Raw genomic sequence first — 57671 nt, 5'->3', positions numbered from 1 at the left:
CGGTTGAGGATAATTGATTACAAATGTCAACGTTTGGAGAAAGGGTAACTGATGAGAAGGGGTTTTTAATAATGCTTTCCAAAATATCAGCAACTTCAAATACAGCCCGATTTTTGTAAGCTGCGACATTAGACCGATAGCGAGCCAAGTTTTCAGGTTGAATTAGCTCTGCCACGGCTGTTTTTATATCGCGAAAATGATCGACTACAATGCCAAATTCATGATTCACAAGCCACTGAGTGCTAGCCCGTTCCTGAAACAGTGTCAAGGCATTGCATTCTGTAATTACTGGCAGTTTCATTGCCACAGCTTCGCTCAGACTACCAGGGCCTGGTTTACCAATGAAGAAATCAGATAAATACATATAGTAAGGAATTTCATTGGTAAAATTTTCAACGTACCGAGGCAAGCGACTTTGACTGTGGCGCAGAATGTTTGCTAGTTTTTCATTACGTCCACAGATAAAAATAAGCTGTATCTTTAACGACGATTGTTCTAGACACTGGGCAATCTCTATCATTGCATTTGAGCCGTAACCACCAAACATGATTAATGCTGTGGGTAAATTCGGTTCTAAACCTAAACGTTGTCTCTCAACTTGACGATTTACAGTAATGTGTTCGTAAATTTGAGGGTTAATTACCATTCCTGAAATAGGGTAAATTTGCTCTTTCTTATAACCTAATTTTTGAGCTTGTTCAACCATCTGTTCAGTGGGACAAATTAAGAATTGCTTTTGCGATTCTATCCAAAAGTTAGGAGGACAATCTACAAAATCTATAGGAAGCGTAACAAAGGGTATATTGGGTGATACTGCCTGTAAACTTTCATAAAGTAGCCGATTGATATATGGCAGCAATGAAACTACTATATCAGGCTGATGCTGCTGCCAGTATTTTTTAAAACGTGCTAACCAAGCAAAATGCCAAAGGCGTATTTGTAACTTAAACAAGGGAACCAATAAAGGCTCACTAATAATTTTTGCCCAGTTTTTTTTGAGTATCAGATTATTATAAACATCCTGTGGAGCAGTCATCCCAATGATTTCTTTAAAAGCATCGACTATATGAATTTCCCAAGGCAAATTCCGTTTCTCGATAATTTTTTGTAAAGCATTGGCAGTGCTGCGATGACCTCCGCCTAAATCATAAATCATCAAATATACTTTCTTCATGGCTTTCTTTTTCCATTTGCTTTTTATTTTAGTTAGGGACAATCTTTTACAAGTAGGTCAGCCTACTCATTTAATAGGCTTTATTCATTTGTCTATTTTCGCGGTAACTATTGATCTATTCCCACTAGGCTCAAACCCAACTTGCATTTGATTTTCGATGCGTAGTTGATTGAGTTTAGCGACTCCCATCCACTGGTAAACTGTATCTCCAAATCGTGGAAAAATTTGCCACAGTGCCATTAATAGCTTTGTCATACCTGCTATTATGGGATCTTGATTGACGATCGCTTCCACCTGGTTTTGCTGAATAGCCCGTATAACTGCATTAGCCACATCTGCTGTCTTAGATATACCCGCTAACCTTGGTGCAGGTACGCCAGTATCAGCAAACATTCCTTGACCAGAAATATATCCCGGACAAATGGCCGAAACCTTTACACCAGTATCCACTAGTTCTTGTCTGAGAGAATCACCCCACATCAGCAAACCAGCTTTACTAGCAGAATAAATGCTGTCATAGGGAGATCCCTTTTTACCAGCCAGAGAAGCGATATTAACAATATGACCTCTTCTCTGGCGTAACATTGTTGGCAGTAGCAAACGACATAATTCCATTGCAGACATTAAGTTTACCGTTAATACAGACTGCATCTCTGCTATGGAGTAATCTTGAAACTTTTTGTATATTTCTAGACCGGCGTTGTTGATTAAAACATCAATGGAACCTGCAAGGTGATTGATTTGCTGAATAAGGATTGGTAAATCTTCTAGCTTACTTATGTCAAAGGGAATGCCAATCCACTTACCTCCTAAAGCTTTGACTTCAGCAGATACTTTATCCAACCCTTCTTGCGATCGCGAAACACCAACTATGGTTGCCTTTTCTTTTGCTAAAGCACGAGCAATAAACATTCCAATACCGCGTGATGCACCTGTCAAAAGTACCGTCTGACCTGCAATAATTGTCATAATTCTAGTGCTGAGTTAAGAGTTGGTTGTCAGTTGTTAGAGACGCGATTAATCGCGTCTGTACAATGGTCGGTTGTCAGTTGTTATTTTCCGCGTCCCCGCGTCTTCCTTGTCCCCATTGTCCCTAATTCCCAGAGGGGGCCTTAAGTTCCCCAATCCCCACTTTGAGGGAAGGGAAATGCTTGCCACCTAACTCGATTTGTCCCTGTTCAACTCCTGTTTTGATTCTGGAAATTAGATACTCTAAGTCTGAGGCGATAATATTTGTGCCATGATCTGGCTCGATCAGACTGGCTAGAGAAATATTGCTGCCATATTTGTTCGCTAAGTTGTATATACCTAAAAAGTTGAAGACTCCTGATTCATAGGTTCCGCAAGGGACTGACGGATTGTGGACTCCAGTGCAATACTCGTTATTATCTTTAAACCACTGAATTGATGGATAGCCATGAAAATGAACCATTGGCATCCCATTTTTAATCAGTTCTGGTGCGTACAAAGCAGCACCTAATGCGATCGCAACCATGACATAGATATCATAAGAGGGTTTGATATCGCCGACTACTGGATCGATGCCTTTTGGTAATTCGAGTAATAACCTATCTTGTAACCCAATTCGCAACACGTCGGTTTCTATATTCAAGTTTGTTTTATTGGAACCTGAACGAGAACTAATCAGCCAGATATCTGGTAACTGTTTAAAAACGTGTTTTTCCCCAATCCTGGTTTTGATATACCTTCTACCGATTTCGTTCTGACGCAGTTCATCAGGACTAAATCCTTCAATAGAAAACAGACTTTCCCACTCGCTTTCAGATATTTCTACCACACCTATATATTGTGGCGGTTCGGCGTAAGCAACAAAACCATAAGAAACGCCTGTTCTACCATTTGCCATCCAGTCTACAATATCTCGGTGGGACTTTCTTTTGATCGCATCATTAAATTTAAAACCAGAAGGCAGTAAATTTGTTGATGTCAACTCTTGACCCAATCTAACTAATTGTTTTGCATAGATAGACATTTGTGGCTCGTATTCACCAACCTCAAATCGACTCAGAGGCAATGGTTGAATTGGTACATAAATTTTAGGTATCAAAGACTTACGAACAAATTCATCAATTGACTCTACTGGAAATACCGAGTCTGAGAGATTCATATTGAGAATAGAAATCTTTGTAGAGGAAATCCCAATGACAATTTCAGAAAATGTTTTGATGAGAGTATTGATACCGATAGGAATTTTCTGTTGATAAGGGATTTTTGGATCGATAAACTTTTGATTGAGTTGCGTTAAAGCGATCGCTTGAGTATTTGTGGGGTCTTCAAGCGGTTGAATATTCTCTTCAGACCAACTGATAAGCTGCATAATTTTCGATGCAGATATCTGCCGATTTTTGAGAATCATTACAGAATATATTCGATAGAATATTTCTACTACAAATATTTTAACTCTGTCAAGTAAAGAAGGACTTTTTTCAACATAAAATAAGGCATTAACACTAGCTTTGACGACTCTAGTTGTAATATTTTTTTTCCAATTTATAAAAGGAATCGTAATTTCATAATTAAACTCTTTAGTTGCCTCCTCCCAAGGTAGAATCTGAACTTCATTATCTCGCAGCTTAGCTTCCAACTGTTCTCTAAACTGCAAAATTGTGTCTTCTTTGTATCCATTGGGCAAAGGTTTAAAAGTTACTTTTAGCTTCTGTGCCATAACTTTTGGCTCGATAACGGGAGGAATAAAACCTGTAACTTTACGGCAATAACCTCCAATTAACCGACCAATTGTCTGCAAACTAAGGTCTTGAGTTTTCCTTGCAGAACGATTGCTAGTGGTTCCGTTACTTGTTTGCAGAAACGACAAAATTTCTGTTTTGCGTTCGGCTAGCTCTGTGCGTAATTCTGGTGTGAGTAATCCCTTTGGAGAATTAATTTTGAGTTTACCATCATCAGCCCACAACTGAACACCTTGTTGCGTCAGATTTTCTACAATCTCAGATACGTTCATAGATTCAGAATCTCTCTTTTTCTATAGTTTTTCTAGAACAGCTTTGGCTTTAAAATTCAAACATTTCTGATTCAGAAGCTTCTAATTGTTTGGCTAAATGCTGTGAAAGCGACTCAATAGTGGGATAATGTACTAGCAGAAGCGGAGACACATCAAGTCCTAAAAATTGTTTGCCTGCGCTAGCAATGCCGATAGCTAGCACTGAATCTAAACCGTAGCTGTCGAAAGGTACTCGGACATTGATCTCTTCGGGTTTAACTCCGAGTTCTTTGGCAATTTGAACGACCAGCCAAGCTTGAATATCTGTCGCTGTCAGCAATTTGGGATTAATTTGCTGCATTGACGCTGCCTTTGATTGAGAAACTTCGGTTTGTGGCTGATATTGTTTTGTTAATAACTCAAACAGCCCAGGCAGTAAATTCAACTCCTCTTGCGAGAGTTCTTGCTTAATTTCTAACTGCTCGATCAGTTGTTTAATATTCAACTGACCAAGAAATTTCACCATAGAGGACTGTCCATTATTTTGAGAGAAGCTTTCAACTTTTCTGTTTGTATAATTACCATCCCCAAACCAATAGCGTTTTCGCTGCCAAGGGTAAGTTGGTAGTTGTATGCGTTGACGCAAGTAGTACCGATCAAAATTTAACCAGTTTATTTTTGCCCCACGCACATATAAAGTCGCTAAGCTTTCGAGTAACTGTTGCCATTCATCTTTCTCTGAATGCAGACTAGTGAGACAAACTTTTTCTGTCTTAGACAAGGGTTGCGATCGCTTGTCTGCAAATCCAACTTCCACTAATATTTCGTACCCCTGTTGAGCTAGAGTATCCATGCTGGCGGCAAAACTCACAGGTTGTCGCACTAGATAGCACCAATATTCGGGAGTAGCTACTTGGGTAGTAATTAATTCACCAGTCACAGAAGAAACTAAAGCAATTCGTGGTTGGGAGTAGATTACCTGTTTGGCAATACGCTCAAACTCCCTTGACACGGACTCCATCAGCAACTTCAAGCCATCTTCTAAGCTGAAAACTCCAGCTACACAAGCAGCAACATATTCTCCCACACCGTAACCCATGACTGCGGTGGGTTCTATGCCCCAGGATTTCCATAACTGGAAGAGAGCGTATTCTAAGGTAAATAAAGCAGGTTGGTAGTAAGCAATTTCATTGAAAGGAAGGTTTGTTTCTGGTTCAGAATATAGTATCTCCAGCAGAGATTGTTCTAGATAGGGATGCAAAATCTCATTGCAGCGGTCGAAAGCTTGCCGGAATTCTGGTTGGGTTTGGTAGAGTTGATGCCCTATTTTGAAAGACTGCGAGCCTCGATCTGTAAACAAAAAAGCGATTTTGGGCGGAACTGTGGCCTTTGCCTGAAATACTCCTGCTTCCCGTCCAGTACAGAAAGTTGCTAGTTTTTCGCAGAGTTCGGCAGATGAAGATGCTACCACACTTAACCGATGTTGGAAGTGCGATCGCCCGCTATTGGCAGTAAAACAAATATCTCCTAAGTCTAAGTCAGGGTTGGCAGTTAAGTGCTTCTCATATCGCTCGGCTAACTGAACTAGTGCCTCGTCTGTCTTGGCAGATAAAGTCAACAGGTGCATTGGATGCTCTATTGACTTTGTTATTGGTTCTGAAACCGGAGCAGCTTCCAGAACTACAAAAGCGTTAGTACCGCTAAAACCAAAGGCATTCACTCCCGCTAGCCGTTTTCCAGCAGGCCAAGGTATCAATTTTGTCGGCACTTTCACTGGTAATTCATCCCAGTTGACGTAAGGATTGGGTTGCTGAAAGTGCAAATGCGGTGGAATCTCACCGTGTTGCAAAGCGAGTGCGACCTTAATTAAACTCGCAACCCCAGAAGCTGGTTCTAAGTGACCAATGTTAGTTTTTACCGAACCAATTACCAAGGGTTGGTCTTGAGGACGATTGCCAAAAACTGTCCCTAAAGCTGCTAGTTCAATTGGTTCTCCGACAGATGTACCCGTACCTTGAACTTCTACATAGTCTACTTGGTTTGGTTCTACACCACCATTTTCTAAAGCTTGGCGAATTACGGCTTGCTGAGATGGGCCGTTAGGAGCAATCAAACTACTACTACGACCATTGTGATTAATCGCAGAACCTCGAATCACAGCCAAGATGTTGTCCTTGTCAGCCAAAGCGTCTGATAGGCGCTTGAGAACGATAACACCGCATCCTTCTCCTTTGACAAAGCCATTGGCAGCAGCGTCAAAAGTTTGACAGCGACCGTTGGGATTGAGCATCCGCGATTTCGAGAGAGCAATACTGGTGTCTGGCATCAGATTCAAACCTACTCCCCCAGCTAAAGCGAGATGAGATTCTCCTAAACGCAAACTCTGACAAGCCAAATGCACTGTTACTAAAGAAGAAGAACAGGATGTATCGATGGCCATAGTCGGGCCTTTTAGCCCTAAAGTATAAGATAAACGTCCAGCAGCTACAGCTAACGAGTTACCGATCGCACTAAAAGCATCAATCTGGGTTGGATCTCCGACTGCGGACATGACTTTGCTGTAGTCATTAAGATAAATGCCGATAAATACCCCAGTGGAACTGTTATACAAATTCTCTGGTGGCTGACTGGCATTTTCGAGAGCTTCCCAACTAACTTCTAGCAATAGTCGTTGCTGGGGGTCCATACTGACTGCTTCACGAGCGGAAATTCCGAAGAATTCAGGGTTAAAGGCATCGACTTGCGCCAAAAAACCACCTTTACGAGTACATATTTTCCCAGGAGTATCTGGATCTGGGTCGTAGTATTTCTCAATATCCCAACGCTCAGGCGGAACTTCTGTAATGGCATCAACCCCGTCACGCAACAGTTGCCAGAATGCTTCTGGATTGTCAGCTCCTCCAGGAAATCGGCAACCCATACCAATAATGGCTATTGGTTCTTTCTTGGCATACTCGATCGCATCAAGCTTGGCTTGCATATCGTCCAAAGCTAGTAGTGCGCGCTTGATGGGAGATACAGACTTTTCTGCTTCTGAATTTAAATTCATTGCTTCATTTGGGGGAGTGGGGCAAGGGAGCAGGGGGAGATAAAACTTCTGCCTTCTGCCTTCTTCTGTATCAGTACCGAATGTCACGCTCGAAAACGTGAAACTCTTGCTATGGCTGGGTGTAGGGGTATAGGGGTGTGGGGTGTAGGGGAAGAGTGTTGCTTTGCGAGTCTGATTACTTGGTTTTAATTCTTTTCCTTACACCCCTACACCCCTACACCCTTACACCCAAAAGCCAACCAAATTAAGGATTTGCGCTTTTCTTAGTGCCATTCGTATCAGTACCTCATGCTGTCCAATTTACTGAGCAACAATGCTTCAGCCTCACCGTCCGATAAACGATCTAAATTTGACTCAACTACATTTGGCTGTTGATGATTGCTGTTATCCAGCGTTGTAGCAGATTCATCACTAAATTCTGCCTTCATCACTTCTCGAACTAGATAATCTCCAAGGGCTGCAATTGTGGGATAGTCAAAGGCTAAAGTTGCAGGAATTGAGTACCCTAAACTGCTTTGGAGGAATTTTCTTAACTCCACAGCCATCAGCGAATCTATTCCTAAATCTAGTAAACCTTGTTGAATATCTACTTGCTCTGGCGAATCTAACCCTAGAAGTCTAGCAACTTCAGTGCAAATATGAGTAATTAATAAGTTGCGGCGATCGCTCGCAGGAGCAGCTTTTAATTGCTGTAAAAACGCTGGTTGCTGTGTTGCTGGTTGTTCCGATCCTACTTTGAAAGATTCCAGGAATGACGGTACTGCTGTCGGGAATTTTTCTAGAAATTTAGACCAATTAATTGGCAAAACTCCTACTTGAGCAGCATTTGGTGTGAGTAAATTTCCTAATATCTGCATTCCCTGCTCTAGCGGTATGGACTCCATTCCCTGTGCAGCTAATCTCGCCCGATCGCGATTATCGAGGCTAGCAGCCATGCCAGTGTTTTCCCAGGGCCCCCAGTTGATGCTTAATCCTGGTAAACCTAAATTTTGGCGATAGTGAGCTAAAGCATCCATAAAGGCATTAGCCGCTGCATAATTTCCTTGGCCTGGTGAGCCTAGCAATGAGGCGGCTGAAGAAAAACAAATAAAGAAATCTAGCGGTATCTCCTCGCTCAATACATGTAAATTCCAAGCGCCGTTCACCTTGGGAGACATGACTTTGACAAAACGGTTCCAATCTTGTTGCAGCAGAATGCCATCGTCGAGGACACCAGCAGTATGGATAATTCCGCGTAGAGGTGGCATTGCAGTTTGTATCTGCTCAAACATCCTAGCCATATCGTCATAATTGGCGACATCAGCACGAGCGACAATAATTTTAGCTCCTAAATGCTCCAGGCAAGCGATCGCTTCTTGTATTTGACTCGAAGCCCCTGTGCGTCCGGTGAGCAATAAGTTTCGCGCCCCATGCTCTACCATCCACTGGGCGACTTTTAGACCTAGTGCCCCTAATCCCCCAGTAATTAGATACGTGCAATCGTATTGCAGAGATACGGTTTGAGCTTCTGGTAGTTGGCTTGTGCCTAGACGAGCCACATAGCGCTGTTTTTGGCGAAAAGCTATCTGGTTTTCCCCTTGAGAATCGAAAATCTCTGTTAACAGATTTACTGCTGCATCTGCGGGGTTATCGGCTGCTAAATCTACTAGCCCTCCCCAGAATTCTGGATGTTCCAAGGCAATAACTTTTCCCAACCCCCATAAAGAAGCTTGAGCGACTCCCAAGGATGACGAGAATCCTGGTACTGCCTCCCTCGTCACTAACCACAAACGGGGTAAATGCCACGAACGAGCGGCGATCGCTTGTATTAGATTTAGAGTACTGCCACAACCAAGAATCTGAATCTTTTCTAGCGAAGAGGTGGTTAATTCTGCAATCAATCCTGTGTCTAAACTCCAGAGGTGAACAACTCCTCTTAACGGTAAATGTCGAGTTTCTGCTATCTCTTGCAATAGTCGCTCAAAATGACTGGGGTTGGATGGATTCAAACTCCAAGTTCCTGGCTCTTTTACTTGATAGGTGTCTCCAGCATAGACCAAAAAACTACTTTGACCGCGCTCTTGTAAGAGATGGGCTAGGGCTTGTCCTACACCTCCAATGTCAGCCAAGATTAACCAGCTACCTGATTCCTGTAAACCGATTTCTGTTAATTTGCGCGGTTTTGGCTGCCACTTAATTTCATAGAGCCAATCTTTGATTGATGCTGTTGATAGTTGCCGTTGGTGTTGTTTCACCAATACTTCTAACAGCTTGGGCAGTAATTCTATCTCTTGTGCTGAGAGTTCTGTTGCAGTTTTTACATATTGGGCTAGCTTTTGAGAATCTCCCTGATGCAAGAGATTGACAATAGTCGTTTGGACATTTTGTTGGGTTAAATGCCCATTTTCAGAGTTTTCCATCCAATAACGCTGGCGCTGAAATGGATATGTCGGCAATGCCATTTGCTGACGGAGATAGTCTCGATCAAAGCCAGTCCAGTCAACTGCTACCCCAGATACATACAATGTCCCCAAACTTTCCAGGAGTTGCTGCCAATCTTCGCACCCGGAACGCAGACTAGGAAGCCAAGCACTCACTCCTTCTGGTAAGCAATAACGACCCATTCCCAATAGTATCGGCTGGGGGCCAATCTCTAAAAATACCTTGAATCCCTTTTGATAAAGCGCCTCCATACTTGCGGCAAAGTTTACTGATTGCCGGATGTGACGACACCAATACTCAGGGTTAGCGATTTCGTCTGCAATCGGTTGACCTGTGACGTTGGAAATTAAGGTTATTTGAGGTGATGAGTAAGTAATTTCTTTGGCAACTTGCTCAAAGAATTTGAGCATTGGTTCCATTAAAGGAGAGTGGAAGGCATGAGAAACTCGTAACTTTTTCGATGCGATCGCTTGTACTTTTAAAATTTTACTGACTGCCTCTACAGCCTGAGTAGCACCGGAAATTACTATATTCTTGGGGCCGTTAATCGCGGCGATCGCTAAGTTTTGGCTATAGGGTTGAATAATTTTGGCTACTGTGGCTTCGTCTGCAAAAACTACTAGCATCTCGCCGTCTTGGGGCAATGCTTGCATCAAACGGGCGCGTTCGGCAATCAGTTTTAGACCATCTTCTAAGCTAAATACCCCTGCCACACAAGCAGCCGCATATTCACCGACGCTATGACCCATGACTGCCTCTGGCTTTATCCCCCAGGATTCCCATAACCGAAATAGCGCATATTCCAGAGCAAACAAAGCAGGTTGGGTGTAGGCAGTCTCATCTAATGGTGAAGACTGTTCCTCTTGGGGATAAAGAACTTCTAGTAGAGGCTGTTGGAGATAAGGATGTAGAATTTCGGCGCATTGGTCGAGTGCTTGGCGAAAAGTCGGTTGGGTTTCGTATAGTTGACGACCCATGCCTAGATATTGCGACCCTTGACCGGTGAATAAAAATGCTATTTTGGGAGGCTTGCGTTTGCTTACTTGCCCCGTAACGAGATGAGAAGTATGTTCTCCAGCGGCAAAAGCACTTAATTGTTGACACAACTGTTCAGTAGTTTTACTGTCAACAGCGAGGCGATGCTCGAAATGCGATCGCTTGGTCTTGGCTGTGAAGCAGACATCCCCTAGCGATACTTTTGGATGCGACGTTAGAAAATCTGCATACTCTTTTGCGAGTTCTACTAAAGCTGGGGCAGTTTTTGCAGATAAAGTCAAAATCTGCCGCGGGCGATCGACTTTACTAATCGCAGGTATTAAGAGTGGAGCTTCTTCCAAAATGATGTGGCAATTGGTACCACCAAAGCTAAAAGCACTGACTCCAGCTAAGCGGCTACTAGAACAAGACCAGGGCTGGCACTCAAGCGGTATAGAAAAGGGAGTCCCTTCTAAGGAAATATAAGGATTAAGCTGTTTTAAGTGCAGGTGAGGGGCAATTTCTCCTTGTTGCAGTTGTAAGACCACCTTGATCAGTCCAGCAACACCAGCTGCACCTTCTGAATGACCAATGTTGGTCTTGAGCGAACCAATCCAACAAGTTTGGTCTGAAGAACGTCCTTCCATCAGTACAGCTTTGAGGGATTTAACCTCAATCGGATCTCCTAAAGAAGTACCGGTGCCGTGGGCTTCTACATAGCTAATTTGCGCTGGAGTCACTCCCGCCAGTTCCAAAGCTTGACGAATCACTGCTTGTTGAGAAGGGCCATTCGGAGCTGTTAGTCCATTGCTCGTGCCATCTTGGTTAACAGCAGAGCTTTTGATCAGTGCTAGAATATTGTCTCCATCGTGCAAAGCATCTGCCAAACGTTTCAGCACGATTACGCCACAGCCCTCTCCTCGGACGTAACCATCAGCACTAGCATCAAAAGTCTTACAGCGGCCGTCAGCCGCCATCATCTGAGCTTGGGAGCAAGTGATAGTTGGCTCTGGAGACACCATCAGGTTGACTCCTCCAACTAAGCAGAGATTGGATTCCCGATTCCGCAAACTCTGACAAGCTAAATGCACTGCAACTAAGGATGAGGAACAAGCTGTATCTATGGCAATACTAGGGCCTCGTAGATTCAGTACGTAAGATAAACGATTGGCAGTAATACAAGGTGTAGTACCTGTAGCACTGTATGCACTGAGTCGGTATGAGTCTTTGTAGAGAAGTTTGTGATAGTCAGCATTGGTGATGCCAATAAATACCCCAGTCTGACTACCAGCCAGAGTTGCAGGAACAAGACCAGCATTTTCTAGAGCTTCCCAGGCTACCTCTAATACTAGTCTTTGTTGGGGATCCATATGCTCCGCTTCGCGCGCGGAAATGCCAAAAAAGCTGGGATCGAATCGATCAATCTGTTCCAAAAAGCCACCCCAACGAGTGTTCATTTTTCCTGGGATAGCTGGCTGTGGTTCATAAAAGGCGTTGATATCCCATCGTTCTGGTGGTACCTCTGTGATGGCATCTACACCATTACGTAATAGCTGCCAGAAGGATTCAGGATTTTTCGCTTTGGGAAAACGGCAACCAATACCAATAATTGCAATGGGTTCCATCAAAATAATTTGCCCAATTGATTAGTGATGACTGTTGAGTGTAAGAATTGATTGTCTAGTGATGCGCCAAAGGAACTTTGTATGGTGACAAGCAAAGGGAGAAAAGAGAGTTATTGTTGGTTACTTCTTCTCTCCCACTACTTGCCCTTACTGTACTAACTACTTGTAGTTCATCGGATTAAATTTGATGGGTAAAAGAACGAACTACGAAGATACGAAGTACGCGAAGGAAGAGAAATGAAAAATTTATCCAACCCCTCAAAATTAATGGGACAGACCACTAGGTTTCCTGATTAAGAACTGATTGGGAGAATTGTTTAAAGGTCTTGAGATTGTTTTGCAGTGCTTTACTAATTGAGCCGCCTGCGGCCATGATGCTCATTTCACGGTTTATCTTCCATTGGTAGTCTAGGCGACTGAATAATCTTTGCATCAATTCTAAGAGACTTTGATGATATTTGAGTCCTACATGAAAACCTTCGTGTTCTTGACAGAAAGACTTTTCCATCCAATCAAGCGCTTCTTTTGTTTCCATCCCAAATAAAGGAGATTTTAACAGTTTGTAGTAAAAGAGCATTAGCATCGGGTCATCAGCAACACAACGACCGGGTAATACTCCAGACAGACCGCTTAAAAGGTTGCATTGTGTCATGTAAACTATCAAACCAGAGATGAATTTCTCGTAAGCAGTTGGCTTCGGGAAATCCTTATACATCTCTTTGGCAATTGTTTGGGAAATTGTCGTATGGAAAGCTTCGTCCATTAAGTGATAGTAGGAGACGGCTGTTGGGGTTGGAATATACTCGCCTTTTTGCTCTAATTCTCGGTAATATCTCACATAAGGATATTCTTGGTTTTTGAGAATGGCATTAGCCGTGTAGCGCATGGAATAATACTGACAGGCCATAAACGGCGAGGTTCCCCAATGAATAGTGAAGAATTTCAACCAATAACGCGGTCCAATTCGCCCTCCAAGACCATCTGATGGTGCGGGAATCGGCTCGCCTTTTTCTTCTAAGTCTTTCAAATACTGAGAATAATACTGTTTTTTATCCCTCAGCATTGTCTTAGCGATCGCGCTTAAGGTATTGTCTCGGTATGTCCCAAAGGGAGAAGTCCCCTGGCTTGAGTTGAAGAACTCCCGCAGAGGCTGAGGAATTAAGTGTTTTTGCCAACTACTATTATCTTGCTCGGATTTACCATAAAGAGAATTACCCAATATGGTTTTACCGACAATAGCCATTTTTGTTTTGAAACCAATTCTTTGAAAAGTGCGAATATGGTAGCTTTCTTGCTCGGTTTCAAAATCTAGTTCTCGACAAAGTGTTTCATAATTACCAACAGCGCGAAACACACCAGACGTTACCATATTGTAAATACTTGTAGTTGCTTCACTAACAGCAGTATGGTTGTAGTTTCCGACCCAATACAGATGGTTGAGAGCTAGTTTTTGTGAGGTAGAAGCAGCATCATAAATGGGAGTACCATACAAAAGTGAAAGCTCAGGATTGCTCCAATAATAATTGCTGTTGTTAGCGTAGCTAAATTCGTTACCTAAGTCTCTAATTTTTTCGGTATAGTCTGACTTAGCGTTGTTCTGATAAGTTTTCTCGATGAGTTGGAAGTGTCTTGGCTCCTGTAGTTTTGGCAAGGTAGAAGATTGTTTTGGAGCTAGAGCCTTGTTGAAGGTTACCATAATTTTCCACTAAAAGTATTACTGAGAAGACTATTTTTTCTAATTTTTTTGGCGCTTAACTTGAGAAACTGAAATTAAGATTAACTCTTGAGTTCTGAGTTTAAATGCTGAACTAAAGCTTCAACAGTTGGGTAATCATACAGTAGGGTTGGATTGATTTCTCGTCCCAACCAGTCTTCTAGATCGCCTGTCAAACCAACTGCTGCTGAAGAATCTAAACCGTAGCGGTCAAAAGGTATTGTCACGTCTATTTCTTCTGCATCTACTTCTAGCAATTCAGCTATATAAGAAACTATCCATGTTTGAATTTCTGCTGCTGTTGGTATTTGCTGAGGTGCAATTGTTGATGTGGTACTAACTTCAAGATTCTGCATTGTCATTGTTTAGTCCTTCGGATGAATGAGTATGTTTCTAGGATGAACAAGTTATTCTAGAGTAGGATTCTTGTTCATCATTGTTTAGTAGTTGTTAGTTGCTGAAGAACAGAATCAACGTCAGATTGGAGATGGATAAATTTAGCTTTATTCTGCGGATTTTCACTCCAATCCTCTACAACATCTAAGCTTCCAGAAAGAAATGCGCTTCGACAGGCTTGACGGCGAATCTTACCACTGGAAGTTTTGGGAATGCTTCCAGTTTTGACGAGAACCGTAGCAAAAATTTCTAGTCCGTGTTGTGCGACTACTGCTTGTCTAATACTGCCGACAACTTCTAGAACGTTTAACTTCCGTAAGTAACTCCGCTCTACTTCTTGAACAATAACTAATCGTTCAGAACCCTTAAAGTCTATGGAAAATGCAGCTCCACAACCGATTCTTAGGGCTGGATGGCTCTTCTCAACAGTCAGTTCAATATCTTGGGGATAATGATTTTGTCCTCTGATGATAATTACATCTTTGATTCGCCCTGTGATAAACAATTCGCCATTTTGCAAAAATCCTAAATCTCCAGTGCGAAGAAATGGTCCTTGATGGCTATCTGCTAAATAGGCATCGAAAGCTTTCTCTGTCTCCTCAGTTCGATTCCAGTAACCTTGAGCAACACTTGAACTAGCTACCCAAATTTCTCCGACTTGCTCAGGAGTACAGATTGTTAAGGATTCGGGATTGACAATAATCACTTGATAATCTGGAGGAATTTGTCCACAACCGACAATTTTTCGGGTATCTGTGCCTGACTTTTTAGCCTTGACGATTCGATTTTGCTCTAATGCAGCTCCGTCTATGTTGTAAGTAATTGGTAAAGCTGTTTTCTCGCCTCCAGATACTATGAGAGTGGTTTCTGCCATACCGTAGCAAGGGTAAAATGCTTCTTTGCGAAAACCACAAGGTGCAAAAGTAGAAGCAAATTCTTCCAGTGTCTCGGCACGGACTGGTTCGGCACCGGTAAAAGCAACTTCCCAACTGCTGAGATCGAGATTCTCTAGTTGTTCGGGAGTCACTTTACGAACGCAAAGGTCATAAGCAAAATTTGGCCCGCCGCTAGTTGTAGCTTTGTAGCGAGATATTGCTTGCAACCATCGGATTGGCTTTTGGAGAAAGTCTACCGATGCCATCAGCACAACAGGGACACCACCATAAAGAGGTTGTAAAATTCCACCGATTAACCCCATGTCATGATAGGGAGGTAACCAAATCATGCCTTTGCTATTAGGTGTGTGCCCGAATAATTTGTGGATTGTAACTGAGTTGTGCAGCAGGTTGCCATGACTGACCATGACTCCTTTAGGATTGCCTGTAGAACCAGAGGTGTATTGGAGGAAAGCTAGGGTATCGGAATATAGTTCCTGTGGTTGCCATGCTTGTGCTAGGTCGTTACTCAATTTATCAGTAGCTAGCCAATGCAATCCAGAAATTTCTAAACTTTCTTGCTTGGAGCTATTCTGGAGTTTATCGAACAAAGATGTAGAAGTCAGTATAACCTTGGGTTGGGCATCTTGGGCGATCGCTTGCAATCTAGATAAATTTTGATTTTGTCTGGGTGGATAGGCAGGAACAGCAATTACCCCAGCATATAAACATCCTAAGAAGGCAGCGATGAATTCTAAACCAGGTTGATAAAGTAGTAAAGCACGTTCGCCAGCAGCATTCAGAGATTGGAGAGATGCAGCAATTGCTTGAGAGCGCAAATGTAGTTCTCCATATGTCAACTTTTCTGCTTCTGTCTCTCCACTCTTCAAAAATGTATACGCTGTTTGGTCAAATTGATTTCGTGCCCTGTAACTGAGTACATCGACTAAATTTGAGAAGTGATACTCGCTATTCATTTGATGTTCCTTACTATTGACTAATGACTGTACGGGCGCTGCGGCCTTGCACCCCTTGTGACTGATGACTGTCTATTTGGGTGAATGTGCTGTAATTTTTTCGGCTTAACAGTTTAATACGAGTTTTAGAGAAGTCTGTTTTCTTCTGTGTCTATTTGAGAAATAGACATTTTTAAGACATCTCAAAAATTCGTTATTCAATTTCAGAAATTTCAAGGGAGTAAAACCAGGCGATCGCGTCGTTTTGCTAGCAATACTTAAGTGGCATAGTTAATTTACAAAAATGATACGAAAAACCCATCTAACTAAGCCGTTAATCTCCACATTACAACATTTCGTTCGTTTATGTAAAGTCGATTGGCGAGAACTCTCTGAGTGATGGATATTCGTGGTGTGCGCTACAACATTATTTCTCACCATACTCAAAGATTTATAAGCCGCAAATGTTGATTTGATTTGCTTTAATAAACCTGTTTTTTAGGTTTGCCTAAAACGTCGGAGTGTCGAGCGCATTTATATAGTGTAATCAATATTCTTAACTAAGTAAAGATTCATAATCTTTCCCATGTGGAGCGAATTCATCATCTATACTGTCATGATTTGTTTAATGCTGAAGCGAATTTCCATATCTGAATTGGCTTCTTCATCATCATTTATTAATAGCCTCGAAATACAAAAATTCTAAACGTAGGCTACATAAATAAAATATATTCTGTCTATCATCCTTAAGATAGAGTTATTCATATCATCCGATTTTACAACAGGTTTTATATCCCCGCCTATAGGGAAAGTCTTCAAGTCCGAAAATTTAATGTTCACAAAAGTTGCATATCTATTGTTGATTAGAAGATTCCTTTGTTACTATCTCTTCAACCTTATATTTAAGTTTTTACATTTTTCCGACTTAAAGAGTATTTAGTGGTTTGTGGCATATAGATTCTAGAAGATATCTATTTTTAGATTAGGTAAATGCAATACTAATTAGCTTTATACCCATTACTCTCAATTGTTCAAATTATTGATTACAAGACTAAAGACTTATTAGTGCCTCATAAAAATTTACAATTATGACTATTAACAATGGCAATAACAAATCTAAAAATCATAGAAATTGGTCTTCTTCAAAATCCTTTCTCACATCTTTCGCACCTTCGCCATCTCCGTCACCTGCATCTCAAAGAAGTCTTCCTAAAATTGAGCAGCCTGTTATTTTTCAACAATCTCGCTTTTGGTCACAAGCAATTCTTTGGGGTTTGATAAGTGTCTCAACTGGTGCAATTATCTGGGCAAACGTTGCCCAGTTTGAAGAAGCAGTATCTGCACAGGGTAAACTAGAACCCTCTAGTACTGTTAAAGAAATACAGCTTCCTGTTGGTGGTGTAGTCAAAGAAATTTATGTTGAAGATGGACAGCACATTAAGGCAGGGGAAAAGCTGCTGAGCCTCGATCCAACAACTACTAATGCTCAACTTGATTCTTTAAATAAAATTCATTCGTCTTTAGTCCAGGAAAATCAATTTTATCAAGCTCAAATTCAAGGTGATACTGCTGTTAATGTTATCTCTGTAAAAATTTCTAGTCTCATGCTTGACCTGACTAAGAGTCGAACGGCTCTAGTTGCAGAAAATCAAATATATCGTGCCCAATTAAATGGCACAGCTTTTACCAGTAGCCTCACCAGAGAACAACGAGAACGCTTATTATCAACTCAAGCTGAACTCCATGCACGGGTGATGGCTGCGAGGATGGAAATTAACCAATTAAGTCACCAACTTAACCAAACTGATATTAAACTGGCTTCAACTCAAGACACCTTAGCCATGAATATTGGTATTTTGGACAAACTTACTCTATTAATGAAAGATGGAGCTATTTCCCAAATTCAATATATCAAACAACAAGAAGAAGTGAGAAATGCTCGAAGTGAAATTGACCAGCTGAGCCAAGAACGCTTTCGTCTGCAATCTGCCATAAGTCAAGCACAAGCCAAATTACAAAATACCGTAGCTGTTTCCCGTAAAGATTGGCTAACCCAGATTGCAGAAAATAACAAAAAGATTGCCGAAATTGATTCTCAACTGACTAAAACAATACTAGAAAATAATAAAAAACTTGCGGACATTGATGGTCAGTTAAGTCAAATAAAAATGAATTTGAAATATCAGGAACTCATTGCCCCAGTTGATGGGACAATCTTTGAACTAAAAGCCCATAGTCCTGGATTTGTGGTAACTTCCAGCGAACCAATTCTCAAAGTCGTTCCTAACGATACACTCATCGCAAAAGTGTATATCACTAATAAAGATATTGGATTTGTCAAGGAGGGAATGACGGTAGATGTCAGAATTGATTCGTTTCCCTTGAGCGAGTTTGGAGATATTAAAGGTAAATTAGTTTGGATTGGTTCTGATTCTTTACCACCAGATCAAATTTATCCCTTTTATAGATTCCCGGCGAAGGTGCAACTTAATAGTCAGCAGTTAAATGTTTCAGGACGCAATATTATGTTGCAGTCGGGGATGGGAGTAAGTACGAATATTAAGATTCGGGAACGCACGGTTATGTCAATTTTCACTGATATGTTTACTTCATCGGTGGAGAGTCTGAAGACTGTAAGGTAACTGGTTTGTGGGTGTAGGAGGAATGGCACTAAGAAAAGCTAAAAGCTACGACAGGCAAAGAGGATCTTCTGTAATTAGCTAACTATCTTTCTCCAAAGAACACTTTACTGCATCATGAAAAATGTCCTTCGCTGCCATAGATTACCGAACACTTGAATTTTCATTATGATTAGACTTTAGATTTCATGACATTAGCCTCTGTTGCAACCGTGTGTAACGCTGCCTGTCATCGGTAGAGCGTACAGCTAGGGATATTGCTTTTTTGGAACCAATAACAATTGCCAGCTTCTTGGCACGAGTTAAACCAGTATAGAACAGGTTGCGCGAGAGCATCATATAATGTTGCATGTACAGTGGCAGTATCACCACTGGGTACTCTGAGCCTTGGCTTTTGTGAATTGTGGTAGCGAATGCCAGTGAGATTTCGTTGAGGTCTGCGTAATCATAAATCACACTGCGCTCGCCATACTGCACCACAACTTCTTGCTCTACGGTATCAATGGTACTGATAATTCCCAAATCACCGTTGAATACTTCCCGATTGTAGTCGTTAGTTAGTTGAATTATGCGATCGCCTACACGCATTAAACTACCACCCCTGGTGATTTCAACCTTGTCAGGACTGGGAGGGTTAATTAGCTGCTGCAATACCCTGTTCAAGTTGCGAGTACCGAGCGCTCCGCGTGTCATGGGACAAAGCACTTGCACATCGGTAGCTGGATTAAACCCTAAGCGAGGTATCAAGTCTGTTATCAACTCGCAGATCGCTTGTACACCATGTTCCGGCTCAAATCCTCCACCATGCCACAGGCAATCAGACACAGGATTATCTGAAATTGTCTCCATCGTGGGATACTGCCCTCGGTTAATCTGGTGCGCGGCGACGACAACTGCACTTTGTTGGGCTTGCCTAAATACCTGAGTTAACCGCACCACTGGCACTCGTCCAGAATTAATCAGGTCGGCAAGTACCTGACCGGGGCCTACTGAGGGCAGCTGGTCAATATCTCCGACTAATAATAACTGTGCGCCTGCTGCTACAGCTTTGACCAAGGAGTACGCTAGGAATAAATCCAGCATACTTGCTTCATCAGCAATTATTGCTGTGTGTGGCAAAGGATTCTCGTTGTCGCACTTAAAACCCATTGTCTTAGGTTCAAATTCCAGCAAGCGATGTATCGTTTTCGCTTCTAGTCCAGTCATTTCACTTAGTCTTTGAGCAGCTCTCCCCGTTGGTGCAGCCAAAGCAATGGATTTCCCCATCGCTTTCCATAAGCTGACGATGGTGTGAGTGGTGAAAGTTTTACCGCAACCAGGGCCGCCTGTCAAAACCATGACATGAGAATAAGCTGCTATCTCCACTGCTTGCCGCTGCTGTTCTGAAAGCTGAATCTTGTGAGCTTTTGTAAAACGCTCAAGCCAAGCACGAACACGAGGTATGTCTTGTCCTATCGGCTGACTTAAGCGCCCAGATATCAATTGTGCTAGGTTCTGCTCAGCGTGAAAGTAAGTCGGTTTGTAGCACAGCAGCGTTTGCTCTGGGGTTTTCTCCCTGATTAAGTCATCCCTCAGTGCCATGTCTTTGATGGTTTGAGCGATGCCAGATTCTGAGGGCTGGTGAGATTCAGTAGTCAGTAGTTTGATTGCCGACTCAATCAGTTCCGGTTCTGGCAAGTAACAGTGACCATCTTCCGCTGCTTCACTCAAAGCGTGGATTAGCCCCGCGCAGTATCTAAATTGGCTATCAGAAGCAATTCCCACATTCCGAGCTATCTTGTCCGCAGTCAGAAAACCAATGCCGTAGATGTCGGCTGCTAGCTGATAAGGGTTTTCTGTAACTTTTGCGATCGCCTTATCTCCATATTGCTTATAAATCTTCACCGCGTATGTAGTGGAAACTCCATGCCCTTGCAAAAACACCATGACTTCCTTGATGGCTTTTTGGGTTTCCCAGGCATTTTTGATGAAATTGATGCGCTTTTTGGCAATGCCTTGGACTTCAATCAGCCGCTCAATCTGGTTTTCGATGATTTCCAGGGTTTCTAAACCAAAGTGTGCAACGATGCGCTTGGCTGTGACTGGGCCAACACCTTTAATGAGTCCACTGCCCAAATATTTCTCAATGCCTGTGAGAGTAGCTGGTTTGGTTTCCCTGTAATTGACGACTTGGAACTGTGGCCCGTACTGGGGACGATCGCGCCAGAAACCTGTAAGTTGAAGTGTCTGCCCTGGCTGGATATTGGCAAAGCTACCAGTAATTGTGGTGAGGTCTTTCACACCAAGGCGCACCAGCCGAGCTACGGTGTAGCCCGATTCTTCTGAGTAAAAGGTTAGGCGTTCCACCACTCCAGTGATGGTTTCGTATTCAGGAGACGCATTTATTTGTTGCGCTTGATGGACTGGGGGAGTGGACATTGGTTTGTTAGAAAATGCCACAAAGAGTTATCGAAAAGTTATACCTTGAAAGTAGCAAGAGTGTAGATATTATAGTACATAAATACTATAATGCACTATACAATTGTCCACTGTAATAAAGCATCTAATATAAAACATTCAAAAAGCAGGTGTCATGCCCAAACGCCTTCTTGTAGTCGAATCCCCTGGGAAAGTCAAAAAACTCAGTCAAATCCTCGGTTCAGATTGGATTGTTCGCGCCAGTTGTGGGCACATTCGGGAACTGAGCAATTCTGGCGATGATTCGCTGGGCTTCAGCATGGATGGCGGCAGTGTGCGATGCAACTATGTCCCTCGCGATCAACGTTCCAAAGAAACCATTCAGAAACTCAAAGCCGCAGTCAAACAGGTTGATGAAGTAGTCTTGGCAACAGACCCAGATCGGGAAGGTGAAACCATCGCTTGGCATCTTCAGGAAGTGCTAGGGCTGAGAGAACCCAAACGAGTTGTTTATACGGAAATTACGGCATCGGCGGTTAGGAATGCGATCGCTAATTCCAGAAAACTCGATTTCAATTTGGTTGGTGCGGGACTGTGCCGAGATTGCCTGGACAAACTTGTGGGTTACAAGGGCAGTCCTTTAGTTTGGGCTTTGAACAACGGAGCAAAAAGTGTTGGCAGAGTCCAAAGTGCCACATTACATCTGGTCTGCCAGCGAGAGAGGGAAATTCAAACCTTTGTTCCCCAAGACTACTGGAATGTCTGGGTAGATTATGCTGAGGGATTCCGTGCTTTTTACAAAGGAACGGCTAATTCTGTTTTGGATGCTCCAGAGCAAGAAACTGAAACTAATGATGATGCAGCAGGTAATAGTAAACAAGTACCAGAATCGAAGCGTGTTTTGTCTGAAGCAGAGGCAACACGATTAGTCGAAGAAGCACGGCGGTATCCTCACCAAGTTGTCCTCTTTGAGGGGAAAACTGTTCATCGCCAACCACCTCCACCTTTTACTACCTCCACCCTCCAACAAGCAGCCGGTTCTAAGTTGAGGTTTTCTCCAGATAAAACTATGCAGGTTGCCCAAAAACTGTATGAGGCTGGGTTAATCACTTATATGCGAACAGATTCAGTGATGTTGAGTCCGGAATTTTGTGCCAGCGCCCGTAAGTGGTTGGAGCAAAATGACCCGCAGAATGTGCCGCAGCAATTAGCAAAACACCGCAGCAACAAATCGGCTCAGGAAGCCCACGAAGCGATTCGTCCCACAGATGTTTTTCGTCCCTCAGTCCAGTTGCGGGAAGAAATTTCGGCTGATGAGTTCAATCTGTACGTGATGATTTGGAAACGAGCGATCGCATCTCAATGTCGCCCTGCTCAACTCCGTAAGACTCAGGTGATCGCCCAGTCTGGAAATCTATTATGGCAAGCAAGAGGACAGGTGATTGAGTTCTACGGTTATGCTCGGTACTGGAATAATCTCAGTAAAGATTCAATTTTGCCTACTTTACAACAGGGACAGGCTTTAACTCTGAAGAATGCAGCACATGAGAAAAAACAAACTCAACCGCCACCACGATACAGTGAACCAAAGCTGGTACAACTGATGGAGCGTAAAGGGATTGGTCGTCCCAGTACCTATGCCCCCACTGTCGCCACCCTCAAAAAGCGGGATTACGTACAGTTGGCAAAGGATCATCTTCAGCCAACAGCGTTGGGGTTAGAAGTTGATGAATTTTTGCAGAAGGCATTACCCGATCTACTAGAGGCAGAATTTACAGCGAAGATGGAGGATGCCCTCGATGCGATCGCCCTTGGGAAACACTCTTGGCAGCAATACTTGATAACCTGGAATCAGGATTACTTTGCACCAGCTTTATTAAAGGCAAAAACTGTAGTGGTTAGTTCAACACAGCAAACCAAAGCTTCTCCAGTTGAACGCAAATATGAAACTTCTAGAACTCGTTGCCCTGAGTGCAACAACTTTCTCGCTAAAATCAAGAGCAGTAAAGTTAAGAAAAAATACTTTCTCAAGTGCATCAGTGGCTGTGAAAATGTCGTGCTGTTTTGGAGCGACCTAAACAAAACTTGGGAACCACCTCGGACTCAGACCGTAAGGAGCGAAAATTCTCCAAAGTCTGCTACCAAGCTAAGTTCGTATCCCTGCCCAGTATGCAAAGAACCTTTGTCAGAGTACAGCTACCTCAAGGATGGTCAGAGTAAAACCATGCTGCGGTGTTCTACTAAAGAATCCTGGAAGGACAAGAAACATAAAGATGTGGCTTACTTCAGTACGCAAAAAGGGTGGTGGAGTCCCAAGTTTGGTGAGTTAAATTGTTAATTTGTTTTTTTATCATAAAACCAGTCTGTACAAAAGCAATAGACCTATCCGAAATATAAATTTGGACAGGTCTAATGGGAATCTATTAAGCGTTGTGGCGCTGAAGCAATACAGAATTGAATAGACTCTCACATTTCTTCTAAAATTTTTCTGAATAATCCGCGGTAACGTTTATTTGCTCTTAATTCTTCACGTATAAAATCATCTTGAGGTCCTTCACCAGCATTAAAAAGCTCAAGCGCAGCACCTAGAGTTGATGCCACTGGAAATATGGGTTTATCAGGATGTAGTTTCTTAAAGATTTCGCATTCTTCAACAATCCCTTCCATTCCTCCAATAAATACAGCAGCCCCAAAAGATCGAGACCCGATCATTTCTGTTCGCATGAGCGTTAAACTTTCCTCTCGGCTGTATCTCTTGTCAGTCCAAATCAAATTTTTAAAGTTCTTTGCAACTTCTGGAATGACATCTTCAAACCAACGAGACTGATAGATATAGAAATTATCTTGAGCACTTAAAGTACGAGATGCATGATCTACCAAAGGAGAAATAGCAGGATGTCCGCCAAATACTAACTCACGGCTGCGAACAACCACAGCTACCAATGCGAGTATGGCTTCACGGATCAACAATGGATCGGAATTGTGTACGTAAGGCTCCCGATGTGGAATGCTGGCTGATAGAAACACTGGCTCTAGCTTTTTCATAACGCTTTTAACCAATCGTCTAGTAAATCTACCTGACAGGTTAGCAAGCCTACTTTTTGATTAAGCCAATCTAAATGTTTAGTATAATCAGGGTCGGCTCCAAGCCCCATGTATATGATACGAGTCCTGGATAGGTCTTTCAACTGTAAAAGACCTTCCTGTTGCTGAATTGAAAGTGCATCTGGCAATCCCGTTATTGGGATTGCACTCCCAACAACATTACTACCACAATAAAGCTTAATACCATCAACAGGATGAACTTCCGCGTCTAAGTGAACTAGCTTAGCTTGGTCAACAAGTTCTCCAACCACACTCATCCTTCTCAAGCCAAGCGATCGTATCCTTGCAGTCTCGGCAGCAGACAGAACTCTTGAAACTGTACTATCAGTTAAATAGTCATTCAGATCTGCTTGACTATTCACGAAATCAGTTTTGTTCAGACTGATAGTAGGGTCACAAAATTCGGTTCCAGGAGTACGAGAGTGCCCCGGCCAAATGAGTTGTAATACGCCAAGCCCCAAATCATTTGCTCTAACTAATTCTTGATACACCCACTGTGAACTTAAAGCACCTGGAGAATCCAATAGAATCAGTAAATCTACATCTGCCATGCGTCCCCAGAGAGCTTCTTGAAAATCGACACCAGAATCAACCGAGGCAGTATCAAGAAATACGCGATAGCCATGTAAGGACAAGGCTGAAAATAGCTGTACTGCTACATTACGTGTTTCAAGTCGTCGGTAGGAAATGAATGCTTGTCGTTGTTGTCTGCAAAGTCGAAATGCTCGTAGGAGATCGGTAGTGAGTCTCTCAAGATTCCATTGCAAGCCATTAATACGATGCAATTCAGGCGGAACTAGAACTGGGTAGTTACTGAGATCTTCAACAACTGGAAAGATAGGAAGACTTTTCTTCAAAAAATAATCTAAGAGATGGCTGTCTTCAGGTTCAGGGATTTCATTCCCCCCAAACCAAACCATAACTGGTAAACCATCCCAGTCAATCTGTTCCCTCTGATTAATATTAAGAACTTCAAAGTATTGATGTCTATCCAAGCCAAGAGCATCCATGCTCTCCGCGAGGCTTGTTTCCAGAGTCTCTACATAATTTTTACTCAAAGAACCGACTGCAACTAGTTGGTACTTCATCTTAATGCTTACATTTTAGCTTTAGAAGTGACAGGAATATTAATAAATGTTAGCAGTCTTTGAAATGGTTGAATTGTCAAGAATAATTTCAGAGGCTCAAATCGGCAATCGCTCTTAAAAAGAACTTTGCGATTTACTAAAATTGCATATTTTAAGCTTCAAGAACATCTTTTCAAGTAAAATGAGTTGGCTTCGATCGTGAAGTAGTAATGCCCGATCGCAAACCAGGTGAAATCCTATGTCAATCCCAAAGGAAGCAAACCGAGATTACTGGATCAAGCAAAGCGAGATGTTGCAGAGTACGATCGCACGCATGGCGAATAATTCATTAGAAATTAAGAAGGTTGGTCTAACGGTTTGGGCAGCGATCGTGGGCTTTGGTTTTACCAATCGAAATACTGCTTTATTTGCGTTGGCATTTGTCGCCTTTTTACTATTTGGTATCTTGGATGTATATTATCTGTATCTAGAACGCAAGTTTCGGGATAACTTTAATCGACTAGCCCGAATTTTGAGTGGGTATGTAACCGCTGAGGATGATGAATGGATTAAGAAAGCTAAAGGGAATTTTCTCAAACCTGATGGCTCTACTAAATTTTTGGAGCAAATTCCTAACACCCTCAGATCCTGGTCAAACTTGCCTTATTTGATTACATTATTGCTCACAATTTTGCTTTTAGCTATGCCACTGCCAGCTTCGTCATCAAAGTAGGATGATAATTTTTTTATTGACTAATAGAATTGTTGAATGCAATGATGAATTGATTTTTGTAGGCACAGTTTGGTGCTTTAAGTATTGAAGTAATAGTAGTCCATTTGGCTTTATTACTATTAACTTTGGCGAGCGACCAACAAATCAATTTTATTAATTCAATTTATATTTAGCAATATTTTGTAGCATCTTCACCACAGACATCTACTAAATACAACAAACATTTATAACGCAGACCAATTACTTGTTCGTAGAGAGGGTTGAGTTTACACAAAGGTGGAATGCGGAAAAGTGTACGACCATTAATTTTCACAGTTCTTTCAAAAGGACAATGAGAGGGAATGATTTTGCACAAGAGTCTGGCCAGATTATAATCATGTATTTCTACGACCTCAAGCTGATATTGTATTTGGTTTAACAAGTGTTTATTTAAGTGGGCTTTATTTAATAAGTTCATAAATCAAATCTCCTTCAATACATCTTTGCTCCTTTAAAAATACAACTATGTCCAGAGAAAAACATAGTATAATTACGAAACTATTCTTCCAATTTATAAAAATCAATTGAAATATCAGTAATATTGCTTAAGAAGCCGTAGAAGTATCTATAGGACTCATATTTGATTTCTGAAAAACAAAATTGGCTAGAAGCTTGCCATACAAAGGTTTATTTTTCAGTATACTTAGCAAGATTCAAGTACGATTCCTATAGTTGTGACCAAGAATTGCTAGGAGCGAGAGTCACCGTATTTGCAAAGCGCGATCGCTCCTACGCAGAGCAACCCTACAACCATGCGGCAATCTTTTATTTTTTATGGTCAACTTGTCCTGTCAACTTCTTTGTGATTTCCGTCAAAATAATCCCGCCGCTGATACCATTTCCCAAAAATAATGATACAGATCCAAACCCAGAAACCTAGACTAAATGGGACTTTCTTAATTACGAATTACGAATTACGAATTACGAATTGGTATGACATTATTGATCTGAAAGCTTACTGCCGAGGTTTTCTATATATCCACAAAACTATAAAAATGCTTCCTCAAAAACCTGAGCCTATTTTATTGACCAAGATTGTCCACAAACTTACCTATTTAGGTCGTCTTTCTTCACTCAGGTCAACCCTATTCCCCAGCCTCGTAAATTGGCTAATGTATTGTTATAGTAATTTAATTTCTATCATCTACTGTTCACAAGATGAGAGTTTAATTAGGCTGAGTAGGAGTTTCTGTAGGTGTAGGAGTTTCCGTAGGAGTTTCTATAGGTGTGGGAGTTTCTGTAAGTGTAGGTGTAGGTGGTGCTGGAGGAGTGGGACTTTCCGCTGTGATGTTGAGTCGATAATCTACTGGTGCTGATGCTGTGGAAACAACGACAAATTCATAAAATCCGTTTTCTGGTAGTTTAGTTGACAAAGTACGTTGCTTGGAATCTTCCAGAAATTTGATTTTGCCAGAAGGGGAATAGACTGATAACAAAACTTGGGAATTTGCTTGTAGCTTCAATTCCATAGCTTGTTCTTTGGCCAGTCCAGCGATGAAAACTTTACCACCACCGGGTTGGAGAGTACCGCTAACTGTTTTACTTGTAGCACCAGGATCGAAAACAATTTTCTGGAAAGCACTACGAGCAAGGATGGCATTCAGTTTATCGCTAACAAAGGCATACCAAACTTGCCCAATGGGCTGATTAATAAAATCTTTGTCGCGCTGTTCGGGAAATTCATTGAAGAAAGCAGCATCACCCAAATCATACAAAGAACGACTACCAACGTTGATTTGGTTAACTTCAACTCTCCAGCGATCGCGTTCGGCTGTAGTATAAGTACCTAGTTGCCGACGTGCATTGGCACTCAATAACGCCAGCTTTTCTATCAATTGCGAGGCTGTTTTATCCCATTCTGCCCGCAAACTCTCATCTTCGGGGCCATTACTGAGACTGCGTCCTTGTAAACTGGGATTTGTCTCCCAAAACACTTGATTGACAAAGTTAATGTAGAATTTTTCAGCAATACCCAACTGTTGACGGCGATCGCTTAATCTTTGTTTACGTTGCCGTTCTTCTGGTGAATATTGCGCCAAGGGATCGACTGGTTGACTAGCAGTTGGGGTGGGGCTGGGTGTTGGTGTGGGGTTATCTTCTACATTTCGCCCCCGGTTAACTCCCCACCAAACTACTCCCACAGTACTAGCCAGTGCTAGTGATACTAGGATAGTTTTTGTTGGTGTCCACCAGCTTGTGGGCTGAGGGGATGAAAAAGCAGGGGGAGTTGGAGAAGGCGGGGAGACAGCGACAGTGACAGATGTGGGATCTGGGGCGGGAACGGGGGCTTGAGTCGGGGGATAGTTAACTGGTAATGGGTTGAGTGCTTCCAGGACTTGACGAGCTGATTGGTAGCGATCGCTTGGTCTGGAGGATAGCATTTTATCTAATACCTGCCCCAAAATGGGAGTGAGGCTGATTTCTCGTCGCCATTGCCAAGTTAAGGTGTAGGTATCAATTAATTCTTGCGGCTGTTTGCCTGTCAGTAAAACCAGCACTGTTGCTGCCAACGCATACAAGTCACTGTGGGGCGATACCATCCCAGTTTGCATTTGTTCTGGGGGAGCAAATCCCACTTTACCTAGTAGGGTTGCTGGTGGGGTCGCAGCTGCACCAGGTTGGTAATATTCAGAGGCGACAGTTGCCACTACTTGTTTGACACCGCCAAAGTCAATTAATACTGGTAATTGGTCAACGGTGCGAAGAATTAAATTATCTGGAGAAATATCCCGATGAATTACTCCTTGGAAGTGGATATACTCCAAAACTGGCAAAATTTGTTGTAACAGTTGGCGTACTTCTACTTCTGTAAACCGCAAACCTTTTTGTTTGCGGTCATTTAATAAAGAGTTGTAAGTTTGTCCTTCAACATAATCTTGCACCAAAAATAGATATTCTTTGCCTTCCAAGTTGATGCGAAACAATTCCCGGAAGCGCGGAATTTGGGGATGTTGTAGCTTGTAAAGAACATTTGCTTCTCGCTCAAATAGTTCTTCAGCTTTTTGGACGACGTAAGCGGTTTGAACTTGTGGAGAGAATTCCTTTAAAACACAAGATTCGCGGAAACGATTGATATCTTCTGCTAAATAAGTACGTCCAAATCCTCCTTGACCAATTTGACGCACAATGACATAGCGATCGCCCAAAGTTAGCCCTGGTTGGATACCATAACTTACGGGTGTAACTGACAACTTTTCGCCACACTGGAGACAAAAATGGCTACCTGGGGAATTTTCGTGACCTTTAGAACAATATATTTTAGTCATTTGTCAATTGTTTAGTTGTCAGTTGTCAGGAGCCAGAGGACAGGAGTGAAGAATTATCTCCCTTGTCTTTGCATCCTCCATTCGCGCAGCGGCGACCATAAGAGAAGTTTGCTCAATAGAGGGAACCAAAGTACGCAAATTCTCCTTATATCCCAGTGTCTCCGTGTTTCCACATCTTTGCGTCTCATTATTTGTCAGATTGTGCTTTACTGACTTGCTCAGCAGCGATCGCATACCAAATTTGACCGTAAGTCTTTTGATTCAGTTTCCCACGCTCTTGACCGGGAAACAATCTATCAAATTTTTGATATGTGTCTTTGTTGAGTTGGCTAATTGTATAGTCCCCTAATTGTCCCGATCGCGCTTGCTGTCTCCAAATGTCGTAATCTTTTTGACTATAACTTCCAAGTTTTTGCCGAGCTGTTGTACTGAGGTCAGCTTGTTCTATTTTATCTAATAAATCTCTAGCAGTACTGTACCATTCATTTCGTAAACCAGCGTCTTCCGACTTCGATGTTAGACTGCGTCCCTGTAATTCTGGCTTTTTAATATAAAACAAATTATCAACCATCTGTGTAAAAAATACTTCGGGAATTTCTAGTTGTTGGCGACGACTTAAAATTTGAGTATTATCACCAGAGTTCTTATCACTTGCTGGTTTAGCAAGTGGATTTGGTAACTGTGGAATTTGCGGTAGCGAAATTGATGGTACTTTAATTGATGATACGCTGGTAATAACTGCATTTACCACTGCCCACGTACCTGCACCAGTTAAAACAATTAAAGCGGTTCCCCCAAGACTCACTACAAAAGGGCGAAGCCAACCAGGTATAGGTATAGTTTTAGTTATCAACTGCGTTTTGCTACGGACTTTACTGACAATAGCATTGGGGCGTTTACCTCCAGGGGCAACTACCATCGTTTTGAGCTTGGTAACATAGGTATTTGGCGCTTTAGTAGCAGTTGCCAAGGGTAAATCTTTCAGGACTTTATCGGCTGTTTCATAGCGATCGCTCGGTTTATAAGCCAGCATCTTTTTTAACACAGATTCTAGTTTCGGGCTGACATTGATTTCCTTTCCCCAATACCACAGTCCTTGATAGCTGTCGTATAATTTTTGCGGTTCCTTGCCCGTAAGCAATACCAATGCAGTCACCGCCAAAGAGTATAAATCACTGTTAATAAATACTTTACCTTGCCGTAGCTGTTCTTCTGGTGCGTAGCCTTTTTTACCTAGTAAAGTATTATTTACAGCCAACTTGGTGAACCAAAAACCTTGAGAAGCGGGCAATTGCTTAACACCACCAAAGTCAATCAGCACTGGCAGACGATCAAAACGCCGCAAAATTAAATTATCAGGAGAGATATCGCGGTGAACTACATCTAGAGAGTGGATGTAAGATAATACTGGTAAAATTTGTTGCAGTAAAGTTACTACTTCCTCTTCGCTAAAGGCCTTTCCTTGACTTTGGCGCTGTTCTAACAATTGGGAATAATTATCACCATCTACATAATCTTGTGCCAACAAGAAAAAATCTTTACTGCCTATCTTCACTTGTAGCGAAGCGTGAAAACGTGGAATCTGGGGATGCTGGAGTTTTTTGAGAACACTCGCTTCTCGCTCAAACAACTCTTTAGCTTTTTGTAAATCCTGTTGTTGTTGTACTTGGGGTGCAAATTCCTTCAGCACACAGATTTGATGGGATTGATTTCTATCCTCCGCCACATAAGTGCGTCCAAAGCCGCCCTGTCCGAGTTGACGTATAATTCGATAGCGATTGTCAACAACCTGCCCCACAGCAAGAGGCAATGGCTCACCGCAGTGGGTACAAAAACGGTTACTGCCATCATTTGCGTGTTGTTTACTGCAATAAACCTGCATAGTGCTGAAGGATAAATTGGGTTTTATTACGTTACTACAACGAATGCAGTTCTTTTTACGGAGATTGGGGACTGGGGACTGGGGACTGAGGAATGGGGAGATGAGGGACAAATAACAACTGACCACTGACCACTGACTAATGACTAATGACTAATAGCTAAAATACTGACAACAAGCAACAGTGGTGTTGTTTTTACTTCAGGATGAGCAACAAGCGTCATGAACTGCAAATCACAAAGCCAGCGGGCAATCAAGGCATTTGAAGATTTTGTATCTACCCCCCTAGAAACACTACTACAACGACATCTGGACACTTCAAGCCAATCAGCAGCTTTAGCTTTATTTTACGATGTGGCTGCAAATGTGCCCGCCTATAAAGCTTTTTTGGCAGAACAAGAGATTGAACCTAGTGCTATCCAAACTTTTGAGGATTTTCAGAAATTACCAGCGATCGCCAAAGAAAATTATATATCGCGCTATCCTTTGCCTGACTTATGTCGCTACGGACAGTTACAAGCGTGCGATATGATAGCTGCTTCCTCCGGTTCCACTGGTAAACCAACATTTTGGCCCCGTTTTTTCACAGATGAACTGCAAATCGCTACACGTTTTGAGCAAATTTTTCACGATAGTTTTTCCGCAAACACTAGACGCACCTTAGCAGTCATTTGTTTCACTTTAGGCACTTGGGTGGGCGGTATGTTCACTACCAATTGTTGTCGCTATCTGGCTAGCAAAGGTTATCCTATCACCGTCATTACTCCTGGTAACAATAAAGAAGAAATTTTGCGTGTTATCCAGGAACTTGGTGCAAATTTTGAGCAGGTTGTATTGTTGGGATATCCGCCATTCCTCAAAGATGTAATTGATACTGGTATGACCCGCGGTGTAGAGTGGCAGCAATATCAGATTAAGTTAGTCATGGCGGGAGAAGTATTCAGCGAAGAATGGCGGAGTTTAGTTGCCCAAAGAATTGGTGCGGAAAATCCCTGCTACGACTTTGCATCACTCTACGGTACTGCGGATGCTGGTGTATTAGGCAATGAAACACCCTTGAGTATTTGCATTCGCCGTTTTTTAGCAGAACATCCAGATGCTGCTAGAGCCTTATTTGGAGAATCTCGTTTACCCACACTAATACAGTACGATCCCATAAATCGTTTTTTTGAAGTTCAGGACGGCACATTGCTATTTTCTGGAGACAATGGCATTCCCCTAGTGCGTTACAACATCTTAGATACTGGTGGGATTGTTAGTTATGATGCCATGCTCCAGTTTTTGGCAGAATGGGGATTCGATCCGCGAGAAAAACTTGTACAAACGCGATTAATGAGCCAGCGCGTTGCGGGGGTTCCCCCCGTTGTAGCGACTGGCGTTGCGTCTTTCCAAACTCAGGATTCACTCAAAGGAATTCATCCATTACCTTTCGTCTATGTTTTTGGACGCTCTAATTTTACGGTTTCCTACTTTGGAGCGAATATCTATCCAGAAAATGTGACTGTAGGATTAGAGCAACCACTAATTCAAGAATGGGTGACGGGTAAATTCGTGTTGCAGGTAAAGGAAGATATCGACAAAAACCGATTTTTATCAGTGATTGTGGAGTTAGCGCCAGGTGTAGAAGATAGCCAAGACAAGCAGCAAGCGATCGCAGCTTCGATTCTCTCACAATTGTTGCGTCTTAACAGTGAGTTTGCTAACTACGTTCCCCCAGAATATCAAACACCACAGGTTGCATTAGCCGCAACTGGCAACCCAGAATATTTTCCAGTTGGGGTGAAGCATCGTTATACACGCAAGTAGAAGAGGACGCGGGGATGCGGGGAGGCAAAGACGCAAAGATGTGGGGACAAGTTTGAATTTCTTCCTCATCTCCCTTATCCCCCACTTTCCATTACCAATTGCCATTCCTGTACTACAGATTGAGGAACAGAGATGTTGATAAAGCGATTGCCAGGAAGAGGTATACCAAGTACTAGCGGTTTGGTTGGCAATTTAGGCAAGATATCCTTGAAGTCATACTGACCGATGGTGGGTGCTGGTGCTTCATCTAAGAAAACATCGGCAGCAGTGAAAACTTGTCCGGTGGCAGTGGTGATTTTCAAGGGTTGCGGGTGGAAAAGTTCCGCAGAACCAGGGAAACCCACGAGTCGCAGATTTACACTCTGCGTTTGACCGGGATAATTTTGCTTAAACAGGACAACTTGCCAAACATTGCCTAATTGATCGTCTAATTTTTTTTGCGATCGATAAAGTATTTCTCCTGGTGCTACTTCTAATTTGTTAACCGCAGCGATTACCATCTGCGATGAGAAGTTTCCGAAACCAAGGAATATATATATTGATATTGTTAAAATTCCCAGCCACGTTAGCCACCAAATTACACTTTTGGTAGAATTTCGGGAAATAAATGAAATTTTTCTTTTGCTTTTGCCTTTTAACTTTTTCCCATCTTTCAAAGTTTTGTGGATATGGTGTAACATCAGGTTCACCTCCTGGCACTGACTGAAAGTAAATAAACGCGTTCTGCCATATTCCAGGTATAAATGCCTACGATTTCATCGCATACACGGACGTAACGCGTGTGTAGTCTCCATCTCTATCAAAAGCCTACGTAGGAATGCATCACCCAGAAGAGCCAATAGTTTGTACTACTTTGGCGGTATTATCATCCAGGATATTGCTACCCATATTTGAATGGATTTTACTGATATTGATGCTTCTTCAAAAATTATTTGTGGTTTCTACAACAACTTTCTCAGCGTTTTGAACACTGATTGGGTGATGCACAATATGCACTGAACAAGGAGCATGATGAAGAACGTAGTTACTCACGCTGCCAAGGAATAGTTCAGCTAACCCAGACCGACCTCGACGGCCCATAATAATTAGGTCAGCGTCCCAAGTAGTTGCTATTTTACAAATAGTTGGCCCAGGATGACCAACAATTTGCGTAAATTCCGTAGATATTCCTATTGTGTTTGCTTGGGCACTGAAAGATTGCAATATCTCCACACCTTCATTCTTAAAGCTATCCCACTGCTTTTGATATAACTCAAAGCTTTGACTAGTAAATCCTGGATAGTACTCCATATTGGATAACATCGGTAAGTAAGGACTGCCTTCTTCTGTCGGTGATAGGACATGCAGCAGTAGTAAGTTGGCTTGTGTTCCCTTCGCCAAAGCCAATGCTTCCTCAAAAACCTGCTTTGCTATTTGCGAGCGATCCAATGCGACTAAAATCTTTTTCAGCATATAGACCTCTGGTTTTTATTGGTAATTGAGTTTTTTAGTTTCTTGATGCGGAATTGGCACAAATTACCAAGTTTGTATTTTTGGCAATAATTGACAAGATTCTTATAGTAACTAGCCTGTGTGAACTTTTAAGCAGTTTTCGGGTTATACGTATGTTTATAAGCTAACAATTTGAGGAACTTGTGAGGAAAGCAAAAAATATTAAATCTGAGTTAATTTTAGATTTGGAAAGGGTGCTTTTTTTATCGAGTATTCAGTATTATATATAACTACAGTGAGTTAAAATTTACTACTTATAAGTTACTCAGACCGAAACATTTGTATAAACGATCGTATAAGTTACCTATTAATCTGCATGAATAAAGAATAACCGCCGATCGCAAAAACGATCGCGATAGCGGCAGAAAAGATAACTACATCCCTGACAAGAAACAAAATCCAATCTTTCCTCAGTTCCTGTTTAAACTTGAGTTCCCGCAGTTTTCGCTCAAGTTCTGCGTCTTCTTGTGATTCTAAGTTGACTATTGATAGAACTAATGGTTTGTCGCCTTTGTTAGCAATTATCTTCGATAAATCTTTTATCTTTGTCATGCTGCTAAATGCCAACAACTTCAGTTTCAAGATTTTGGTTTTCGTCTGCAATCCAGATATGCTTGCCTGTTTGCTTTGCTTCTACTGCTACTTCCATGAGTGCGATCGCTTTTAGCAGCACTTCAGCATTGTCTCCATTAATCTTTTGGGCTATATCGTTTAATGTCTCATAAAGTTCAGGAGACAAATCTAAATTTATTTTAATTCTTTCGGTTTTTACTTGTGTAGTCATTTCTTACACCATTATTTGCATCAAGGTGATAGCCTGATGCATAACTCGCTTATAATACTCATTTCTCTACTAAGAGCAAGACTGACATCTCAAGATAGTTAACTTAGCCTCGAATTCCTTTGATGAACTCTGTCCTAGCTTCAATTATTGAGGGTATTAAAACACAGCGTGCTAACAAATTTATATCTAATTCTGGTAATAATTGACTTTGAGTAATTTGTTCATAGTTATCATTACTGAGGTGATATACAGATATCTGATTATTTTCCCAAAACCAGACTTCAGTAATGTTAAAACGCTTATATTTTTCTAGTTTATCTATACTACCACTAGTAATATTTACTTCAATTGCTAGATCGGGATTTTCTTTCTTTTCCCCTAAATAATAAGATTCATCAGGTTCAAATGAAGCACCCTTTTCTTTAGCCCGACGGGTAGCACTACCTACAGGGATAAAATTTATACCTATCTCAAAAAGATATAGTGCTAGCAATATAGCCAAAACACTTTTAATGGTCTCATGTTCTTCACCAAGAGTCATAAACTCTATACACCCATCAAGATAAGTTATTCGCAAACCTGGCGCATCTGCTGTTAAAGCTTCTATTTTCTCAAATTCCTCCCAAGAGTAATAGCCAGGTAAGAGAAACCGCTGTTCTTGGAGTGTGCTAATTTTATCTAGGATTTGTGGAGTCATTATAGATACTAGTATGAGTGTCGAGTAAATGGTTCACAAGCTATAATTGCGATCGCTGGCTATTGAGCTAATATTCTCATATTTTATCTAGAATAGCTGTGACCTTGAGGAGAGCGATCGCATTTCCTCAACTCATCTTCCTGAGTGCCTAACGACTAAAGTTGCGGCGAAGATAATATTTTAAAGCTTAAAATATATTAGTTGATACGAGAGGCTATAGAAAATGAGCATTGAGGAAATTATTATGGACAAGGTAAGAGTATTACCTCCTGATAAGCAACAAGAGGCATTAGATTTTGTAGAATTTTTACTTGCGAAAATGCAAAAGCAAGGGTTGTCTGCTCAAGAAAAAAATTTAGGGGTTTCAGCTTTGGCTCTAGCTCAAGAATACATTGGTTGTGTGGAAGCAGCAAGTGACTTATCTACTAATAAAGATTATATGGATGGTTACTGTTCGTGATGAGGCGATGTGTATTGCTAATGTTTTTCACAGCGAAGGATTGCATAGAAACTGGTTAGGAGAAGTAACATATATCAGGGTACAGCCTATAGATAAAGAAGTATATTTACATCCTGGAGATGTTGTATTAGTTTCTTTAAATTTGGGAGATTCACTCAAAGATGGATTTTATAGAATTGATCAAATTAATATTTTTGAAAGTAGTGATTTTGGCTTAAGTATAAAATTTGGTTTGCGAGAAATAAATGAAAATATGGTTTGTTATCCTCAATTATTGATTTAAATTAAAATTATACATTTAGACAATAACCCGAAAGTTCTCTTAAATAAAAAAACGCAGATATACGAGTAAAAACGCAATTTCTAAGCATTTGTATACGTATAAATGCGATAAAATTAGAAACAATTCCAGCTTTAATCAAATACGGTTCAGTTCAGCATTTTTCTCTTCTCTCTGAGTCCTCTGCGCCTCTGCGGTTCGTTAAAAAAATTGACTTTAACAAAGAGTTTTAACTCTAACTGAACCGTATTGAGCTTTAATGCACTAATGCGATCGCACGTTTGGTCAACGTCTCAGCAGTCAATCCATTAAACGCCATCAACTCACCAGCACTCGCTGTAGTTTCCCCACGCTTCCAAGCGAAGGTGTCGCGCTTCGCCGTACTCCGTAACATAATTGGTTCCAGCATCGCCGCAGCACCACCAGTCACACCAATTAGCGCATCTCCAGCAAATAATTCAGCAAATTTCGTATCATCTAAGAAACCACCATCGGGTTCTGAACAAGTCTCCCAAGCAGTATCATCAGGACGATACAACTGCCGAGGATTGATAACAGAAACTATTTTGACACCAATACCTTCATTTTCTAAAAAAGCAGCCGCTTCAAACACTGGCATTAATGTCATATCGCCAATAACAGCAAATACAACTTGCCGATCGCCAGCAACTTCATGCAATACCACTGCACCATCGCGCAACCCTTTACGAACTTGTTCAAAAGTGGTGCGAATTGGTAACGGTGATTTACTTGCAGTAATCACAATTCCCTTATTCTTTGTTTTCAATGCCCAGTCATAACAAACTTGGATACTATTAGCATCGGGAGGAAATAATGGAAAAACATTGCCATTTCGCATCAACGAAGCAAAGTAAGCTTCAATTTCTGGACGTTGGTGAGTCCATCCGTTACGACCTTGCTCTAATGCGCCAGCAGTGAATAAAGTAATAGTCGAGGGAGTTGGACGGCGCAATTCTGCCATTGCTTGTGTTACAGTTTGCCAAATTGGTAAACCGTTGATGGCAAAAGATTCATAAGAACACCACAAAGTTCTCGCACCCATCAGCGACAAACCAGCTGCTAAACCCGCACAAGCATCTTCACTCAAAGGTTCGTAAACTTGTCCGCCTGGTGCTTGGTTATATAAGTCGTCAGTTGTAGGGTGGATAATTTTCAGGGCTTGGTTAATATTAGCAATCCCCGATGCTTCGTTACCGTCGGCGTTGGTGACGAGGAAATTTTTATCCTTCTGTCCAACTATTCCTACTAATCGTCCCATTGCTGTTGTGGAAACTTTGGATTCACCACCGACTGCATATTCTTCCAAAGGCAATTTGCCTAAGTCTGGTAATGGTAATTCAAATTCTGTCACCACAGTCTTAGCAGCAGGCCCACCACCAGCGCGTTCCGCATTTATCCGTACTAATTGCCAAGCCTCTAATGACAAAGCACGGTCTTGTAAAGCACTGACAATATGCGGAGCATCTAACGTATCTTTAGGATAAAGGTTGTGAGATTTTGCACCTCTGGCGTGGACTCCTGCACCTTTGAGTTGTTTAATGATGAAGACAGTAAGCTTGCCATCAAGGGCAGAACGCGCGGCTTTGTCCACACCCGAAAGTACTGCTTGGGTAAAGGCTAGCCGCTTCTCGAAGGAAAAGACGGTACTATCAACATAATCCCCTGGTTGGTCTCGATCGTCAAAGTCTTTGGCATCCACTAACACGACTTCATCAAAACCATTACCTTGCCAGTATGCTTGCATTTGTTCATTGGTTTTAAGAGAAACCATGCTGTGGTGTTCTTGGCTGTAACCGTTCCACACCAGTACTGGTAAGAAGTTGGTGACATCTGGATAAGCAGTATGGAAATGTGCGATCGCACTTACAATATAAGGCTCACCCAGTCCCCCATCGCCAACGGTAAAGGGAAATAACTTATCTCTGTGTAGCAGTGCAGCTGCCATTGCAAAGTGTTGTCCTTGCCCCAAAGGCCCAGCAGGCGCAAGAATACCAGGTATGTAACCAGAGAGGTGTCCTAAAAGTCCGTGCTTTTCGCGGAAGCGATCGCGCAATTGTTGGACTGTGAAAATTCCCATGTCCTCTAAAGAGCGATCGAGGAACATGGCACTATAAAATCCGGGAGCGTGGTGTCCTACTTCCGTGATAATGTTTTTGTATCCCAGCATGACAAGAGCTGCATAAGCTTCCGCTTGGCTGGCAAATCCGCCTGGATGCCCAGAAGCTTTACTACCAGTAACTTGCAATGTTAGGTAACGTAAAGCCTCAGCAGCAAGTAAAGTTTGATACACAGCAGTAGGATCTGTAGGAGATGCGATCGCGACTTTGCCCGACTCTACAGCAGGCGTTGCACCATAGGTTTCAAAACCTGGTAGCGCTTCGCCAAAATATTGAATTCCTTCGCAAAAATCGGGAAGCGCTGAAGATGCTTTTGGCGTAATTGCTGTCATGCTGAGTACCTTTTAAAAAAACCGAAACTATAGAAGATGCTCGTTTAATTTACCAAAAATTTTACATCCTTCAGCTTGTAACAGTTTATTGCTTTTTCACAACCCCAAGATAAGAAGTTTAAATGGTAACTCCAAAAAATTTATGAGTTTCAGTTAGTTAATGTAAAAAAAGAGATAAAGTAACAAAAAAAATTTATGAAGTTACCATATGGCCCGCAAAGCCCAGCAGTATTACAGATGCTGCGTTGGATTACCAGCCCCATGTCATTTATGGAAGCTTGTGCTGCAAAATATGGAGACATATTCAGTCTCAGGTTAGATAACAACTCTTCTCCATTGATATTTGTCAGCAACCCCCAAATGTTACAGCAGATTTTGACAAACGATACCAAGGAGTTTGAAGCACCCGGTGATACGAATTTGGTGTTTGAATCTTTGCTTGGTAAGCGTTCTGTGATTACTATCAGTGGTGCGGAACACCAGCGCCAACGGCAGTTGTTATTGCCACCCTTTCACGGTGAAAGAATGCGAAGCTATAGTCAAATAATTAGTGATATCACCGAGAAAGTCATCAGCCAATACCAGATAGGCCAACCCTTCAATATCCGGTCTGCTGCTCAAGCTATTACCCTGCGGGTGATTATGCAAGCTGTGTTTGGGTTAGATGAAGGGCTACGCGCTGAAAAAATACAACAATCTTTGGGTGAACTCTTGGAAAAAGGAAGTTCTGTGTTAAGTGTCGCTTTCCTTTATTTTCCAGCTTTGCAAAGAGATTTTGGCCCGATTAATTTCTGGGGAAAGCAGATGCGCCGCCAGCAGAACACTGACGAACTTTTATACGAAGAAATTCAAGAACGTCGAGAAAAACCAGACGCATCACGCACAGATATTCTCAGCTTACTTATGGCAGCTAGAGATGAGGCAGGTCAACCGATGACCGATGAAGAGTTACGCGATGAATTGATGACCCTGTTGTTAGCAGGACATGAAACCACAGCAACAGCTCTTGCATGGGCATTTTACTGGATTCACAAAATTCCATCAGTCCGCCAAAAGTTACTGCAAGAACTGGATAGCTTAGGCGATAATCCAGACCCCAATGCCATTTTTAAATTACCCTACCTCAACGCTGTTTGCTCTGAGACCTTGCGAATTTATCCAGTAGCTATGCTGACTTTTCCTAGAGTATTAAAAACACATGTATCGCTGGGCGGTTACGAACTCGAACCTGAGACAGGTGTGATTGGTTCAATTTATTTAACCCACCGACGGGAAGATTTATATCCGGAACCTCAACAGTTTAAACCAGAACGCTTTTTAGAACGGCAATTTTCTCCCTACGAGTATTTACCCTTTGGCGGTGGTGCAAGACGCTGTATTGGTCTAGCATTTGCTCAGTTGGAAATGAAATTAGCAATTGCCAAAATCCTTACCAGTCGTGAATTAGAGCTAGTTAGCAATGATGAAATTCGACCTCAACGCCGTGGTTTGGTGACAGGCCCAAACCGTCCCATCCAGATGGTTATCAGGAGTCAGCGTCAGGTGAAGTCTCGCATCCCCCAGGTAAGGGAACTTCAAGAAATAAAAACAACCGCTTAAAGTTGCTGACAGTTGACAGTTGACAGTCAACTGTCAACTATTGCCAGAAGTGGCACATATTACTGAAGCTGGTTTATAGTCAAAAATTCTTATATAAAACGTTATAGAGTCGTAAACACCGGATATGGAACAAATTTTACTCTCTATAGACAACTTACTGACCTAATGTCCGACTGACTAGCAGATATACCACCAGTTGAGTTGTTACACTACTTTCACAATTCCAAAACAAAAGCGATCGCACTAACCAACCTTTATCAGTCAAGCGATCGCTAGGAACAACTATGATAAATAAATCCAAACCACAGGATTCAATAACATCCTATGCCGAGTTAAAAAACCTACTATCCTACCTGAGATAGATTAGACATATATACCAATAGGCTGAAATTTATTTGCTAACAAAATAATCAGAAGCGATCGCCTCCATTTATACAACTTAGGGAAGCTAACTTCATTTCCATTCACCCTGTAAAGTGAAAGCTGCCCAATAATAAGGTGCGGTATAATCTTGAGTGCGCCAGATTTCTATTTGTGCTGCCCGCAATGCTGCCGCAGGCTTTAATCCTGTTTTTAGCATCTTTTCATAAAATGTTTTCATAAGTTCGGATGTTGCTTGGTCATCGACACTCCACAGACTGACCACAACTCGCGGACTACCTGCATACATAAACGCTCTAGTTAACCCCACTAGTCCTTCTCCCTTCACTTCCTCTCCCAGTCCAGTTTTACAGGCACTGAGTACCACCAGTTCTGCTTGCAAATTCAGGTTGAAAACATCGTGCAGGCGCAAAAAGCCATTTTGAGGTCTACCCAACTCATCAAATAACGACAAGACAATTCCTGATAATTCTGGATGCTTGCTGTTGAGAATACCATGAGTCGCAAAATGTACCATGCGATATTGACTCAACTCATCACTAGTTGCAGTAGTACGACTAGCGGTAAAGTCAACAGCTTGTTTGCTTTGGCTAGCTGGAACAAGAGCTAGAATTTGCTCGGCTTCTTGGCGTGTAAAGCGCAGACGCTCAAAGTTAATATCTGAGTCTTTGGCAGCTCTGGTTAAATTAACACTGTCTAAATTACTTTGTGCAACCAGTGGGCGAGAAACTGGAATTTTACCCTGGAGACGCTCATCTTTACTGCTAAAGACAGGATCTGCCAATACAACTAATGTTTTGGAAGCAGATTTACGTTCTTTGTGTTCGCGTCGGAGGATAGCTACTGTAGATGCTGAGGGTAAAGTAATGATTTCATGGTTGAGCAGTAATGGTTGATAGTTGCTATTTTCTGGTAAATTAGGCGTATTCACAGCAGTAAATGGCACATACTGCAAAGCACCATCACTGACGATCGCTAGGCGTTTCTTTTTCAGTTGCTGAGCTACAGGTGAAAGTATTAACTGAGATAGAGCATCCATAGATGGACTATGGCTGAGATATGGGGTAGTTATTTCTTGACGGAACTTTTTAACAGCTGCTTCGATGTCTGCGCGTTTGGGTAGTTCGTAACTAGTAATGTTTTTATTAGTAACTGCCCAAAGATAACTGCGCTTTTCCCCTAGAGAATATTCTAAAAGTAGGGTGTCCTCATCCAGCACTTGTTGCTGAATTTCTGCCAGTGAAAGAGGTTGCGGTTGAGTCAGCGCTGCATAATGAGGGCTGGTGGCGCGAATCTGTGCCTTTAATTGCTGATACTGTTCTAGAAGTTCCTCAGTTTCTGTTTCTAAAGCTTGCAACTGTGCTGCGGTATGATTGCCACTTAATAGCTGTATGCGACGTTTTTCTAAAGTATCAAGTTGTTGCTGCAAGTTGCGTTCTTGCGAGATTAACTTTGGTTCTATGCCTTGGCGAATATCAGTATTAGCTTCATTCAACAGTTCCAAAAGACTGCGAGCGCGAGCGCGTTCGCTGGTTTGCAATGCCAGAGCATCATATCCTTGGGATGGTTGCTGTTTGTGCAACTGCATCAGTAAATCAATGTATAACTGATAATAATCCTGGACTGTAGCAAAATAAGAAGTGCGAAGTTCCTGAGAGCGAATTTTAGTACGCTGGTCTTCAACAATATTGATAACTATCTTGATTTGAGTCAAGGCTGCATTCAGATTTCCTCGATCGCGTTGCACGGAGGCAATGTTATAGAGAGTCTGAGCTTCTCCTTCCCTGTTGCCTGCTTGTTGGTATAGAGGCAGGGATTTTTGGAAATAATCCAGCGCTTTTTGCTGTTCTCTTGAATTTAAGTAAACTAAGCCAATGTTGTTGAGGTTAGCAGCTAACCCTAATTTGTTTTCCACTGATTGAAATAGAGGTAAGGATTGCTGGAAATAATCCAGCGCCTTTTGTTTTTCTCCTAAATTTAAGTAAACGAAGCCAATGTTGTTGAGAGTATTAGCTTCCCCTATTTTGTCACCGATCTGTCGTTTGAGAGCAAGCGATCGCTGAAAATAATCCAGTGCTTTTTGCTTTTCTCCTGAATCTAGGTAGACTGTACCAATGTTATTCAGGGTACGAGATTCTGCTAACTTGTCTTCTATTTGTTGATATAGAAGCAAACATTGGCGGAAATAATCCAGCGCTTTTTGCTTTTCTCCTAAATTTAAGTAAACAAAGCCAATGTTGTTGAGAGTACGAGCTTCCCCTGGTTTGTCTCCTACCTGTTGCCTGAGAGGAAGAGATTGGTGGAAATAATCCAGTGCCTTTTGTGGTTCTCCTGAATTTAAGTAAACATTGCCAATGTTGTTGAGAGTAATAGCTTCTCCGGCTTTATCTCCCATTTGTCGTTTGAGTAACAAGGCTTGCTGGAAATATTCTAGTGCCTTTTGTGGTTCCCCTAAATCTGAGTAGACATTGCCAATATTGTTAAGAGTAATAGTTTCCCCTTTTTTATCTCCCAATTGTCGCCTGAGTAATAAGGCTTGATTTAAATTTTCCAGTGCTTTTCGCTGTTGCCCTAAATCTGAGTATATTTTGCCAAGATGACCGTGGGTGAAGGCTTGTGATGAGCGATCGCCTACTTGACGATATAGTGAAAGCGCTTTTTCAAAGAATTCAATTGCCTGTAACAGAGATTCTGCTGTGCCTTGCTCATATAGTTGCTTTCCTTTTTTATAAGCTTCCTCAGCAGCAGCACTTGCATCTGGCAAGTTTGTTTGTGTCAACTGTGCAATATTTATGGGATGCTGCTCGGTTATGGCAACACTTGATTCGCAAAATAATCCGATGCTGCTCAAAACAACGATAGTGCGACCTACTACAAATAGAAGAAATTGCCATTTTGTTGAGTTATATGTCTTCCATTTGCTCATAAAAGCACCTTGTTTCCCTTGCTGTTGAATGGTTTTCTCAATTTAGAATTCCCAAAACTAAGCGAAAAAAGAATCTTTAACTTCTTAAAGTTGATGAGCGAGCAAATTTTGGGAATTATAGATTAACACTTTGAGTTTAGCAGGCAGTTTAGATCGTGAAGACAGCCAGCTTCACTAAAAAAGCGATCGCTTTTACTCGCAAGGTTAAACGCTATAGTCGAGGCGATCGCTTCATTGCTCAGAAACTACCTTATTGGTAAAGCTTTCAATTTCAAAGTTAGGTACGGTAACATCTGCGTTGCTTAAATCAAGCGGATTAAAAATCCAAAATAATTCCTCAAAGGTACTTGCGGATGATAAAGCTTAAAGGACTAAAATTTCTGCAAAAACTTCAGCCAAAGATTCTATTTTTTACATGTGGAGCATCTTTGTTACCAGTTTTAGTTTTAAGTATTACAGCTTGGCTACTAATGAAACAACCACTCATTGAACTAGAAAAAACTCGACTTAACGACCAAGTTTTAGCTTTTCGTGGATACACAGCTGCCACAGAAAAAGGACTAAAAAACTTAATTTCTGGTTATGCTAATTGGACTGATTTATATAATGCGGTTAAAACTGATAATCGTGTATGGATCGACAAAGAAGTTTCCGAGCAACTTTTATTTTCTACTGATATCGATATAGTAAAAGTGATTCATTTGCCCAATGAAGAGATTATTGGCGAAGCTGGAAGTAAAAAAATATTAAATTTACCAATTGTTCAAGAAAAAATTAAATATTTAAACAATAAAAATAATTTATCTCAAGAGTTGATTGATACAGGTTCGCAAGGGCTAGTATTATTGAGCATTTCACCAATTTACCAAAGTGACGGCACTGGAAAGCCATCGGGGACTTTAATTGCAGGACAGTTAATGGATAAAGGATGGTTGCGACAATTTTTAAATTATTCACAGCCAACTACAAGACTGGAAATAATTTCTTTAAAAGGAAAATTTATAGTTTCTAGTAGTTCTGATTGGAAACCAGACATCTGGGAGAAAAACTATTTTGCTTCTATAATTCTACCAAACATTTACCATAGGCGCTCAGTTTACCGTATTCAACCAGAGCTAGGATTAAATACAATTTATGCTCCTATCAATTCTGGCAATCAGCCCATTGCCATTGTCAAGTTGCAAATTGTAGCCAAATACTTTCAGGAAGCCAAAGAAACTCTTACCCACTTAATTTTACTGGGATTAAGTTTAGCAGTATTATTATCAGTGTTAGTTGCTAATTTGCTAGCTCAACAAATTAGTTACCCAATTATTAAACTTGCAAAGCGTAGTCAAACTTTGGCGGAAGGTGATTTAAATAGTCCTATTACTAATATTAAAAATGGTGGTGAAATTGGACAGTTAGCTAATGCCTACCAAGAAATGGCTAACTCTCTCAGAACTTTAATCAACAATCTAGAGCAAAGGGTAGCGGAACGCACTCAAGAATTAGAACTTGCTCGTCAAACCTTGGAAGAACGAGTCCAAGAACGTACAATAGAGCTTTCAAGAAAGAATCATGAACTAGAAATTAAAACCGAACAATTACATACAGCTTTAAATGATTTAAAAATGGCTCAATTACAGTTAATCCAAACAGAAAAAATGTCATCTTTAGGTCAAATGGTTGCTGGAATAGCTCACGAAATTAACAATCCAATTAATTTTATTTACGCTAATCTTACACATGTCAAAAACTATACAGAAGATTTATTCAGTCTCATCTCTCGCTATCAGCAATGCTATCCAGATCCAGACATTCAAACTTATGCAGAAAAAATTGAACTTGACTATTTAATTAAAGATTTTCCTCAAATTATAACTTCTATGGATACAGGGGCTAATCGAATTCAGGAAATTGTTTTATCTTTGAGAAATTTTTCTCGCCATGATGAAGCAGAGATAAAACAAGTTAATATTCATGAAGGAATTGATAGTACTTTATTGCTGCTACAACATCGTCTCAATCCCAATCGCGATCGTCCAGTTATCCAGATAATTAAAGAATACGATCGCTTACCATTAGTTGAGTGTTATTCTCGGCAATTAAATCAAGTATTTATGCATGTTTTAGTCAATGCAATAGATGCTCTTGAATTCCAGCAAGAAAAGGTAAATAAAAAAATTATCATACAGACAAAAAATAATAAGAATAGTATTTTTATTAAAATTATTGATAATGGAATAGGAATAGAAGATAAAAATATAACAAAAATCTTCGATCCATTTTTTACTACTAAATCTGTTGGTAGTACAGGTTTAGGCTTAAGTGTTTCCTATCAAATTATCAAAAAACATCAAGGCAATATAACAATTGTGTCGCAATTAAATCAAGAAACAGAAGTGATTATTGAATTACCATACTTGCTGCAAAAATATTAATCCTGATAGCAGAGGCGATCGTCAATTTTATTCCATCGCAAAAAATTATGCCTGCAATGCATAAACAAAACTGCTATTAACATGACTTTACACTCATGTGTAACCGCGATCGCTGTATCATTTTATTCAGGATTTGATGGTAGCTTGCCATTAGATTAAATCTGATTGGGTTATTAGCTGCACTCTTGCGAGTACTCCATGAACAGACTCTCAGAAAAATTTATTGCAGGCAGTTTTGGCTTAGCACTACTGCTACTGTGTGGTGTGGGGACAGTTTCTTATCTAAGTAGCCAAAGATTGAGAGAAGAAAAACAATGGATAATTCATACTTATCAAATCTTAGAAGTCCTAGATAAGCTTGAGGCTAGTCTCACCAATGCCGAAATTGGACGACACGGTTACGTTCTCACTGGCAAGGCAGTTTACCTGGAAACCTACGAGAGGGAGAAGCAGAAAGTACCTCAAGAACTCCAAACCTTGCGGCAGTTAACTAGGGATAACTCCAACCAACAACACAAACTTGACGCACTTGAACTCCTAATTGCACAAAGATTTACCCTAGTTGAGCAGACAATCAGCTTATTCAGACAAAACAAGTTAGATAAGTCAACTCAAATCGCCTTTACAGTTCGGGGTATAGGCCTACGCGAAAAACTCCAGGCCATCTACCAAGCAATGGAAAATGAAGAAAAAACCTTACTGCAACAGCGGACAGCAGTGACAGATGCTCGTTTTTCTCAAATTATCATTGTGGTGAGTCTGGGGTATGGTTTGAGTTTTATTCTTTTAGTAATAGTTTACTTCCTACTGCAAAAACAAATTCGCATTAACAAGGCTTTATCTGAAGAAGCGATTCGTCTAGAACAGCAAGCTGCAAAAGCAAAACTAGCAGATATTTTAGAGACGGTTACAGATGCCTTCATTGCCCTCGATCGCAATTGGTGCTTCATCTATATTAATCAACGAGCCGGACAAATTTTTGAGCGTCGCCCTGAAGACTTGATTGGCAAAAACATTTGGGAAGAATTCCCCGAAGCTGTAGGACAAAAGTTTTATCACGCCTACCATCAGGCTGTGGCAGAACAGCGAATAATTGAGATAGAAGAATATTATCCACCGTGGAATCGCTGGTTTGAAAATCGTATTTCCCCCTCAGTCGAGGGATTATCAATTTTCTTCCAAGATATCACCCCTCGCAAACTTGCTGAGGAGGCATTGCAACAGTCGAATGAAGAACTAGAAATCAAAGTTGAGGAGCGGACAGTAGAATTACAGCAGCTGAATGAGGAGCTAAAACGCTCTAACCGAGAACTAGAGCAGTTTGCCTATGTAGCTTCCCACGATTTGCAAGAACCATTGCGAGCTGTCACAGGCTATACCCAACTCTTGGGACAGGAATATCAAGACCGTCTGGACGAATCTGCCCAAGAATATCTCACTTACATTGTGGATGGGGCAAAGCGGATGCAGCAATTGATTCAAGACTTGCTAGTTTATTCCCGTGTGGGGACTCGCCCTCAACAATTTGCTCTCACCGACTGCAATGTTGTACTCAATCAAGCTCTCACTAATTTACAGGTAGCGATCGCTGAAAGCAACGCCATCATTACTCACGATTCTTTACCAACCTTACTCGCAGATAAAAGCCAACTAGTACAGTTATTTCAAAATCTCATCGGCAACGCCATTAAGTTTCGCAAACAAGAGCCACCAAAGATTCACATCAGCGCAGTGAAGAGAGCAGTAGGAGAACTCCTAACTCCTAACTCTTGTACAGATGCGATTAAATCTTGTAGAGACGCGATTAATCGCGTCTATACTCCTCACTCAGAATGGCTTTTTTGGGTACAAGATAATGGTATTGGTATCAAATCTCAATATCTTGACCGTATTTTTGAGGTTTTCCGCCGCCTTCATACCCGTCGAGAATTTCCTGGTACAGGCATTGGTTTGGCTATCTGCAAGAAAATTGTTGAGCGACATGGCGGTCGAATCTGGGCTGAATCTCAGCTAGGTGTAGGAACAATTTTTTACCTCACGCTCAAAGAGAATTAGGTTACCTTATAAAGTGTGTATTATACATACGCCTAATAAACGGATGATGAATAATCAAGCATTCCGACCCATTGAAATTTTGCTAGTTGAAGACTCTCCGAGTGACGCTAACCTTACCATTAAAGGTTTTGTCAATGCCAGAATCGCCAACAATTTGCAGTGGGTAGAAGATGGTGAAACTGCTATGAACTACCTACGACAGCAAGGAGAGTTCGCTGATTCTCCCCGTCCAGACTTAATCTTGCTAGACCTGAATCTACCAGGAATGGATGGACGCGAAGTACTTACAGAAATCAAATCAGACCCAAATCTCAAATGCATTCCTGTTGTCGTGCTAACAACTTCAGCTGATGAGCATGACATCTTACGTTCTTATAATCTCAGTGCCAATTGCTATGTAACAAAGCCTCTTGATGTCTACCAGTTCATTCAGGTTGTGCAGTTGATTAAAGATTTCTGGCTGGCAGCAGTGGCATTACCACGAGAGCCTTAGGTTTAAGAATGTTGAATTTCGCTTGCTAACTATTAAGATTAAGCGATTTCTAACCAATAGAAAATCAGGTGATTATTGGGCAAATTTATACAACCGTATTCTATGGTAAAGATAAAAATTCACATTCTACTGGTAGAAGATAGCCCTAGTGATGCCAGACTGCTACGTCAAGTCTTTTCGCGTGCAGATCAGCAAGAGTGGCAGATGACACATGTTGAGCGACTATCTGAGGCAATTGATATTACTCTCAAAAGCTCGATGCTCACATCTGATGTGTCTCAGTTAGAAAGTAAAAGACAACGCAAATTTAATATAGTTCTGTTAGACCTTAGCCTCCCGGATTCTACTGGATTGGACACTTTGAAAGAATATCGTTTAGCAATACCCGATATTCCAGTTGTAGTTTTAACAGGGCTTGATGATGAAGATTTAGCACTGCAAGCGTTGGCAGAAGGCGCACAAGACTATCTAGTCAAAGACCAAATTACAATACAACTGTTAGTGCGTACTGTTCGCTATGCCATTGAACGGGGAGAAATTCTCAACAAGTTACGGGAGAGTGAGGAACGTATCCGTCAAGCATTAGCAAAGGAACAAGAACTCAACGAGCTAAAGTCGAACTTTGTGGCAATGGTTTCCCACGAGTTTCGCAACCCCATGACCACTATTCGGATGGCTATAGAAATTATTGAATTTAATAGCGATAAATTGACTAATGAGCGGAGAACTAAATATTTTGACCGGATTAACAATGCTATTAAACAAATGCTTCAGCTTTTAGATGAGATATTGTTTCTAAGTAAAACTGAAGCAGCGAAACTTGAATATAAACCTGCCCCTTTAAATTTAGAAAACTTTTGTCGCGAACTTACAGAAATTATTCAATTCGGTGTAGGTTGCCAGCATATTATTAACTTTACCTATCAAGGTGAATCTGCCCAAGGTGAAATGGATGAAGACTTGCTAACTTGCATCTTCACCAATTTACTATCCAATGCCATTAAGTATTCTCCCCAACAGAGCATAGTTCGGTTTGATTTGAACTGCAAAGATGGCATTGCAACTTTACAAGTTCAAGACCAAGGAGTAGGCATTCCCCTCAAAGACCAAGCTAATCTATTTCAAACTTTCTATCGTGCCAGTAATGTAGGACGAGTTCAAGGAACAGGTTTGGGACTTACTATAGTGAAAAAGTGTGTAGAGCTACATGGAGGTCAAATTCAATTAGAAAGCCAGCAAAATGTTGGCACAACGGTGACAGTGACGCTGCCATTGCACTTTGTTAAATCATCATAGTGAGGGACTGTTGAATTCAGTTATCCGTTATTGGTCATCAGTCATACTTTTAAAACGGCGTAACCAAAAGTAGCATTGAATTGGCGACACCAGATTGCCACAGATTTAAATTCTGCCAGTTTCACATTATCAGGTAAGACATAGCGTTGAGTACCGCTAATCTTTTGTAGTGGAGCAATATTCACATAATCTTTTTCTTGAATCCCATTTACTGGTGGTGCATCAGAACGATGCAGAATCACAAATAAGTCAGGGCCATTATCAGTTTTGAAATTCTGGTCAAACTCCAAGTAGCGTTTCCCTTTTTCAGTGATGACGCTGACTTTACCCTGAGTTGGGTGTTCCCTAGCCTTGAAGTTTCCATCGGCTACAGCTTTGGTGTTTGGAGTCTGAGTCTGGGTCTGGTTGGAGGTAATCTTTTCTGTACAGCCTGTATTTGAGGTAGCAAATATAATAATACTTAGAATGGCTAAATGCTTAAACTTCATAGCTTTAATATCTTCAAATTCATCTCTAAAGACAATTTAAAGCTTTATGCCCTCAATAAAATTAATTTAGGCTGAGAATGTGTATAAAATTTACTGCTGCTGTTATTTCATCCTTCTCATTATGCCTAATATGTTTTACCATCCCCAAGTACCAGGACTACCTTTAAACGGCCCAACAATATCACTAGTTATCCAACCGCCGTAGAAGTTACCTGGTTGCGGTTCCACCTTTTCCTCATTGACGTAGCAGGCATCCATGAGATGAGCATAGAAAGCTACATAATCTTTGATAGTTGCAAAGGCTGGTGTCGGGTTGGAGTAGAACCAAGCAGCATTCTGCACTTCTTTATCACTTACACGAATAGTATAGTAACCAGCCCGTCCTTTCCACTCGCAAAAACTCGATTGCGGCACTAGCAGTAGATATTCCATTTTGATATCCGCAGGAGGGATGTAGTAACTGGGTGGATGACTAGTTTCTAAAACCCGTTTAGCACTGTGGGTATCTGCAATTTTTACGTCATTAAACAGAATCTGGATATGTTTGCTGGTATCCTCAAGGCGAGGAGGACGGGGGTAATCCCAAACTGATTCTTGTCCGGTAGTTGGTTCGATGCGCTGTGGGTACACCATAAGAAGGGAGTGGGGGAGCAGGGGAGCAAGAGAGACAAGGAGAATAACTCCAGGCTTCTGACTCCTGACTCTTACTATCGTACCTCTTTCAGACTCTCAACTTGATTAGTAAACAGTTCGGTGAATAGACTCATGACAGTTCTTTCTTCGCGTACTTTAATATTGGCGCTAATTGACATGCCTGACTGCAACGAGATGCTTCTACCTTTGATATCTAGAGATTGTTTATCCAACCTGATTTTTGCTGGAAATCGGTAAAACTTATGTGTTTCGTCTGGTGGTAGTGCGTCCGAGCCTATCCCAATTAATTCTCCTTTTATATCGCCGAACTCACTGAAAGGAAAAGAGTCAATTCTGACATCAACCTTCATTCCTTTCCGTACAAAACCAATATCTTTGTTAGTGATAAAAACCTCAGCTATGTAGTTTTCATTAGGTACGATTTGCAAGAGTTTTTGAGTAGGGTTAGCCACAAATCCAGGATTCTTTGCTTGCAAATCAAAAATTGTCCCTGCTACAGGAGCAGCAACTTCTTGATATTTGAAATTTAGTTGAGCTTGCGAAATTTTACTATTGGTATCTGCTAAATTTTGTTCATTTTCTAGCACAATTTTCATAAATTGGCTATCGATGTCAGCAATGCGTTGTTTGTTATTGGCTATCTTTTCTAAAATGTTTTTACCAGAAACAGCCACAGTATTGTTTAACTCCTGCCGTCCTTTCTCGATATCAAACCGGAGGCGTTGCCTTTCCTCAACTAATTGAGCTACTTCTGCTGCCAGATTTTGTACTTGTTGTTGTTGGTTAAGATATTGCAGCTGAGATACACCGCCTTCTTCTGCTAAGATTTTCAGTCTATCCAAAATCTGCTGCTGGATAGCCAAACTAGATTTAGTATCTTCTAGTTTGACTTCATTTTGAGTAAATTGTTTTTTAGTTTTTTCAACTTCCATTTGTGCTGCTGCTGCCCTAGAATTTAATTCTAGTCTAGATACTTGCAGACGTTGTAGTTCATCAACTCCCAGTCCTACACCCTTAGTAGAGTTTCTTAATTCAGTACGCAACAATTCATTTTCTGCAACTAATGCTGCTCTACTTTTCAATAAAAAAGCAGCATCCCTAGGCAATCGATTACGTAAAAAATCTGCTTCAGATGCTACGGCAGAACTAGCTCCCATCAGTCGGCGATAAAGCTGGTTTTCTTGAGTTAACGTAGTCCGAATCTTTTCTAAAGATTTTAATTGGGCAATGGTAGCCACGGTTTCAAAAGTTAACAGCCGATCTCCTGGCTTAACCGCTTGTCCATCTTTGACAAAAATTTCTTTCACTACTCCACTAACAGGAGCTTGAACTTCTTTAACTGTTCCTTCAGGCTTTAACTGACCAGTTGCAGGTACTACTTGCTCTATTTTGGCAATACAGGCCCAAGCAATTCCAGCACAGGCTAAGCCTACCAGAGTTAGCATGATTGTGCGCGACCACACTGGAGATTGACGTAGTACAACGGATTGATCGAAAGTACTATCGTTGATGTTAACTAAAGGCTTTTTAGCAATCTTTACTTGAGATGCAAGTACTAGTGAATCTGCTTTTATTCCGTTTTCATTCTTGCCGTTGCCATTATGGCCATTCAGGCGATTTCCATTAACTTGAGTCATAGTGATTTTATCTTTTGGCTTTTTGGATATTGAATTGAAAAGTCATCAGCGATTGAACTACCTACAAATTTACTTCTTGTTGCTGATACAGGTAATAATAATGACCTTTAGCAGCCATTAGTTGTTGATGATTTCCTTGTTCTATAATCCTTCCACTATCCATCACAACGATAATATCTGCATTGCTAACAGTATTGAGTCGGTGGGTGATAAAAAATACCGTATCACCTTGAAATGCTTTAGCTAAGTTCAAACAGACTTGTCGCTCTGTGGGATAGTCTAAAGCACTGGTTGCCTCGTCCAAAACTAATAGTTTTGGTCGTTGTAAAATAGAACGAGCGATCGCAATTCTTTGTCGTTGTCCCCCCGAAAGTCCAGCACCACGCTCTCCTACCCGCGTGTTGTAACCATTGGGCAAGTTCATAATAAATTCGTGGGCAGCAGCAACGCGAGCGGCTTCAATGATTTCTTCTGTTGTGGCATCGGGATTTGTCAGCGCAATATTTTCTTGAACTGTGCCATCAAATAACAGTGGTTCTTGCGGCACTACACCAATTTGTCGCCGCAGCGAATAAAGTTCAACTTTGGCAATATCGTAACCATCAATTAAGATCCTGCCAGACTCTACTTCGTATAGCCTCAGTAATAACTTCATCATCGTACTTTTACCGGAGCCACTTTGTCCGACAATGCCGATAAAGTTACCCGCAGCAATTTCTAGGTTGACGTTGGCAAGTTGCATGGGGCCACTGGGCGCAAATCGGAAGGAAACATTTTCATATTTGACTGAGCCGACAATTGCGGGTAAAGGAATATTACTGCGGTCTATTTCAGCTTCTTGTGGTGTATCGACAATATCGCTCAACCGCTCTAGAGACAATGCAGTTTCTTGGAAGCTTTGCCAAAGTTGAGCCAAGCGCAATATCGGGCTGGTGACGTAACCTGAGATAATTCTAAAAGCGATTAATTCACCTAAAGTTAAATCGCCTTGGAGTACCAAATAAGAGCCTACCCACAAAACTAACAAGCTACTAAGTTTATTGAGAAAGCTACTTGTGGAATTAGCGAGGGTAGAAGTGACAACAGTTTTAAAGCCAGCAGCTACATACCGAGCATAACGCTCTTGCCAGGAGAAGCGCGATCGCAATTCGATATTTTGCGCTTTCACTGTTTGAATACCGGACATTACCTCAACTAAATATGATTGCGTTTCGGAGTTGCGTTCGGCTTTACTACGTAACTGTCTGCTAACAGTGGGAGACGCAATTAAAGTAATAATGATAAAGACCGGAATTGTTCCCAAACCTACTAAAGTGAGCTGCCAACTATAAAACAGCATCACGATGATATAAACCACCGAGAACAAAGCATCTAACACTACTGTCAGAGCCGTACCGGTGAGAAACTGCCGGATATTTTCTAGTTCGTTAATGCGAGTGGCTAATTCACCTACCGGCCGACGTTCAAAATAGCGTAACGGCAAACGTAGTAAGTGGTCAATAATTTGCGAACCCAACCCCATATCTATACGGTTGGTAGTATCGACAAATAAGTAAGTCCGCAATGTGGTCAGGACTGCTTCAAATATTCCTACAACTAATAGCAATATACCTAAAACATTCAGGGTACTAATACTATTTTGAACGATTACTTTGTCGATAATTAACTGAATAACTAAGGGGTTTGCCAATTGCGCCAACTGCACAAAGAAAGAAGCAATAAAGACTTCTATCAACACTCGGCGGTAGCGTGACATGTAGGGGAGAAACCACCGCAGACCAAAGCGTTCTTGAGGTGTTTCTTTAGTAGCCGCTAGTAGTAATACCCGAATTTGAGGTGGAAAATTGGCTTCATCAACATCTAATTGCTCAAGTAGTTGAGCAGGTTTACAGCGCACGATTCCTTGGGATGGCACACCCACAACAATATTATTTGTATCCGCTGCATATAAAACGGCATAACTATCACCATAGCGAATCAGCGCTGGTGTGGGAATGCGTGTGACTGCCGCAGCGGGTAAATCTATTAACTGTGCTTTGAGTCCAATTAATTCTGCTAGGTAAGCACAAGCTTGGAACGATACATTACCTTGGCGTTTAATTTGCTCGTTCAAGATACGACGCACTACTTCCCGCCGAAATGGGACTTGCAAGTGCTTCAATACCATGTGAAAACAGGCTAAGGTGGAATTTAATTCTCCTTTGCCACGGAAAAATGGGTATTTTTGGTGTTTTTGCCTACCATTTGACGAAGCTTCTGAACGAGGAATTTCTTCATCAGATGCGTAGGGAATCTCTATTTCATCTGCGTCAGTTGCTTGGTCATCGTAGACAGTCAACTGTACTGGTTGCGACTGATGAATCTCGCTATCTAGAAACAATAAATCCGATGGAGTTAACCCAATCAAACGAGCAGGATTTGTGCCTTTAACCTCAATGGCATCTTTGCCATCAATGGGTTCTAAGCGAGAACCAGGTGGAAAATCTGTGACTGTACCCCCGCCACTGACAAACCAGATGCTGTCGCTGCCTAGTTGACTGTATGAAGTTTTTCCTGGACTTAGATAATGAACCTTGGCGTTGGGTATAACTTTGTCAGTCAGTTCTTTGAGATTCGTAGCTGCGTTAGCTTGCTGTTCTAGCTGCAAACCCAAAATATCAAATACTTCTACCAAATTAGCCAGGTTTTGGCGGATATTCGCAAACTCTGGGTAGGAAGACAAAAGATATGAATATTCAGTTGTACTCAAGCTTAGACATATTACTTCGTTAGAAGCGATCGCAATCTCGCAGGCGACACCACGCAACAAACTAATTTCACCCAGAATTGCTCCTGGTTGCAGCAAAGTTAACGTAGTTGGTATTTGCGTTTGGGGATCGTATCCCAACAAGCGGACTTGACCCTCATAAAGAATTGTGATTCGTTCGGGGATTGTTTCTTTACCAATAATCTTCTGACCTATGCGGTAGCGCCAAGCTTGCAGTTGGTCTGATAGATTGGCAATCACCTCAGTTGGGAGTTGATTAAACCCCTCTAAAGTGGAGATAAATTGTTGAAAGGCGCTTTTAATATAAGTCATTCTTAGTTCAGTCAATCAGTTTAGCTATTGGTTTATTGCTCTTTGGTGCTTAGTAATTGTAAAAGTAAAAAACTTTTTCTTTTTTTCTTGTAAATTTTAAGCTTTGTTCTTAACTATTACCAACTATCAACTTAAAACAGTTAGTGATATTTCTCAGATTTTACTTACACAGTTGAACTTTCTAGCTGGTATGAACTATTCTGTGGCGTTATTTGTGCTTTTAGCTATCAAAAAGTAAGGATAGTGCAAAAAGACAGACAATAGTTTATTTTTTGGTTAGTTTGGCATAATTTTATCCAAAGATGTGCTTTTTGCTTTTGTTAGACATTACCTATAGAGGTTTATATTTTCCGAAGACAAAAAAACACGCGTGAAACTTGGCGTCAAGTACTACTGAAGTCAGATAACGACCACAAAAATATCACAACTTTTTCCTCAAAGAAACACTTAAGATAATATACTTAATATCTTGAGTTAAATCATGTAAGCTTATACGTTTTAGATTGGCTAACTTCATTCTCCCATTAGTTACTAACAGTATAATAACAGTATACTTAGAGAAAAACTGTTGCAATTATTGACATAATGTGAGTTTATGTATTTTGGTTGCGATCGCGATCGAGAACAGAAGCTAGCAGAAATTACCCTCAGCATATTAAGCAAAAATCAAGTTGAATGTTTTCAGTAAATACACTAGATATATTTCAATACGGTTCGTTAGCTAGTTTATGCATTGCAGAACCCCAGTTATTTTTTCCACCTGTAGAAAGATACATCTAGCGGATAGGGGATTAGACCCTCACTCTCAACGATAAAACAAGGCTTTTCGCAGGCGATGCCTTCTCCTGTCGGAGACGCTACGCGTAGCTTGCTTCTCCGTTCGCGTTAGCGTCTCCGTTAGGAGAAGGAGTACGACGAACGCCTGGTTAATGTTGCCTCATAAACCCAATAAAATCATGAGAGTGAGGAATAATCTGAATGACCAGCTGTATCCTTTTGGAAAATTATCACGGCTATGCCTTCTCTTTCAGAGACATTACCGCGAACGGCAACCCCTACCTTGCGGGTTTTGCTTTAGCAGTATGGGAACGGCTAGCCTGCGGCAATGCCAAGGGCGAACGCCGAACGTGTACGTACTGAAATTTATTTGTTGAAGCGGTAATTTTTCGATTACCAACTTCCCTAAGTTTCTCACTCATGATATGGGAATCCGATTTGATTTATGAAAAAATTAACTATATGTAGGGGAGCCAGTTGCGTGGGCGGGTCTCCCGACTTGAGCAAACTGGCGTTGTGTTATCGCGTAGCGTAACGCACCAAAACCATAGGATGGTGCCAGAGGCATAACGCACCTACGTGTATTTCAAAAATCAAATATGAGTC

39 protein-coding genes (1 of these 39 running past the window's edge) are annotated in these 57671 nt (G+C 41.4%); 12 read left to right on the top strand and 27 right to left on the bottom strand.

Annotated features, from left to right (window positions below; genetic code table 11):
- From RMY31_RS12990 to RMY31_RS12955, 8 genes are all read right to left on the bottom strand, one after another.
- Positions 1–1174, bottom strand: the 5' portion of a protein-coding gene (locus RMY31_RS12990; protein WP_322657601.1) for an MGDG synthase family glycosyltransferase. The gene continues 5 nt to the left of window position 1, outside the view; 1174 of the gene's 1179 nt are visible here — the first part of the coding sequence; its start codon is at positions 1172–1174; its stop codon lies off the left edge, out of view.
- Between the two features lie 84 nt (positions 1175–1258).
- Positions 1259–2143 carry an SDR family NAD(P)-dependent oxidoreductase gene (locus RMY31_RS12985; protein ID WP_322657602.1) on the bottom strand — a complete coding sequence of 295 codons (885 nt, stop codon included), beginning with the start codon at positions 2141–2143 and terminating at the stop codon, positions 1259–1261.
- Between the two features lie 124 nt (positions 2144–2267).
- Entirely contained in the window at positions 2268–4154 is a 1887-nt protein-coding gene (locus RMY31_RS12980; protein WP_322657604.1) for a hypothetical protein, read from the bottom strand.
- Positions 4155–4203: 49 nt separating this feature from the next.
- Complete coding sequence (locus RMY31_RS12975) at positions 4204–7182, bottom strand: type I polyketide synthase (protein ID WP_322657605.1); 2979 nt, start codon at positions 7180–7182, stop codon at positions 4204–4206.
- 278 nt (positions 7183–7460) lie between these two features.
- Positions 7461–12203: a type I polyketide synthase gene (locus RMY31_RS12970; protein WP_322657606.1), complete on the bottom strand. Its 4743-nt coding sequence runs from the start codon at positions 12201–12203 to the stop codon at positions 7461–7463.
- Positions 12204–12483: 280 nt separating this feature from the next.
- Positions 12484–13899 carry a hypothetical protein gene (locus tag RMY31_RS12965; RefSeq protein ID WP_322657607.1) on the bottom strand — a complete coding sequence of 472 codons (1416 nt, stop codon included), beginning with the start codon at positions 13897–13899 and terminating at the stop codon, positions 12484–12486.
- A gap of 80 nt (positions 13900–13979) precedes the next feature.
- Entirely contained in the window at positions 13980–14279 is a 300-nt protein-coding gene (locus RMY31_RS12960) for an acyl carrier protein (protein WP_322657608.1), read from the bottom strand.
- Between the two features lie 71 nt (positions 14280–14350).
- Complete coding sequence (locus RMY31_RS12955; RefSeq protein WP_322657609.1) at positions 14351–16165, bottom strand: fatty acyl-AMP ligase; 1815 nt, start codon at positions 16163–16165, stop codon at positions 14351–14353.
- A gap of 1067 nt (positions 16166–17232) precedes the next feature.
- Here RMY31_RS12955 and RMY31_RS12950 point away from each other — a divergent pair.
- Entirely contained in the window at positions 17233–18786 is a 1554-nt protein-coding gene (locus RMY31_RS12950) for an HlyD family efflux transporter periplasmic adaptor subunit (protein WP_322657610.1), read from the top strand.
- 183 nt (positions 18787–18969) lie between these two features.
- Here the strand turns inward: RMY31_RS12950 and RMY31_RS12945 are convergent, their stop codons facing one another.
- Entirely contained in the window at positions 18970–21201 is a 2232-nt protein-coding gene (locus RMY31_RS12945) for an ATP-dependent RecD-like DNA helicase (RefSeq protein ID WP_322657649.1), read from the bottom strand.
- Between the two features lie 154 nt (positions 21202–21355).
- Between RMY31_RS12945 and topA the strand changes: the two genes are divergently transcribed.
- On the top strand, positions 21356–23518 hold the full coding sequence (gene topA / locus RMY31_RS12940) for a type I DNA topoisomerase (protein WP_322657611.1): 2163 nt from the start codon (positions 21356–21358) through the stop codon (positions 23516–23518).
- Between the two features lie 128 nt (positions 23519–23646).
- Here the strand turns inward: topA and RMY31_RS12935 are convergent, their stop codons facing one another.
- Together RMY31_RS12935 and RMY31_RS12930 are read right to left on the bottom strand one after the other, a co-directional pair.
- Complete coding sequence (locus tag RMY31_RS12935) at positions 23647–24225, bottom strand: hypothetical protein (protein ID WP_322657612.1); 579 nt, start codon at positions 24223–24225, stop codon at positions 23647–23649.
- The gene (locus RMY31_RS12930; RefSeq protein ID WP_322657613.1) at positions 24222–25373 is read right to left on the bottom strand and encodes a toll/interleukin-1 receptor domain-containing protein; all 1152 of its coding nucleotides are present in this window, start codon (positions 25371–25373) and stop codon (positions 24222–24224) included. The genes RMY31_RS12935 and RMY31_RS12930 overlap by 4 nt, the downstream gene beginning before the upstream one ends.
- 238 nt (positions 25374–25611) lie before the next feature.
- On the opposite strand from RMY31_RS12930, the gene RMY31_RS12925 reads away from it, so the two are divergent.
- Complete coding sequence (locus tag RMY31_RS12925) at positions 25612–26085, top strand: hypothetical protein (protein WP_322657614.1); 474 nt, start codon at positions 25612–25614, stop codon at positions 26083–26085.
- A 169-nt stretch (positions 26086–26254) separates the two neighbouring features.
- Here RMY31_RS12925 and RMY31_RS12920 read toward each other — a convergent pair whose 3' ends face one another.
- On the bottom strand, positions 26255–26542 hold the full coding sequence (locus RMY31_RS12920; RefSeq protein ID WP_322657615.1) for a Mo-dependent nitrogenase C-terminal domain-containing protein: 288 nt from the start codon (positions 26540–26542) through the stop codon (positions 26255–26257).
- A gap of 162 nt (positions 26543–26704) precedes the next feature.
- On the opposite strand from RMY31_RS12920, the gene RMY31_RS12915 reads away from it, so the two are divergent.
- The gene (locus tag RMY31_RS12915) at positions 26705–27004 is read left to right on the top strand and encodes a hypothetical protein (RefSeq protein ID WP_322657616.1); all 300 of its coding nucleotides are present in this window, start codon (positions 26705–26707) and stop codon (positions 27002–27004) included.
- Positions 27005–27290: 286 nt separating this feature from the next.
- On the opposite strand, the gene RMY31_RS12910 is transcribed toward RMY31_RS12915, so the two are convergent.
- Together RMY31_RS12910 and RMY31_RS12905 are read right to left on the bottom strand one after the other, a co-directional pair.
- Positions 27291–29390: a protein kinase domain-containing protein gene (locus RMY31_RS12910; protein ID WP_409877902.1), complete on the bottom strand. Its 2100-nt coding sequence runs from the start codon at positions 29388–29390 to the stop codon at positions 27291–27293.
- A 187-nt stretch (positions 29391–29577) separates the two neighbouring features.
- Positions 29578–31272, bottom strand: a complete 1695-nt coding sequence (locus RMY31_RS12905; protein ID WP_322657618.1) for a serine/threonine-protein kinase — start codon at positions 31270–31272, stop codon at positions 29578–29580.
- A gap of 219 nt (positions 31273–31491) precedes the next feature.
- Between RMY31_RS12905 and RMY31_RS12900 the strand changes: the two genes are divergently transcribed.
- Positions 31492–33075 carry a phenylacetate--CoA ligase family protein gene (locus tag RMY31_RS12900; protein WP_322657619.1) on the top strand — a complete coding sequence of 528 codons (1584 nt, stop codon included), beginning with the start codon at positions 31492–31494 and terminating at the stop codon, positions 33073–33075.
- 74 nt (positions 33076–33149) lie between these two features.
- Here the strand turns inward: RMY31_RS12900 and RMY31_RS12895 are convergent, their stop codons facing one another.
- The 5 genes from RMY31_RS12895 to RMY31_RS12875 form a co-directional block, all read right to left on the bottom strand.
- Positions 33150–33755 (bottom strand): DUF3122 domain-containing protein, encoded by a 606-nt coding sequence (locus tag RMY31_RS12895; protein ID WP_322657620.1) that lies wholly within the window; start codon positions 33753–33755, stop codon positions 33150–33152.
- A gap of 241 nt (positions 33756–33996) precedes the next feature.
- Positions 33997–34527 carry a universal stress protein gene (locus RMY31_RS12890; RefSeq protein ID WP_322657621.1) on the bottom strand — a complete coding sequence of 177 codons (531 nt, stop codon included), beginning with the start codon at positions 34525–34527 and terminating at the stop codon, positions 33997–33999.
- 339 nt (positions 34528–34866) lie between these two features.
- A complete protein-coding gene (locus RMY31_RS12885; RefSeq protein ID WP_322657622.1) occupies positions 34867–35118 on the bottom strand; it encodes a hypothetical protein in 252 nt (83 codons plus the stop codon).
- 4 nt (positions 35119–35122) lie between these two features.
- On the bottom strand, positions 35123–35350 hold the full coding sequence (locus RMY31_RS12880; protein WP_322657624.1) for a DNA-binding protein: 228 nt from the start codon (positions 35348–35350) through the stop codon (positions 35123–35125).
- Positions 35351–35453: 103 nt separating this feature from the next.
- Complete coding sequence (locus tag RMY31_RS12875) at positions 35454–36047, bottom strand: Uma2 family endonuclease (RefSeq protein WP_322657625.1); 594 nt, start codon at positions 36045–36047, stop codon at positions 35454–35456.
- Between the two features lie 223 nt (positions 36048–36270).
- On the opposite strand from RMY31_RS12875, the gene RMY31_RS12870 reads away from it, so the two are divergent.
- Both RMY31_RS12870 and RMY31_RS12865 read left to right on the top strand, forming a co-directional pair.
- Positions 36271–36507: a DUF2281 domain-containing protein gene (locus tag RMY31_RS12870; protein ID WP_322657626.1), complete on the top strand. Its 237-nt coding sequence runs from the start codon at positions 36271–36273 to the stop codon at positions 36505–36507.
- Positions 36491–36790 (top strand): hypothetical protein, encoded by a 300-nt coding sequence (locus RMY31_RS12865; protein WP_322657627.1) that lies wholly within the window; start codon positions 36491–36493, stop codon positions 36788–36790. The genes RMY31_RS12870 and RMY31_RS12865 overlap by 17 nt, the downstream gene beginning before the upstream one ends.
- Before the next feature lie 253 nt (positions 36791–37043).
- On the opposite strand, the gene RMY31_RS12860 is transcribed toward RMY31_RS12865, so the two are convergent.
- Complete coding sequence (locus RMY31_RS12860) at positions 37044–39257, bottom strand: phosphoketolase (RefSeq protein WP_322657628.1); 2214 nt, start codon at positions 39255–39257, stop codon at positions 37044–37046.
- A gap of 195 nt (positions 39258–39452) precedes the next feature.
- Here RMY31_RS12860 and RMY31_RS12855 point away from each other — a divergent pair, with 195 nt between their 5' ends.
- Positions 39453–40856, top strand: a complete 1404-nt coding sequence (locus tag RMY31_RS12855; RefSeq protein ID WP_322657629.1) for a cytochrome P450 — start codon at positions 39453–39455, stop codon at positions 40854–40856.
- 154 nt (positions 40857–41010) lie between these two features.
- Here the strand turns inward: RMY31_RS12855 and RMY31_RS12850 are convergent, their stop codons facing one another.
- Both RMY31_RS12850 and RMY31_RS12845 read right to left on the bottom strand, forming a co-directional pair.
- Positions 41011–41157, bottom strand: a complete 147-nt coding sequence (locus tag RMY31_RS12850; RefSeq protein WP_322657630.1) for a hypothetical protein — start codon at positions 41155–41157, stop codon at positions 41011–41013.
- Between the two features lie 153 nt (positions 41158–41310).
- Complete coding sequence (locus tag RMY31_RS12845; protein ID WP_322657631.1) at positions 41311–44163, bottom strand: CHAT domain-containing tetratricopeptide repeat protein; 2853 nt, start codon at positions 44161–44163, stop codon at positions 41311–41313.
- A gap of 353 nt (positions 44164–44516) precedes the next feature.
- On the opposite strand from RMY31_RS12845, the gene RMY31_RS12840 reads away from it, so the two are divergent.
- From RMY31_RS12840 to RMY31_RS12825, 4 genes are all read left to right on the top strand, one after another.
- On the top strand, positions 44517–46586 hold the full coding sequence (locus RMY31_RS12840; protein WP_322657632.1) for an ATP-binding protein: 2070 nt from the start codon (positions 44517–44519) through the stop codon (positions 46584–46586).
- 198 nt (positions 46587–46784) lie between these two features.
- Positions 46785–48641: a sensor histidine kinase gene (locus RMY31_RS12835; protein ID WP_322657633.1), complete on the top strand. Its 1857-nt coding sequence runs from the start codon at positions 46785–46787 to the stop codon at positions 48639–48641.
- Between the two features lie 43 nt (positions 48642–48684).
- Entirely contained in the window at positions 48685–49134 is a 450-nt protein-coding gene (locus tag RMY31_RS12830; RefSeq protein WP_322657634.1) for a response regulator, read from the top strand.
- A 102-nt stretch (positions 49135–49236) separates the two neighbouring features.
- Positions 49237–50430 carry an ATP-binding protein gene (locus RMY31_RS12825; RefSeq protein WP_322657635.1) on the top strand — a complete coding sequence of 398 codons (1194 nt, stop codon included), beginning with the start codon at positions 49237–49239 and terminating at the stop codon, positions 50428–50430.
- A 41-nt stretch (positions 50431–50471) separates the two neighbouring features.
- On the opposite strand, the gene RMY31_RS12820 is transcribed toward RMY31_RS12825, so the two are convergent.
- From RMY31_RS12820 to RMY31_RS12800, 5 genes are all read right to left on the bottom strand, one after another.
- Complete coding sequence (locus RMY31_RS12820; RefSeq protein WP_322657636.1) at positions 50472–50918, bottom strand: DM13 domain-containing protein; 447 nt, start codon at positions 50916–50918, stop codon at positions 50472–50474.
- A gap of 135 nt (positions 50919–51053) precedes the next feature.
- Positions 51054–51551 carry a DUF427 domain-containing protein gene (locus RMY31_RS12815; RefSeq protein WP_322657637.1) on the bottom strand — a complete coding sequence of 166 codons (498 nt, stop codon included), beginning with the start codon at positions 51549–51551 and terminating at the stop codon, positions 51054–51056.
- Between the two features lie 74 nt (positions 51552–51625).
- A complete protein-coding gene (locus RMY31_RS12810) occupies positions 51626–53209 on the bottom strand; it encodes an HlyD family efflux transporter periplasmic adaptor subunit (protein ID WP_322657638.1) in 1584 nt (527 codons plus the stop codon).
- Between the two features lie 61 nt (positions 53210–53270).
- Positions 53271–56288: a peptidase domain-containing ABC transporter gene (locus RMY31_RS12805; protein ID WP_322657639.1), complete on the bottom strand. Its 3018-nt coding sequence runs from the start codon at positions 56286–56288 to the stop codon at positions 53271–53273.
- Between the two features lie 1055 nt (positions 56289–57343).
- On the bottom strand, positions 57344–57487 hold the full coding sequence (locus RMY31_RS12800) for a hypothetical protein (RefSeq protein ID WP_322657640.1): 144 nt from the start codon (positions 57485–57487) through the stop codon (positions 57344–57346).
- Positions 57488–57671: the final 184 nt, after the last annotated feature.

The sequence above is a fragment of the Dendronalium sp. ChiSLP03b genome (assembly GCF_034531165.2).
Taxonomy (GTDB): Bacteria; Cyanobacteriota; Cyanobacteriia; order Cyanobacteriales; family Nostocaceae; genus Dendronalium; species Dendronalium minutum.
This window is presented reverse-complemented; position numbering and strand designations above follow the sequence as displayed.

Bases quoted from the DNA above. Each gene is read 5' to 3' on its own strand.
- RMY31_RS12985 (WP_322657602.1), bottom strand. From the start codon at position 2,143: ATGACAATTATTGCAGGTCAGACGGTACTTTTGACAGGTGCATCACGC.
- RMY31_RS12980 (WP_322657604.1), bottom strand. From the start codon at position 4,154: ATGAACGTATCTGAGATTGTAGAAAATCTGACGCAACAAGGTGTTCAG.
- RMY31_RS12975 (WP_322657605.1), bottom strand. From the start codon at position 7,182: ATGAATTTAAATTCAGAAGCAGAAAAGTCTGTATCTCCCATCAAGCGC.
- RMY31_RS12970 (WP_322657606.1), bottom strand. From the start codon at position 12,203: ATGGAACCCATTGCAATTATTGGTATTGGTTGCCGTTTTCCCAAAGCG.
- RMY31_RS12965 (WP_322657607.1), bottom strand. From the start codon at position 13,899: ATGGTAACCTTCAACAAGGCTCTAGCTCCAAAACAATCTTCTACCTTG.
- RMY31_RS12960 (WP_322657608.1), bottom strand. From the start codon at position 14,279: ATGACAATGCAGAATCTTGAAGTTAGTACCACATCAACAATTGCACCT.
- RMY31_RS12955 (WP_322657609.1), bottom strand. From the start codon at position 16,165: ATGAATAGCGAGTATCACTTCTCAAATTTAGTCGATGTACTCAGTTAC.
- RMY31_RS12950 (WP_322657610.1), top strand. From the start codon at position 17,233: ATGACTATTAACAATGGCAATAACAAATCTAAAAATCATAGAAATTGG.
- RMY31_RS12945 (WP_322657649.1), bottom strand. From the start codon at position 21,201: ATGTCCACTCCCCCAGTCCATCAAGCGCAACAAATAAATGCGTCTCCT.
- topA (WP_322657611.1), top strand. From the start codon at position 21,356: ATGCCCAAACGCCTTCTTGTAGTCGAATCCCCTGGGAAAGTCAAAAAA.
- RMY31_RS12935 (WP_322657612.1), bottom strand. From the start codon at position 24,225: ATGAAAAAGCTAGAGCCAGTGTTTCTATCAGCCAGCATTCCACATCGG.
- RMY31_RS12930 (WP_322657613.1), bottom strand. From the start codon at position 25,373: ATGAAGTACCAACTAGTTGCAGTCGGTTCTTTGAGTAAAAATTATGTA.
- RMY31_RS12925 (WP_322657614.1), top strand. From the start codon at position 25,612: ATGTCAATCCCAAAGGAAGCAAACCGAGATTACTGGATCAAGCAAAGC.
- RMY31_RS12920 (WP_322657615.1), bottom strand. From the start codon at position 26,542: ATGAACTTATTAAATAAAGCCCACTTAAATAAACACTTGTTAAACCAA.
- RMY31_RS12910 (WP_409877902.1), bottom strand. From the start codon at position 29,390: ATGACTAAAATATATTGTTCTAAAGGTCACGAAAATTCCCCAGGTAGC.
- RMY31_RS12905 (WP_322657618.1), bottom strand. From the start codon at position 31,272: ATGCAGGTTTATTGCAGTAAACAACACGCAAATGATGGCAGTAACCGT.
- RMY31_RS12900 (WP_322657619.1), top strand. From the start codon at position 31,492: ATGAACTGCAAATCACAAAGCCAGCGGGCAATCAAGGCATTTGAAGAT.
- RMY31_RS12895 (WP_322657620.1), bottom strand. From the start codon at position 33,755: ATGTTACACCATATCCACAAAACTTTGAAAGATGGGAAAAAGTTAAAA.
- RMY31_RS12890 (WP_322657621.1), bottom strand. From the start codon at position 34,527: ATGCTGAAAAAGATTTTAGTCGCATTGGATCGCTCGCAAATAGCAAAG.
- RMY31_RS12885 (WP_322657622.1), bottom strand. From the start codon at position 35,118: ATGACAAAGATAAAAGATTTATCGAAGATAATTGCTAACAAAGGCGAC.
- RMY31_RS12880 (WP_322657624.1), bottom strand. From the start codon at position 35,350: ATGACTACACAAGTAAAAACCGAAAGAATTAAAATAAATTTAGATTTG.
- RMY31_RS12875 (WP_322657625.1), bottom strand. From the start codon at position 36,047: ATGACTCCACAAATCCTAGATAAAATTAGCACACTCCAAGAACAGCGG.
- RMY31_RS12870 (WP_322657626.1), top strand. From the start codon at position 36,271: ATGAGCATTGAGGAAATTATTATGGACAAGGTAAGAGTATTACCTCCT.
- RMY31_RS12865 (WP_322657627.1), top strand. From the start codon at position 36,491: ATGGTTACTGTTCGTGATGAGGCGATGTGTATTGCTAATGTTTTTCAC.
- RMY31_RS12860 (WP_322657628.1), bottom strand. From the start codon at position 39,257: ATGACAGCAATTACGCCAAAAGCATCTTCAGCGCTTCCCGATTTTTGC.
- RMY31_RS12855 (WP_322657629.1), top strand. From the start codon at position 39,453: ATGAAGTTACCATATGGCCCGCAAAGCCCAGCAGTATTACAGATGCTG.
- RMY31_RS12845 (WP_322657631.1), bottom strand. From the start codon at position 44,163: ATGAGCAAATGGAAGACATATAACTCAACAAAATGGCAATTTCTTCTA.
- RMY31_RS12840 (WP_322657632.1), top strand. From the start codon at position 44,517: ATGATAAAGCTTAAAGGACTAAAATTTCTGCAAAAACTTCAGCCAAAG.
- RMY31_RS12835 (WP_322657633.1), top strand. From the start codon at position 46,785: ATGAACAGACTCTCAGAAAAATTTATTGCAGGCAGTTTTGGCTTAGCA.
- RMY31_RS12830 (WP_322657634.1), top strand. From the start codon at position 48,685: ATGATGAATAATCAAGCATTCCGACCCATTGAAATTTTGCTAGTTGAA.
- RMY31_RS12825 (WP_322657635.1), top strand. From the start codon at position 49,237: ATGGTAAAGATAAAAATTCACATTCTACTGGTAGAAGATAGCCCTAGT.
- RMY31_RS12820 (WP_322657636.1), bottom strand. From the start codon at position 50,918: ATGAAGTTTAAGCATTTAGCCATTCTAAGTATTATTATATTTGCTACC.
- RMY31_RS12815 (WP_322657637.1), bottom strand. From the start codon at position 51,551: ATGGTGTACCCACAGCGCATCGAACCAACTACCGGACAAGAATCAGTT.
- RMY31_RS12810 (WP_322657638.1), bottom strand. From the start codon at position 53,209: ATGACTCAAGTTAATGGAAATCGCCTGAATGGCCATAATGGCAACGGC.
- RMY31_RS12805 (WP_322657639.1), bottom strand. From the start codon at position 56,288: ATGACTTATATTAAAAGCGCCTTTCAACAATTTATCTCCACTTTAGAG.
- RMY31_RS12800 (WP_322657640.1), bottom strand. From the start codon at position 57,487: ATGAGTGAGAAACTTAGGGAAGTTGGTAATCGAAAAATTACCGCTTCA.